Here is a 57,671-nt window from a genome sequence, read left to right on the forward strand (position 1 = left end):
GGATTGTCGCAGTGTTTTGAATGTTGATACAGATAATTTATTAAATAATATCAAATTAAAACAAGGCGAATTGGATGTCATGTTTGGTGGCATTGTTTGTAAAGGGTTTAGTTTGGCAGGAGAGCGGTCTCCTAATGATGAGAGAAATTACTTTTATCATCAACAATTGAAATTGGTAGAAATTACCAAACCAAAAATCAGTGTGATTGAAAATGTTAAGGCATTTTCTAACGGTCAAGTGCTGTCTGAAAACACACCGAAAAAAATTCGTGATGAAGTGGATAGAATTTGGCAAGCATTGGAAAATTATAAGGGTCAAAAAGCGGAATTACGTAAAAAAAATAAAATAACCCCTGAATTTGAACAAAAAGGGATAGAATTACGCAAACAAAAAGAAAAATTATTGACAGTTTTAAAAGAAAATAATTATCTCATTTCTGTATTAGATGATTTGTATCAAATTTATGATAGAATTGGTTACCATGTTTCGCACAAAATTTTAAATACGGCTTGGTATGGTGCATCAACCAAACGAGAACGAATTATTATTGTGGCGGTACGTAAAGATTTGCCTAATAATTTTAAATTTCCATTTCCAATTTACCATTCTGATGAAATTTTAACAAAACTGGATTTTGAAAATATTGAAAACGCTCAGTTTTTAAAGCCAATTTCTATTGGTGAAGCATTGTCAAAAATTGATTATACCAATAAAGACGATGTTGATAATCACCCAATGAAGCATTCACCAAAAACAGTAGAGCGATTTAAATATATTAAAGCAGGGTCTAATATTCAAGAGACAATGCACGAAATTCCAGATGATTTAAAAATCAGTAGTTTTTATTCTCGTGGCAATACAATGCGATTGTCCATGCAATTGCTTGCCCCAACACTTGTTCCCGGACACAGTAATTTTCCTGTTCACCCCATTGAACATAGAAGTATTACGGTGCGTGAAGCGGCGGTTATTACAGGATTTCCAATGGATTATAAATTTGTTGGTAACCATTCAAAGCGTTGTGAGCATGTTGGTAATGCTGTGCCACCACCTTTGGCAAGTGCGATTGCAAAAGAATGTGTTAAATTTTTAGATAATATTAAAAAATAAATGTTATTTTTTTTAAACACTCATAAGTCATTTGATATATTAAAAACCCATTTGGGAAGTTTAAAAGTGAACCACACTCGTTTATCCAAATGCCTAATGGAAATCCCAGAGATACAATGTTTCAATATAAAATCAATGACACATTAAGCCTAACCTTAGTACATTCATCATTTGCCAGTCAAATGAATGATATTGTTAATGCCCAAAAAGATGATTTGGGTAAATGGCTACCGTGGGCGAATGATTTTAGTGAAAATAGCTATCGTGAATTTGTCAAATTTGCCTTACACCAATATGCCGATGACAAAGCCATTCATACCCATATTATTTATGATGATAAAATTATTGGGGCGGTGAGTTTAAATAACATTTATCATCATCTTAAAAAGGCAGAAATTGGCTACTGGTTACACCAAGACCATCGGGGGCGTGGTGTCATGACCTGTGCGGTGCGTGCAATTATGGACATTGCCAAAAACATCTATGGCATGAATGTGGTGGAGATTAAGGCGGGTGAGCATAATATTCCAAGCCAACAAGTTGCTAAGCGATTGGGTTTTGAATTTTGTGGGATTATCGCCAATAATGAAAACATTAATGGTGAAATTATTAATCATGCGGTTTATATGTATCGGTTTTAATTTAAACAATTGATGATTTAAACAATTGATGGGGTAAATTCTTTGCCTTGATTTGTCAAATTAAAATTGATTGATGTGATTGTCATTGTTTAAAAAATATCATGGCATATTTATCCACAAAACCAGTTTAATATCTAACATTTAATATTCAATACCCAACATTCAACATTTAATATTTAAAATATAAAATATAACACCCAAACAGAGAAACAGTCATGCCAAATTCAACCAAAGTCAAAACGCTCCCCAAACGCCTAATAGAAATTCCAGAGATGCGACGCATTCAAAACATTCATTTTGTTGGTATTGGTGGGGCTGGCATGTGTGGCATTGCCGAAGTGCTTGCCAATCAAGGCTATGTGGTTACTGGCTCAGACATTAAGGCAAATGCGATGACCGAGCGTTTAGAAAACTTAGATGTAACGGTATATGTCGGTCATGATGCCAGCAACATCAAAATGGCCGATGTGGTGGTGGTGTCATCTGCCATTGACCGACAAAACCCTGAGATTCAGGCTGCCTTAAAAGCCCACATTCCTGTGGTACGCCGTGCTGACATGTTGGGCGAGCTTATGCGATACCGTCATGGCATTGCGGTGGCAGGGGCTCATGGCAAGACCACAACCACAAGCTTATTAACCATGATGCTCACCGAAGCGGGGCTTGACCCAACTTATGTGATTGGCGGTAAATTAAACGCCTCGGGCAAAAATGCCGCTTTGGGTGCTAGCCGTTATTTGGTGGCAGAAGCCGACGAGTCTGATGCGTCTTTTTTATCTTTGCGACCCATGGCGTGTGTTGTTACCAACATTGATGAAGACCACATGGAGACCTATGAAGGCAGCTTTGATAAACTAAAACAAGCCTATGTGCAGTTTTTGCACAACATGCCTTTTTATGGGCTGGCTGTGTTGTGTGGCGATGACAAAGAGCTGTATGCCATGATTGATGACATTGCAAGACCTGTCATCACATACGGCCTTGAAAAACACAACGATGTGCAGGCGGTAGATGTGATTGCAGACGGCACAAAAACCCATTTCACCGTACTAAGAAAAGACAAAAAACCCTTACCCATTACCTTAAATATCCCCGGCATTCACAATGTTTATAATGCCCTTGGGGCAATTACCATGGCAACCGATGAAGGCGTGAGTGATAAAGCCATTTGCCAAGCGGTAGAAAAATTTGCAGGCGTGGGCAGACGCTTTGAAAATAATGGCAGCTACCCCCTAACAGATGGCAGCGGTGATGTGGTATTGATTGATGATTATGGGCATCACCCCACCGAAATCGCCATGACCATCAAAGCTGCCCGCCAAAGCTATCCTGACCGCCGTTTGGTGATGATGTTTCAGCCACACCGTTACAGTCGCACAAGGGATTGTTTTAGTGAGTTTGTCAATGTGTTGTCGCAGGTGGATAAGCTGATTTTGCTTGATGTGTACAGTGCTGGCGAGGAGCTGATTAAGGGGGCAACAAGCAATGATTTGGCGCGTTCATTGCGTGAGCGTGGGCAGGTTGAACCGATTGTGCTAAATATCAATGACAAAGAACAAATCACCCAAGTGCTTAAAATCACCCTAAACGCCAATGATTTGCTGATGACCCAAGGGGCGGGCAATGTGGGACAACTGTGTCAAGAATTGGTCAAAAATGGGTTGTTTTTGGGGTGATTTTAAAAGGGCTTAAAAATTAAAAAGGCAAAAACATGAGCAAACTTAATACAAAAGATGACCAAAACTTTGGCAAAGTGGCGGTTGTTTGTGGCGGAACAAGCACAGAGCGTGAAGTGTCGCTAAATAGTGGCATGGCAGTGCTAAATGCCTTATTATCAAAAGGGGTGGACGCCCATCATTTTGACCCTGCCGATACTGACATATCTCATTTGCGTGCCTATGACCGTGTGTTTAATGTGTTGCATGGCACTTTTGGCGAAGATGGCAGTTTACAAGGGGTGCTTGATAGCTTTAATCTGCCTTATACAGGCTGTGGTGTCTTGGCATCTGCCATCGCCATGGATAAATTTCGCTGTCGTTTGCTGTGGCAGTCGCTCGGGCTACCAAATGTGCCTTATGTGGTTTTGCATGATGACAGCGATTTTGCTGCCGTAGAGCGTGAATTTGGTTTACCGCTATTTGTCAAACCTGCTGCCGAAGGGTCTAGCGTGGGTGTGTTTATGGTTGAGCAAGCAGGTGATTTGGCAAAAATTTATCCCAAATTAAAGCAATATCATGGCGAGATTTTGGCAGAAAAAGCGATGATGGGCGGAGAATATGCCATATCACTGCTTGGTGAACATGTTCTGCCCAGTATCCGTATCATCCCTAAGGGCAAATTTTATGATTATGAAGCCAAATATTTGCGTGATGACACCATTTATCAATGCCCATCTGATTTGACGCCAGAGCAAGAGAGGCAAATGGGTGAATTGGCATTAAAAGCGTTTCGTGCGATTGGGGGGCGTGGTTGGTCTCGTGTGGATTTTTTAAAGGGGCATGATGGCAAGCTGTGTGTGTTAGAGATTAATACCGTCCCTGGCATGACTGACCACAGTCTTGTGCCGATGGCTGCCAAAGAAGCAGGGATTGGGTTTGATGAGTTGTGTGTGAAAATTTTGGCACAGACTTTGAACATATGATTGAAGACATGATTGAAAATATGGGTAGAGACATAGATAGAACCATCATTAGAAACATAAACAACAACTTAGACTGTCATATAGACAACGACTAAGACAGCAATCACTTATTTTGTTCCCAGTTAAAATCTATGATGTTTAATTGGAAGAACATTGGTAAATTGACAAAAATGTCAATACCATAGCCTATTGTTTTGACAAAAAATGCGGTATCATAAACATAAATAAGTATGTGCAAATTTTGTCTATTTTTGACTAAATTTGTGATTCATCAAAGTGGTTGATGGGTTGTTTAATGATTGGCAAATCTTTCGTTAAGTTATTTTTATTGGGTAGTTTTAGTAAGGGCGTGCCATGACTCAACAACACATGACTGATTTGCATGGTCGTTCATTGATGGACTGGCTTGGTTATGTGTTTGCTTTTTTAATGCTGGCATTGGTCATGATGATTGGGTATCGTTTGTATCAGCAAGCACCCGTTGCCAAAATTGTCGTTTACCCAACAGGATTAACCCAACAAGAACATCAACGTCTGTCTGAGTTATTAGCACAACAGACGGATACCTTTTTTGCCACCGATTTATCTGCCATCATTAAAGTGAGCCAACAGCTTTCTTGGCTTGATGAAGTGCGAGTCACTAGGGATTGGCAACAGGGCATTGTGGTGCAGGCATTGCCCAAGCAACCTGTGGCACGGTTTGGTAGTGAACGATTTATTGATGCTAAAGGTGAGGTATTCACGCCACTTGAGAAGCGTCGATTGACAGATGAGCATTGGCCGACTTTGCAAGGTGATCCAAGTCAAGCCAAGTCAATCATGCAACAAATGCAACAGGTCAACAGTTGGTTTGCCCCCTTAGACCTGATGGTTGAGGACATGATTTTGACCCCACGCATGACGTGGCTTATCCGTTTTAATACAGGGCTTAGAGTGGTGGTTGATGGTGAAAATACCACTCAAAAGCTGATGACCTTAAGTCATTTATTACAAACTGAGTTGTATCCACGATTAGATGAGATGCAAGCATTAGATTTGCGTTATAAAAATGGCATGGCAATTTCATGGAAAGTGCCTGAATCGTTTTAACGAATAACAGATTTTTAGAATAACAGATTGTTTAAAGTAACACACATCAGCCAAGACGGTTTATGATTATTTACCATTATTTACCATGAAACAACATGAAAATCTTGTCGTCATTCATTTAAGTGCCACTGCTGTGTATGCAGTGGTTGCTTGCGTCATATCAAAAGATGACATTCAAGTCAGAGGAATGGTCAAGGTAAATACCAACGAGTTTTATCAAGGCCGAGCGGTTCATTCAGAGCGACTTAAGCAGATTATTAACCAAGCCATTTATGCGGTTGAGACCATGGCTCATTGCCGTGTCCACAGTATTTGGTTAAGCTTTGCCACGCCTGAGATGAAAAGCAGTAACAGTCATGGCAAAGTGGTGATTGATGAAGAGACTGTATCCGTCAAACATATTGTGGAAGCGTTAGGAAAAGCCAAGGAGCAAGATATTGCCAATGACCATTATGTCATGCAATACGCCCAGCAAGGCATCTTGATTGATGATGATGATATGATGGTCAATGATGCCATTGGTACGTACGCCGATGGTATTAATGTGATGTACCATTTATTGTCTTTGCCTGTGGTAACACGACAAAACATGGAGTCGTTGTTTCGCTCCACCAACGTACGGGTTGACCATATGGTGTTTGATATGGTCTCGATGTCAGCGTATGCGTTGATGCCAGAAGAAATGAAGTTGGGGGTATGTCTGCTGGACATTGGCTACAGCACCACCAATTTATGTGTTTATAAAGAAGAAAAGCTGCTGTTCGCTAAGTGCTTGCCTTATGGGGCGGTTGAGGTCACCATGGACATCTCAGCAGAGCTGAATCTAAACATGTATGAGGCAGAAAGGCTCAAAAAGCGTCATGGTACTGTCGATACCACACAAGTCGACCCTGCCCAGTTTATTGAAATTAAGTCCAACGAAGACGAAGATATCAAGACCATAAGCCTGCATGAATTGGCTTTAATCATTGAAGCAAGATATCAAAGTATATTAGATCAGGTGCTGATGGCGCTTGAACAGGTGGGATTGATTGAGCATCTGACCCGTGGCTTTGTGTTGGCAGGTGGTGGCAGTCAGATGAATGGCATGGTGTCTTTTGCCAAGCGTTATTTACAAACCCCTGTGGTACATACAACGCTTAACAAAAGCATCACACCCCAAAAGCGGTTTGATAATGAAGATAACTATGCCCAACTTAAATCCTTGATTAAGGAGCGTGGCTTTCAAGTGGCATTAGGCACGCTGATATACAGTCAAAGCGAGCAGTTTGCTCACAGTCAACGTAGCTCACTTGAAGCGTTGAAACAAGAACAAAAAGAGCATGGTCTGATGTCCAGACTTGGGCGGTTTTTGCATGACTTTTTATGATGCTGATTGATTTTGATGTTAACGAATATGAATATCAAGTTGCCATCAGTTGATTGTTCACTGGCATATTTTTAAGGCTGTTTAAGTACAGTCAGGCAATGATACGAAAATGATACGGAGTAATGATAACATGACAAAGTTTTCTATGGCAGATAATACAGAAGAGATAAAGCACACAGGGGCTCGTTTTACTGTGTTTGGCTTGGGTGGTGGTGGCGGTAATGCCGTGGAGCATATGGTGCGTCAAGGCATCAAAAACGTTACCTTTGTGGTGGCGAATACTGACCGCCAAGCTTTAGATGGTCTTAGTGTTCCCAATAAACTACAGCTAGGAGCACAGACCAACCGTGGTCTAGGAGCAGGCGCTGACCCTAAAGTTGGACGTGAGGCAGCAGAAAGCGATGAAGATGCCATTCGTAAGTTGTTAGAAAACTCAGACATGGTGTTTGTTACCGCTGGTATGGGCGGTGGCACTGGCACAGGAGCTGCTCCTGTGGTGGCTCGTATTGCCAAAGAACTGGGTATTTTAACAGTGGCAGTGGTAACCACGCCCTTTAGGTTTGAAGGTGGTCGTCGCATCAAAGCTGCTCAAGATGGCATCGAACAGTTAACCAATTTTGTCGACTCCATCATCACCATTCCTAATGATAAGTTAATGAAAGTCTATGGCAATATTTCAATGGAAGAAGCCTTTAAAAAAGCTGATGATGTGCTGATGCACGCTGTGCAGGGCTTAGCAGAGACCATTGAACGCAACGGTAAAATCAACATTGACTTTAACGATATTCGTACCGCATTGACTGCTAAAGGTCATGCCATGATGGGCATCGGACGTGGTAGCGGTGATGACCGAGCTCGTCAAGCCACCGAAAAAGCCATTCGCTCTCCGTTATTAGATGACTTGCTGTTAGAAAATGCCAAGGGTTTATTGGTCAATGTCATGTCATCATCTTCGTTGACGTTAGATGAATTTAGCACCATTAACGAAATCTTAGAAAGCATTACCGACACAGATGATGCCCATATCTTCTATGGCTCAGTCATTGATGAAGATTTGGGTGATGACCTACATGTTACTGTCATCGCCACAGGCTTGACCTTAGATAACCGTCCTAAGCCCGTACAGCAACCCAATGCCATACCCAACGCCAACAGCAGACAAACCATTGACCCAAATAGCCATGCCAGTGCGTTGAGTAACCAAAGACGACCTGCCAGCTCATCACAAAGCCATTCATCACAAAGCCACTCACCACTAGGCAATGGCAACACTCAGATTGTCTCAGGTCAGCCCCAATCACAAACCCGCCCTCGCACCAACAGCATCACCGACTATCTTCGTAGTCAACAAAATAAATAACCTGTTGGTCAAATTCACTCATTAGAAATGTGTCCTAATGAGCTAAAAACGGCAATTCATTGCCGTTTTTATTTATGACAGACTTGATGTAAGACTTGATTGTCATGATAAATGTGTCAAAATATGACAAAAGGACATGAATAATGGCATAATGATGAATTGTTTGTAATTGAGAATGTTTATTATTGAAATATTGCCATGACTCATCAAAGAAAAAACCACCCATTATCCAAACTGCCATCTGCTTATCCCACTCATCAACATACCATTGCCAAAACTGTCAGCGTGACCAATATCGGATTACACAGTGGACAACCTGTTACTTTAACCTTGCAACCTGCCAAGCCAAATCATGGCATTGTCTTTGTGCGTACTGATTTGTCCGACAGACCTCATTTGCCTGCCCATGCTTCACTCATTACCAGTACTCATCTGTCTTCTAATTTACAAAAAGATGGTGTGCAGATTGCCACAGTGGAGCATCTGCTGAGTGCGTTGGCTGGCATGTGTGTGGATAATGTATTGATAGAGGTGAGTTCAGCGGAAGTTCCCATTATGGACGGCAGTGCAGCAGATTATGTACGGTTGATTGAGCAGGCAGGAAAAATGAAACAAAATACGCCCCGTCGATACTTGCGTTTGACAAACACCATTGAAGTGCATGATGATGACAAATGGGCATCATTGTCTCCGTATGACGGTTACCGCTTGGATTTTGAGATTGATTTTGCCCATCCTGTGGTTAATCAAAGTATCCAAACTGCCAGTATCGAAATAACCCAAGGTAATTATCGTTCACAAATCAGTCTTGCCCGCACATTTGGCTTCGCCAAAGACATTGCTTATTTGCAACAAAATAATCTGGCACTGGGTGGCAACTTAGACAATGCCATTGTGGTTGATGATGATAAAATACTCAATCCCACAGGATTGAGATTGGCAGATGAATTTGTCAAACATAAGATATTAGATGCCATTGGCGACTTGTCATTGATGGGTTATCCGTTGTTGGCACATTATCAGGCATATAAATCTGGTCATGGATTGAACAATCGGCTGGCAAAAGCAGTTTTAAATGAGCCAAATTGCTTTGAAATTGTAACAATATATGACATACATAAAAATTAAGAACATTATATTTTAAATAATCTAATTAATTAGATTGAGCGTAATTGATGATGGCAACATTCACGTAAGATTTATGTAGGTTGCCCTTTTTATTGACAAAATACAGTGGTGGCATCATTCAGCTTGCTTTTGATTTTATTGAACCTGTTGATATGGTCAGTAAAATCATGGCATTTCAACCTTTTATTGAAAATTGTCACGGTCTTAAGGCAAACACTCACCACAAATCACACATAAAAAAACAGCAGAACTTGACAAAATCAACAATGTTTTTTACATAACTTTACAATGTAAATTTTGTTGGGTTTGTGTGCGTGAGTAAAAATTCCCAAAAAAAGCCATCAGATGACAACTTAAAATGGCTATGTTATAGTTGCCCCATCTTTTGATGATGCCTTGATACATAAGGCTTTTACAGAAAGATAAGCGAAATATTAGTCAGTTACCAGATAGAATTGAGCAATACTTTCATCATGGACGACTTAAGTCCACGACCACAAACCTTAATGAATTGAGTTGTTTAAATGTAAGGGTTTGTGAATTTCCATGATGACGAACATGGTCATTTAATATGTCAATGAGTTGATGTTGTTGGTAGCGTAAATGATTGGCAGCGGTGTGCGACTTGACAGATAAGGTTAACGCATCATCTTTGATGTTCACCACATACAACTGTTCTAAGATACTGTTAGGTTGCCATTGGGCCAATATCTGTCTGATTTCTAAAGTCGCTTTTTGTAACTTTCTGTAGGTGTCTCCGAGATGACCAGAAACGGCAGATGAACCAATACGGGTTTTATCGGAGTAGTCTCCAAGGTGATTGGGGGTTTTTTTCATAAAGTTCATCAGGTTGTTCTCAAAAGACATTAAAGTGGGACATTTATTTTAATACATTCAAACAGTTCAGGGCATTGGTATTTGTTTTATGACAGATGACCAATGAGGTAAAACTTATGAAGCAAGCGTTATTGATGATTTCTGTATTTGGGTTTGGCATGGTGCAAGCTCATGCTAACATCACTGGCCATCAGGCAGACACGTTGAGCAGTTTTCACGCTTTAAGTGACATGGAATATGGTAGCGATGATGACGCCACAACTGATTTTGCCACCATCACCAGCTTTGCCACCAGCAATAATCAAGCCACCATGCGTGTGTATCATCAAAATCAGCTGGACAAACAAATTGATAAGCTAGATTTGTTGCGTCGTGACTTAGATGTCAATCAAGACGGCATAGAAGAGATGATTAACCAGTTGTCAAAACACAGAAACAATCAAATTGATGCTCAACGTGCTAAAAAAACTCGTGATGCTTTTTTAGCCGCTCAGACCCAACAACAGGGCAATATTTTATCGGCATTAAACATTGACAGTACGACTGCCCCATCGATTGCTGCTGCTCATGCGTCTCGTGCAGCAGGCTCTCGTTCTCGTAGCAGTGGCTATTGTGCCAGATATGTACGTCAAGCATTACAGGCAGCAGGATATCAGTTCACTCCCAACGCTTCTGCTTACCAATATGCCAGTCGTGGGACTTTGGCACAAGCAGGTTTTAGTAAAATCAGTAATAATAGCCGTCCACAAGTGGGTGATGTGGTGGTGTTTGACCGCACATCACGCTACCCACATGGTCATATCCAAATTTGGGACGGCAAAAACTGGGTATCTGATTTTCGTCAAAACGACATTAACCCCTATAGTGGGGCGGTCACTTATACCACATGGCGTGATAACCGTTACTTGAACAATGCGTCTGAATCTGGCACTTATCTGGCAATGGCAGAATAACTGACTGTCAAACCAGCCATGTCATCAATAATTCATCACAAAACTCATCACCAACCCCATAAGAAACTGGCATTATCGCCAGTTTTTTGTGTTTATTAATAAGTTATCAGTCATGCCATGTCTTGTTTGAATTTTCTCAATCTTGCTGATTGTGGTAATTATGCCAATCTTGCCAATATTGTCTGTCATGAAAATCAGGTGGACTGGCATGATGTGGGGCATAATAAATGGGTTGGTCATCTCGATATAAAATCACACAAGGGTGGATTTGGTGGAATTTGGCGATTTTATTTTGACGGGCATAAAGCTGGCGGTAATCGCCCAACTTGATGGCAACATGACGTGAATGCCAATTTGTTTGTTGTGATGCTTGTTGTGATGCTTGTTGTGAATGGTCATTTGGCATGGGTGTCATCGGTGTTGGTGTTGTTATTTGTGTTGGCAGTGCCATTGGTATCCATAAAGACGCTAATGTGTCTTGTGTGGGAGGCATGTTTTTGGGTGAGCGATAGTCATCAAAACGATAAATGTTATACGCTCCGTTTGGGCTGACATTCACTTCCAAATACTCGCTGTCTTCTGATAATGCCACAAAGCACTCTAGACAGTTTTTCTCCCATAGGTTATCTTGTCTCTTTATCTGAGTGGTTGATGGGTCATCTAGTGTCAGCCAAGGTTTTTTTTCAATAAAATAGCTTAAACACAGACAGTCCACCCTTTGGCTGATGGCAACATGGATATGTGGGTTTGTGGGTAGATGGTTATGGGGGTGTGGCTGCCGTAAGGTTATCAATGCCACTGAAGGGCAAAGTAAGGGATAAGACTCTTGGTAAAAGACAGACACATGAACTTGCTTGAACACAGCTGAACCAAATCTGACCGATGACGCTGTCATTATCCGCCAAAACGCACTAAGTTAGACAGTTTTGGGTTGGCTTGTGGGTTGTGGCGTAGCAACAGGGCCATGCGTCCCACATGGTGTATCAATAGGGCTTGGCTGTCTTTTGCCAGTTGGGCAGATAGGGCATCTCGTTCTTCTTTACTACCTGCTGGCAGACGGACTTTGACCAATTCATGATCGGTTAACGCACGTTCCAGCTCACCCAATACGCTTGGGCTTAGTCCTTGTCCGCCAATGCTGACAATGGGCTTTAGTTTATGACCGATGCCTCTTAGGCGTTTTAGGGTGTCGTTATCAAGTTTTTGGGTGTTGATGTTTGACATGATGTTTGACTGGTATCCTATGAGTATTTATCAGCTTGATGTTTATCAGGTTGGTGTCTATCAATGACTGTGTGCCATTATAAAGCACTGATGGTAAAAATCTAGCGGTAAAACCAGTTTTCCATCAATCATCAACCAAATCCATGTCATGCTAACATGTTAAAATGGTATTTTGGATTGGTATGTTTTAGTTGGTATGTTTTAAAGGAAGCGCCCATGGCAACCAAAATTAAAAATAAAAAATTGTCCAAAAGCAGTCGAGCGTGGATACAAGAGCATTTGGACGATTACTATGTCAAAAAAGCCCACAAAGACGGCTATCGTGCCCGTGCAGCTTACAAACTTATCGAAATTAACGACAAAATGAAACTGATAAAATCAGGCATGACGGTGGTGGACTTAGGCGCTGCTCCCGGTAGCTGGTCGCAGGTGGCAGGGCGTATCGTTGGTGATGCGGGGGTGATGATGGCATCAGATATTTTGCCAATGGATAAACTTGAAAACGTGACCTTTATCCAAGGGGATTTTCGTGAGCAGGCAGTGTTTGATGCGATTATGGCAGAAGTGGGAGGGCGGCAGGTAGATGTGGTGCTGTCGGACATGGCACCCAACACGTCAGGTAACTCAGCAGTTGACCAGCCACGCATGATGTATCTGTGTGAGTTGGCAGTGGATTTTGCGTTGTCGGTGTTGCCTGATGGCGGTGCGCTGATTATGAAAGTATTTCAAGGGGAGGGGGCACAAGAACTTAGACAACAAATGCAAAAAAAATTCAGTAAGGTTCGTAGCATTAAGCCTGATGCTTCAAGACCTCGCAGTCGAGAGATGTTTTGGGTTGCGATAAAGTAGATTGACATGCCCAGGTTAAGTTTAATCAGAAAAACTGATAAGAAAGATTGATAAGAAAAAATTGCCACATTGTCGTATGACTAATAAGGTAATCATATGACAAAAAGGTGGTCATATGACAAATAAGATGGTATTTAGTGAATTGTGAGTTAAGACTTGAATTGTGGCGATTTTGCTCGCATATCATGCTATATTAGTAAGATTGTCTATTTTGCTCTCCACTGGTTGCGATTGAGAGCTGGCATGATGCTGATGCAACATAAACCGCAACACAAACATATGTGGCATTCATACATGCCATCTAACACATGTAATACTAACACACATGTAATACTAACAAGAGTAACACCGTAAAGGACACACACTGTGAATGATATGGTAAAAAACACCCTACTATGGCTGGTGGTCATTGGCGTGCTGGTGCTGATATTTAGTGGTTTTGACCAAAGGTCAGAACCTGACACGATGAACTATTCTGAATTTGTAACAGCGGTATCAAATGACCAAGTCGTCAAGGTTAAGATTGATGGTGAGCAAATAAAGGGTGAAAAAAAGAATGGCTCAGAGTTTGAGACCATTCGCCCTGCCATTAGTGATAATAGTTTAATGCCCATGCTGATTGAGCATGATGTTGAAGTACAAGGAGCAGCCCCTGAACGTCAAAGTGTGATGATGCAGTTGTTGATTGCCAGTTTCCCAGTGTTATTGATTATTGGCTTATTTTTGTTCTTTATGCGTAACATGCAAGGTGGCGGCGGTGGGCGAGTCGGTGGCCCGATGAGCTTTGGCAAATCTAAAGCCAAAATGCTGACTGAAGACCAAATCAAAGTAACCTTCGACGATGTGGCAGGGGCAGAAGAAGCCAAGCAAGAGGTGGTGGAAGTGGTGGATTTCTTGCGTGATCCAGACAAATTTACCAAGCTTGGGGCGACCATCCCTCGGGGTATTTTGATGGTAGGACCACCAGGCACAGGTAAAACATTGCTTGCTAAAGCAATTGCTGGTGAAGCCAAAGTGCCATTTTTCTCCATTTCTGGCTCTGACTTTGTGGAGATGTTTGTTGGTGTGGGGGCATCACGGGTGCGTGACATGTTTGAAAAAGCCAAAAAAAATGCCCCTTGCATCATCTTTATTGATGAGATTGATGCCGTTGGTCGTCATCGTGGTGCGGGTATGGGCGGTGGCAATGATGAACGTGAGCAGACCTTAAACCAATTATTGGTTGAGATGGATGGTTTTGAAGGTAATGATGGCGTTATCGTGATTGCTGCCACCAACCGTGTGGACGTGTTGGATAAAGCCTTATTGCGTCCAGGTCGTTTTGACCGTCAAGTACAAGTAGGATTACCAGACATCAAAGGACGTGAGCAAATCTTAAACGTACATCTTAAAAAACTGCCACAAACGGTGGGCGTTGATGTTAATTCGTTGGCTCGTGGCACGCCGGGATTTAGTGGTGCTCAACTGGCCAATCTTGTCAATGAAGCGGCATTGTTTGCTGCTCGTCGGGATAAAACCCATGTGGACATGAATGACTTTGAAGAAGCCAAAGACAAGCTGTATATGGGCCCTGAACGTAAGTCAATGGTGCTAAGAGAAGAAGAACGCCGTGCCACCGCTTATCATGAAGCAGGTCATGCCTTGGTGGCTGAGTTACTTCCAGGAACTGACCCTGTTCATAAGGTAACAATCATGCCTCGTGGCTTTGCGTTGGGTGTCACATGGCAATTACCTGAGCATGACCAAACCAGTCATAATAAGTCAAAAATGCTCAATGACATTGCCATCTTATTTGGTGGACGTATTGCTGAAGAAGTTTTTATCAATCAAAAATCCACTGGCGCATCGAATGACTTTGAGCGTGCCACCAAAATGGCACGAGCCATGGTTACCAAATATGGCATGTCTGATGCGATGGGCATCATGGTGTATGAAGATGATGAACAATCAGGCTACTTTGGTGGCAGCTCACGCACCATCTCAGAAGCCACTCAGCAAAAAGTCGATGATGAAGTGAGACGCATGCTAGAAGAACAATACGACATTGCCCGTGAGTTGATTGAGGGTAATAAAGAAAAAATGCACATGATGGTTGATGCCTTGATGAAGTGGGAGACGATTGACCGTGACCAATTGCAAGACATCATGGCAGGTAATGAGCCTCGTGAGCCTAAGACTTATCAGCCCATCAATGTGCCTGCTGTTCAAGAAAATACCAGCGATTCAGGGTCATCAGGCAGTATGCCACCGCCTTTACCAGCGATGTGAATAAAAGCGATGTGAATGAATCTGTCAATACAGATTTTGCATCACTCATCATTGACATTGGTCATCAATGGCCCTTTATCGTGTTGGTATCTTGGCATAAAGGGCTTTTTTTGCATTGATTGACCAGCATCAGTCATCTTCATCGTTAATCATTGAATGGCTGACCATTAGCCAAAGTTAAAAGTTAAGTGTTATCCAGAGTTTTACCATGCCAGTTTCTATGCCATTTTTTATGTACCCATTGCCTAACCACACCCTCTGTTATCGTAATAAATGTCTGTCGCTGGCCAAACCGCAAATCATGGGCATACTGAATGTAACCCCAGACTCGTTTTCTGATGGTGGTGAGCATGACAGTGTTGCGTTGGCTGTCAAGCATGCCAAGCAAATGATGGCACAAGGGGCCAGCATCATTGATATTGGTGGGGAATCCACTCGTCCTAATGCTGATGTGGTGAGTACCGACCAAGAGCTTGAACGTGTTGTGCCTGTGGTACAAGCCATTCGTAACCAGCTTGGCGATGACGTGTGGCTATCGATTGACACCAGTAATCCCAAAGTGATGATGGCATCAATTGAGGCAGGGGCAGACATCATCAATGATGTGAGAGCGTTAAAGCGAGAAGGTGCGGTGCAAGTGGTGGCAGATTTGGCTGTGCCTGTGGTGCTGATGCACATGCGTGGTGAGCCTACCACCATGAATCAGTTAGCAAATTATGATGATGTGTTAACTGATGTGCTGACAGAGCTGAGCCAACGTGTCGATGCCGTGACCGCACAAGGGGTAAACCGCCATAACATCATCATTGACCCTGGTTTTGGTTTTGCCAAACATTATCAACACCATTGTCAACTGTTAAGGCAATTACAGGCATTTGGCTGTTTTGACTTACCGATACTGTTTGGGGTCTCTCGCAAACGCTTTTTGGGAGAAGTGTTAGACAACAGTGGCACACCTGCTTTTATTGGGCATACAGTGAAAGACCGTGACCCTGTGGGTGTGGCAGCAGCGTTATTGGCGGTGCAACAAGGAGCGAGCATCATTCGTACCCATAATGTTGCCATGACCTGCCAAGCATTGGCAATTTATGAACAGGTTTTTTTACAACAGACCCTTTAATGACGGACAGCAACATGACCACACAGCTTGAACCCACGATAGAGCAACGAAAAATCATCTACCAGGCCAGACGGGGCTTAAAAGAGCTGGATATTTTTATCGATCCGTATGTGAAACAGCATTACTTACACGCATCTGATGCTGAGCAACACGCCTTTGCAAAACTGTTAAGCCATGAAGATCCAGATTTACTTAATTTTTTTATGGACTTGGATAAGCCAGCTGAGACAGACGTTGCCAATCTGATTGCCAAGCTAAAACAGCTGGTGCAATCTTGATGTCTGATGATGGTTTGGACGGGTACTCGGACGCACACTGGCGGATTGACTGTGTCATCAGACCCAGTTGGTTAAAATATGGCATTGTGCTGATGGTCATGCTGTCGGTTGTGATGGTTTGTGTGACACAAAATTTGACTTTAATGGGTTGGCTGATACTCGGTGTGATGGTGGTTTTATTGAGTGTGTGGCAAATACGACAAGGCAGAATTAGCCACTTGACCGAACCGCCCAAGTCAGTGATGACTGTCAATATTTATGAACAAGCGACCCATCAGAATCAATCCATCGAAGCAACTTGGTTGATAAGACACCATCGCCAAAATACTGACCCTCAGCTATGGCAAGGTTATCTGTCAGAGTCTGCGGTTTATCCGATGGTGGTGCAGTTGCGGTTTAAGATTGTTGAACCATTTTCTAGGAATCTGACAGTCAATGTCTGGCAAGACCAAGTAGATGCAAGGCATTGGCAACTTATCAATGTGTTGGCTCGTTTGTGACGGTTGGTTTTTTAATAAATCTTGACACAAATTATGATAAACTTTGTACCAAATGGACAATGGACGCTGAGATTTTGCGGTAAACCAATCACAAGCAATCATAAGGAGAGACCACATGCCTGCCTTACGTACGGACATTGATGCCAATGGCTTACTTGAATATTCGGTGGTGTATACCGACCGAGCGTTAAATCACATGTCAACGTCCTTTCAACAGGTCATGCGTGACTTATCCACTGAGATGAAGCATGTCTATCATGCTGATGCGGTGGCGATTGTGCCGGGGTCTGGCACATTTGCCATGGAAGCGGTGGCTCGTCAACTGGCAAGCAATCAGCGGGTGCTGATTTTGCGTAACGGCTATTTTAGCTATCGCTGGACGCAAATCCTTGAAAAAGGGCACATCACCGATGACACAAACGTGTTGCCTGCTCAGCAAGTGGTTAATGAGAGTGAACCGACCACGGACAATCTGCCTTTTGCTCCTGTCAAAATTGAGCAAGCCATTGCCAAAATTGAACAATACCGTCCGTCGGTGGTGTTCGCTCCACATGTTGAGACTTCTTCTGGCATCATCTTAAGTGATGACTACATCAAACAGCTTGCCGATGCTGTGCATGCTGTGGGTGGGTTATTGGTGATTGATTGCATCGCCAGCGGTTGTGTTTGGCTAAACATGACAGCGTTAGGCATTGATGTCATCATCTCTGCCCCACAAAAGGGCTGGAGCAGTACCCCTTGTGCAGGCATTGTGATGATGAATACGCAAGCGGTGCAAGCGGTACATGCCAGTGAGTCGACCAGCTTTAGCTGTGATTTAAAGCAGTGGCTTGCCATCATGCAAGCTTATGAAAATGGCGGACACGCCTATCACACCACCATGCCCACTGATGGCTTACGTCAGTTCCGTGATGTGGTGATGGAAGCCAAAGCCATTGGCTATGATGAGCTAAAATCTCGCCAATGGGAGCTTGGTAACCGTATCCGTGATTTGTTAGAAGATAATGACATCGACAGCGTGGCAGCAGATGGCTGGCAAGCCCCTGCGGTGGTGGTATGCTATACCGATGATGATGCCATGCACAAGGGTCAGGCCTTTGCCCAAGAGGGGGTGCAGATAGCCGCTGGCGTGCCGTTGCAAGTGGGTGAACCAGATGGCTTTAAGACCTTTCGCTTGGGGTTGTTTGGCTTGGACAAACTTAAAGACATTGATGGCACGGTACAGCGGTTTGCTGATGTGTTGGATAAAGTATTGGCAAAAGGCATTGGCAAAAAGCAAAAATAGGTTGGCGATTATCTTTTACAAGAGTTTATTCCCAATAATCTGTATAGGGGGCAAAAACGGATAGAACCTGTTACCAAAGGTATCAACCCAACCAGCCCCCACCAGTTTTGAAAATATAGTCCTAATCCCAATATCACCACCCCAATGATGATGCGTAACGCACGTTCGGTTTGTCCGACATTGATTTTCATGATTATCTCCTTTGCTCTGATAAAAAACGTGTTGTGGTAAAAAACGCTTATGTGATTTGTTGATGTTATTTGCCCAACACATTTAACGGAATTTTAAGGTAGCGTGTGCCATTGTCTTCAGGTTCGGGCATCTTGCCTGCTTGGATATTGACTTGTATCGATGGCAATATCAAATGGGGCATCGCAAGGGTGGCATCACGCCGTTCACGCATGACCACAAATTCTTCTTTATTTATCCCATCTTTAACATGAATGTTGCTCTGTTTTTGAGCGCTCACCGTGGTGGAAGGGGTATAGGTGCGACCGCCACTGGGATAGTCATGGCACAAATACATTAAGGTGTCATCAGGCAAAGTCAGCAAACGCTGGATAGAGTCGTATAGCGTGCCTGCGTCTCCCCCCGGAAAATCACAACGAGCTGTTCCCACGTCAGGGGCAAATAACGTATCCCCCACAAACACCACTGTTTTTTCTTCATCAGTTGCCACATACGCCATGTCAGCAGGGGTATGCCCTGGTACGTGCATGGCGGTGATGGTGATTTTGCCTAGCTTAAGTTGACTGTCTTCGTCTGTCAAGACATCAAACTGACTGGCATCGGTCTTAAAGTGGGCATCTAGGTTAAACACTTCTTTAAAGATGGTTTGCACCCCAGTAATGTGCCTACCAATCACCAATTTACCGCCAAGTTCGGCTTTTATGTGTGGTGCGGCGGATAAATGGTCAGCATGAGCGTGGGTTTCAATGATGTAATTAACCTGCCAGTGGTGCTGTTTGATAAAATCAATCACGTCATTGGCACTGGTGGTTGACGTGTGCCCTGATTTGGCATCAAAGTCCAACACAGGGTCGATGATGGCACACACGCCAGCATCAGCATCTGCCAAAATGTGCGTATAAGTTTCGGTATCTTGATGTAAAAAAGAATGCACCTGCATAACTGTTCCTGCGATTAATTTCTGTCTTAAATATCTTAAGAAAATTAGCTTAGCATGGACATATCAATATGTAAATATATATAATGTAAAAAACGCAATAATATTGACACGCATCATGCGATTACTGATAATAAGATAAACCATCATGTAATTAAGATGATAAAACCGTCATGAATCAGTCAGAGACCCCCATGAATGATACCCCAAAGACATCTGCCATTGATGGTATTAATGGCATTCACTCATGCCAAGATGATGATTTGATGCGTCAGATGCAAGCCGTCATATTTGATGCCAGCCAACTGCTGAAGTCTTTATCCCACCCTGATCGCTTGCTGTTGATGTGTCAGCTGACCCAAGGGGAGTATTGTGTCAGTGAACTTGAGCAGAAAATTGGTTTGGGGCAACCCAACCTATCGCAACAATTGGGCATATTGCGTAAACAGAACATGGTGGCGACTCGTCGTGATGGTAAGCAAATCTATTACCACATTACCAATGATGATGCGATGGCGTTATTGCAGTTATTGTATCAGCGGTTTTGTCTGGAGCGTTGATGGTTTTTATTTATTGTCTATTTTTCTTCTATTGTCTATTTATGCCATCTGACGGTTGTCCATCATGTCTCGTTGTCCATTGACCAAATTGCCGTTAGTATCTTCGCTATTGTCCTTATTTTCTGTGTTAGCCGTACCTGTTTGGTTGCGTGAGTATCGACTTGCCAATCTGCCCAGTGATGTGATTGCAGGCTTGGTGGTGGGGATACTGGTCATTCCGCAAAGTTTGGGCTATGCAACATTGGCAGGGTTGCCTCCTGAATATGGGTTGTATGCTGCCATCGTGCCTGTGCTGGTATATGCGTGGGCAGGTGCCAGTATGGTACAGGCGGTCGGCCCTGTTGCCATTGCTGCCATCATGACTGCCAGTAGTCTTGCCCCTTATGCTGATAGGGGGGTGGCGGTTTATGTCAGTATGGCAAGCCTACAAGCGGTGCTGGTGGGGGTGATGTTATGTTTAGCAGGGTGGTTAAAGTTGGGTTGGGTTACCCAGTTTATCAGCCGTGGGGTGGCATCAGGTTTTATCAGTGGGGCGGCGGTGCTGATATTCATCAGTCAGCTAAAATACGTAACTGGCGTGCCTTTTAGTGGTAACACACTGTTGAGTTATTTACATGGGTTTATTGGTCATATTCACCAGCTTCATGGGCTAACCACGCTCTTAGGGGCAGTGGGTTTTGTGCTGTTATTGCTCAATCGCCATGCCAAAGGTTGGCTATGGGGCTTTTGGCTTAATCAAGCTGATACCAAATGGGCAGAGCGACTGTTTCCGTTGGGTTTGGTGGTTGTTTTTATCGGATTGAGTCATCTTTTTGGTTGGGGCAATCAAGGTGTTAAGGTCATTGGCATCATTCCTAGCGGTTTGCCCCACTGGTCTTTGCCTGCCATGCCTAAAGTTGATGAGCTGATGACGCTATTGCCCAATGTGGGGCTGATGGCATTGATTATTTTTGTGTCCAGTCATTCGGTGGCAAGCCATTATGCCCGTTTGCGTCGTGAGCGGTTTGATGCCAGTTTGGAGCTAAAGGGGTTAGGGCTTGCCAATTTGGTGGGAGGCTTTTTTCAGAGTTTTGCCATTGCTGGGGGGGTCTCTCGCACCGCCATCAATGTCGATTCTGGGGCAAAGTCCCCCATCGCCAGCGTGGTAACTGTGGGTGTGATGGTATCGGCGTTGTTGGTCTTAGGACCATTGATGTCGCCCTTGCCATATGCGTTATTGGGGGCAACCATCATGTCATCTGTCATTGGCCTGATTGACTGGCGAACCTTTATTCACGCATGGCGAGTGGATAGGCTAGATGCCATCAGCTTTTCGGTAACCTTTGTGGCGGTGCTGGTGTTTGGGCTAAACATGGGTTTGGTACTGGGGCTGTTGGCATCATTTGCCAGTTTGATTTGGCAGTCCAGCCAACCACACATTGCCATTGTTGGTGTGCTTGAGGGAACAGAGCATTTTCGCAACATCAACCGTCATGATGTGCAAACTTTTGACAACCTGCTGATTATGCGGATAGATGAAAGTTTATTTTTTGGTAACAGTGAATCGGTACAGATGCAATTATTTAGTGCCATTAAAACCAAGCCCCAGGCCAGCGAGATAATCATCATCATGTCAGCGGTCAATCACATTGATTTGACCGCTCAAGAGATGTTAATTGAGTTAAATCACGCTTTGGTCAGCCAAAACAAGCGTTTGCACTATGCGGTTATCAAAGGTCCTGTGATGGACGTTATCGAGCATACCGATGTCATCAAGCAGTTATCTGGTAAGGTGTATTTAAGCACGATAAAAGCGGTGCAAGAACTTAAAAAATAGCTTAATTAAAAACAGCTTAAAAACTCAGGCAGATAAACTCAATCATGTGCCATAATACAAACCATTGCCACACACCCAAAAAGGATACCCCCATACCCAAAATGCACACCCCAAACCTGGTGGATAACAACATTGACCGCATCTGTCAGCTGTTCCCCCACTGCATCAGCGAAAAAGCAAAAACCGACGCGAGCGGCAACATTATCAAAGACAAAAAAGGACACCCCATCATCGAGTAATGACGTGGTGGTGTATGCCAAATTGCCCAAAAACTTCACCATACCACCCCCATTTGGGAGCTATAATCCTGACTGGGCAATCGCTTTTAACCAAGACAGCGTTCATCATGTGTATTTTGTCGCTGAAACCAAAGGCTCAACCCATGCCATTGACTTACGAGAGCGTGAAAAACAAAAGATTGCCAGTGCTGGGGTGTTTTTTGATAAACTAAGGCAAAGTCAAACAGATGAGACAGCGGATAAACAGCCCATGCCCATCACTTATGCCGTGGTCAGTAACTTTGAGCAGTTGATGCAAATGGTAGGCAAGCCAAGTGCTAAGTTACCCACTTAGGGTTGTTTGGGTTTAAATGGCATCAATCCATGACAAAAAAGCGTCATCATGCTGATATGATAAGCTTTGCCAAACTTTGATTGAACTTTAATCAAACTTTAATCAATGAAATGCTTTAATCAATGAAATAAGGACATCAAATGACCACCACCATACAATTCTCCGCCCAAATCCAGCCACAACAAGTCAAAGACATTGCCAAGCAAGGGTTTAAAACGTTAATCAACAACCGTCCTGATGGTGAAGAAGCCAATCAACCCCACAATGCTGATATCGAACAAGCTGCCAAAGAAGCTGGGTTGGCGTATAAAGCCATTTTATTTGCAGGTGGGCAGTTGACTCAAACTCAAGTAGAAGAGTTTGCCAAATTTTATAACCAGTCTGATAAACCTGTGTTGATGTTTTGTCGTACTGGCAACCGCAGTAACATGTTGTATCAAACAGCTGAGCAGATGGATTTGTTGGACGATTAGCTGAATGTTGGTTAAACAGGTTGCTCAGAGATGAGCTGACCACAACAAAAAAATTTAAAAAAAATTTATTCATGGTTAAGCTATGAAAACTGGGTTTTTTTGGTAAAATGTAATAATATAACGTTTTAGTTTAATCATTTCATATTAACCAACCCATGTTATCCATCATAGACCTATCATCATGAAAAATTTTACCCATTTCACCCAGTCTTCTTTATCTCAAGCATTGTCGCAAGCATTGCCAAAAGCATTGTTTGCCATCAATGTCAGCATCATTCATTTGAGCATGGGCGTATCGTCAGCCCATGCAGCCACAGACCCAACCGCAACCACAGACTCAAACCATCACCCTTCTAATGCCAAACTGCCCTTGGTTCAACTAAATGCCTTAACATTTACTTCAGATAATAATGACACTGCCACCAGTCACTTATTGGGTGAAAGCCCTAATGTGTCAGGTGTTTTGATTCATAAAAGTGAGTTGCAACAACGAGCAACCACCCTAGGTGATGCTTTGGCAGGTGAGCTTGGTGTTCATTCTAACCATTTTGGTGGCGGTGCATCAGCCCCCATCATTCGTGGGCAGGAGGGTAAACGCCTTAAAATCCTACAAAACGGCTCAGAGGTTGTGGACATGTCTGGGTTATCGCCAGACCATGCCATAGCGGTGGATACCACACTGGCAAAACAGGTGGAGATTGTGCGAGGCTCTGGTGCCTTGTTGTACGCCTCTGGCAACTCAGCAGGCGTGGTCAATGTCGTTGATGACAAAATACCCAGCAAATTGCCCAGCAAATTACAAGGTGATGCGGCGGTGCGTCTTAGCAGTGCCAACCGTGAAAAATTAATCACCGCCAGTGCCGAAGCCCCACTGGGAGAACATGTGGCAGTGCGTGTTGCAGGGCTGTCCAAACAAGCAGCAGACTATAAAACGCCACGCTTTGACCGCCTTGTCTTTAACGAAGAATCTGAATACGATGACACTCAGCCAGAATTCATCTATAAAGACACCTTAAAACATCTGCCAGACAGCCATGCCAAATCAAACGCAGGAACGCTTGGCGTGTCATGGGTTGGCAATCAAGGCTTTTTGGGGGCGTCGGTGAACTTACGCCGAGACAAATATGGCCTGCCCAACCATTCACATGAATATGAAGAATGTAGCGTACATGGCATTTCTCAGTCCGCCTTACAATACAAGCCATATTTGCGTTTGTATCCTTTTTTGATGGAAAATGATGACTTAGAGTTTGACAATGCAGGGCTTGAATGCCATACACATGATGACCATGCTCATGACCACGACCACGAGCATGGCAAACCGTGGATTGATTTGAAAATGAAGCGTTATGATGTGCAAGGGCAAATCCATGCACCGTTTGCTGGCATTGATAAAATCCGAGCCAGCATGGGCAAAGCGGATTATCATCATGATGAGATAGATGGGGGTGAGAAGACCAGCTTTTTTGACAATCAAGCCAATGTGTGGCGTCTGGAAGCCTCACATACCCCCATTCATACGCCGATGGGCAAGTTTAGCGGGGTGTTTGGGATCGGTTATCTCACCTCAAAAAATAGCGGACTTGTGCCACCTCGTTATGAAGATGGCAATAAACAAGACACCCAAAACATCTTGCACAATAATAAAACCAAGACAAGCAGTGTGTTTTGGTTTGAAGAATACAAGCCCAATGACAAGCTGACAGTTGACGCCGCCGCTCGCATTGAGAAACAAACCATCACCATGGATTATGACAAAGACGCCATTTATCAGAGCTTGGACAAAGGTTTGGCAACCGCTCATGAACCAGACATACGCTTTAAACGATTGCTTGACAGTGGTACTTTAAACCCCCAAAAACAAACTGCACGCTCGTATGCTGTTGGGACGCATTTACAATTAACGCCCAAACATAAATTATCGCTGAATCTGTCGCATCAAGAACGCCTGCCCAATGCTCAGGAATTGTATGCTCACGGCATGCACCTTGCCACCAACTCTTTTGAAATTGGTAACCGCTTTTTAAACAAAGAAAAATCCAACAACATTGATTTGGGGCTGACATTTCAAGGTGATAAATGGGATTATCGCCTTGGGGGCTATCATTATGATTTTGATAACTATGTGTTTTTACAAACATTATCGCAGTATAAGCAAGGTTTGCGTGGCATGCGTCATGATAAAGACTTAAAAACCGCACGCTATGAACAAGCAGCGGCGAAATTTTATGGATTTGATGCCAACATCGGTTATCAGATTAATGATGTGTATCATGTGGCGTTATTTGGTGATTATATTCGTGGCAAACTCACCAATTTGCCTGACAAACAAGGCAGAACCGATGCGTATGGTAACCGTCCTCTCATCAAACAGCCAGACAGCCATACGCCAAGACTGCCACCAAAACGCCTTGGCATGAAATTAACCGCCAATGTTAATGCAAATTGGTCAGGGTCTTTGGAATATCGCCATACCTTTAAACAAGATAAATTGGCGAATTTTGAACGCCCAACCCCAGCTCATAACTTGGTGAATTTGGGGCTTAACTATCAGCACAAGCCAAGCCATCAAGCAGGCTCGGTTCAGGTATTTTTTAATGCCAACAATCTATTAAACGATAAAGTCTTTGCTCACGAAACATTTTTCCCAGACATGCCACAGATGGGGCGAAACTTTATGCTCGGGGCAAATGTCAGCTATTAAACGGTCAGCCATTAACAGTTAGTCATTAAGGGCAGTGGCTAATGGCTCATCTAAAAAAACCAAAAAAAACGCATCATGTTTTAATATGATGCGTTTTTTTACTCAGGTTACTGTTTGGTAGGTTGCTATTTAGGACATGTACTGCCCACCATTGACCGATATTGTCTCACCTGTTACAAAGATGGCTTCAGGGCTTATCAAATACATACAAGCAGCGGCAATCTCTTCAGCAGCTGCCAGACGCTCCATGGGAATGCTGGTGCGAATTTTATCAAGTATTTTTTCAGGAACTTTGGCAACCATGGGAGTCATGGTGTAACCGGGGGCAACCACGTTGCAAGTAACGTTGGATTTTGCACCTTCGTGTGCCAATGCTTTGCTAAAGCCAATGATGCCTGCCTTGGTGGCAGAATAGTTGGTCTGTCCGTATTGCCCACGTAAACCGTTCACTGAGCTTATGTTGACGATGCGACCGTGATTTTGTTCAAGCATGCGTAAAAAAACAGGGCGTACCACGGTATACAATGAAGTCAGGTTGGTATCAATGACTTCTTTCCACTGCTCAAAGGTCATTTTTTTAAAGGTACTGTCACGGGTGATGCCTGCTGAATTGATTAGAACATCGATGCTGTCATATTTGTTTAAGGTGGCTTCTAACAGTTGGGTGGCATCATCATGGTTACTGACATCTAAAGCGATGAATTCAAAATCATCAGGGTTAAAACCATAATCTTCACACCACTGTTGGATACGTTCTGGGTCGTGTTTGCTTAAAGTGGCAATGACTTGATAGCCGTTATCCACCAATTTGCGACAGATGGCAGTGCCGATACCACCCAATGCACCAGTGACTAAAGCGATGGGTTGTTTGTTTGTGTTTGGGGTGTCGTGATTCATGGTTATTTTCTCCATTGCATTGATTGCATGATGTGATTTAAAAACGATTACCACGCAACGCTTGTCCATGACCTTCCTGGCATCGGACAAACATTGCAAAATCAGGTGGTAATGTTCTCATATTAGCCTAAATTTTGCCAAATGCCTACTTTGTTATGTAAATTTGGGTAAATTTGGCATGTGAATTTAGCTTTTTAAAGTTTGACTAATCTTGTGAGCGTTTATTGCGTCTTTGTCGCATACGCATGTTTAAGATGTCCACCGCATCCATTTCACGCTCGCTTAATGGGCTGTTTATATGCTCATTGTCTTGAGATGGCTTTGCCTCGTCAATGGTTGGCTCGTCAATGGCTGCCTCGTCAATGGTTTGATGGGCATAATCGGTCAATGAGGGGTCATCTGTTAGCACCACAGTGGTGTTGCCAAGGTCATTATGGTTAATATGATGATTGTCATTGCCATCGTTATCATCATTGTTTGATATCAAAGAATGGTTTGATGTCAAAGAATGGTCAAAAGACGCTGATGTTGTTTGTTGTGAGTGTAACAATGCTTGTTGTGTTTGAATGGGTGGTTGGGCTTGTGGCGCTTGTGGCATTGGTTGACTTGGTGGTTGACTTGGTGGCTGATTTGATGCCATTGACGTGCCATCATGCACATCAAGGACTGGTGAGTTTGGGTCAGTGATTTGGGGTGATGTGGTTGTTTGCAGATTGCCCATGGTGCGTTTCATATATGCCGTCAGATTGTTGATGGCGTTTTCAGGGCTATGTGGGTTATGACGGTACTGTACTTGCGTGAGTGTCTCATCAAACACATCGGTTAACAAGCTGTCAAATCGCAAGCCGTTATAGTCAATTAAGGCTTCTGATTCTTCTTCGCTGATAAATCCTGTCTGCACCGCTGCTACCACATGGTCTTCAAAGCTGATGCCAGTAAATTGCCCTTTGCTTTCGGCTTTTTTAAAGCGTTTCCATAATGGTTCAATGGCAAGCAGTTTTTGGTAGGCGTTTTCTAAGCGTCCTGTTACGTCATCGGCGTCAGTTTGATAATAGACCATGGTTTTAAGTTGCTGACGAAAGGGATTATCATCAGCATCGGTCAGCCACAATGAGCCAAGTTGGCGACGCTGTTCATCGGTGGGTTTGGCAAACGAGCGACCAAGTGGGAAGGTCAACAACTTAACCAACGTGGCTGGTAGGCGGTTGGGAAAATTGGCAAACAAATCAAAACATGCTTCTTGAATGGCATATAATGCGTTATCCAATGCCAGCTTGGCATGTTGCTGTTCACTTTGGCTTTGTGAACCGTGGGCATAAAATTGTAGCACGGCTGTCATCATAAACAGTTGTGAGTGGATATCCGCCAATCGCCCTGATAGCATCTCTTTGCGTTTTAAATCTCCTGCTAAAATGCCCAACGCCATGTCAGCGGTGGTGGCAAAAACGGCACTTAGGCGGTTAATATGGCGATAATAAGGCTTGCTAAAATGGTCAGCAAATGGAGGACTGTCGTTTGCACCACCAAACAACCCTGCCACAAAAGCGGTGGCAGCACGGTTGGCACTGTAAGATAAATGTTGGGTTAACAGTTTATCAAAGTCAGCCAAGGTTTTGTCAGTTGGCTTGGTTTGTAGTAGTTGTAGTTCATCGTATAGGTATGGGTGGCATCGCATTGCCCCTTGACCAAATATCATTAATGAACGGGTCAAGATGTTTGCCCCTTCCACGGTGATGGCAACAGGAATGGATTGGTAGATATTTGCCAAAAAGTTGCGTGGCCCTTGTTGAATGCCACGACCACCCACGATGTCCATGGCGTGATTGGTTGAGACACGCATGGTCTCGGTGGCGTGGTATTTTGCCATGGCGGTCATCACCGATGGCGTACCGCCTTGGTCAAGACCGCAAGTAACCAAATGGCGAAAAGCTTCGAGTAGATACGCATTGGCAGCGATGTCACTGCTGACCTCTTGCACGCCTTCAAACTCACCAACACACACCTTAAATTGCTCTCGCACCTTGGCAAATGCCCCTGTGGTGAGATACACCATTTCTGCATTAGCGGTTGATAGGGCAGGCAGTGAAATGCCCCGCCCAACACCCAAGCACTCCATCAGCATTCGCCAACCTTTGCCAGCATTTTTCACCCCACCAATGATAAAATCCAGTGGGATAAACACGTGTGAGCCTGTTACCGTGCCATTCATAAACGGTGAGCCACTTGGCGAATGACGGCCCCCTATCACCACACCCTCATGATCAGCGGGGATTAACGCACAGGTGATGCCATAATCAACTTTATGCGCCTTGTCTGTGTCAATGCCATCTGTGTCAATGCCAAGCTCTTTGGCACAATATTTGGGCAACAACCCATCAGGGTCATATAACTTAAACGCCAAGCCCACCACCGTGGCAATGGGTGCTAAGGTAATCCAACGTTTGGAGAAGTTCATCATCAGCCCCAACACTTGCTTGCCTTGATATTCACCAAAACCAACAATGCCTGTGTCAGGGATTGCCCCAGCATCTGAGCCTGCTTCAGGGCCTGTCAGCCCAAAGCAAGGAATTTCCTTGCCTTTGGCAAGCCCTGGTAGCCATCGATTTTTTTGTTCCTCTGTGCCATATTTCATCAACAGCTCACCAGGCCCTAATGAATTAGGCACCATACAAGTAACGGCGGTGGTAACCGAACGAGAAGCGATTTTGCTCATCACTCGACTTTGGGCATAAGCAGAAAACGCCAAGCCGCCATATTCTTTAGGAATGATAAGCCCCAAAAACCCCTGAGATTTGATATATTGCCAAGCATCATCGCTTAAGCCTTTGTTTTGGTTAATCTGCCATTCATCGACCATGGCACATAGGGTGTTGACTTCATTATCTAAAAAAGCTTGCTCTTGTGCTGTCAATGTGGGGTAGGGATAATTAGCAAATGTCTGCCAATCTGGTTTGCCCATAAACAGCTCTTTTTCCCACCAACTGCTGCCAGCATCTAAAGCTTCTTTCTCGGTATCGCTCATTGGAGGCATGGCAGTACTTAAATGGTGATAGGCAGGCTTGATAATCCAGTTTTGACGAAGCGTATCAATGGTAATCACCAAGGCAGCCAGTAATAACGGTATGCCCAAAAGTAACGACCAAGGGGTCAAAAACCCCGTTACCAAAACCACCACGGCTAAGATGACCGTTGCCATCATACGGGGCGGTTGCCATAAAAATATCAATACCAATGCAACTAACTGTAGTGCAATTACCAACAGCAACCATATCCAAGCAAACATAGACACATTTTCCCAAAAAGCAATCAAATACAAATACTAAAATACCAAGCATTCAACCTTAAATGCTAGCTTAAAGGCTAGTCAGATGGGATTCAATACATACTGGGTAACAAAATGGCCAAATGACCACCAAATAACCAAATGACTACATAAACAGCCAAACAACTCGCCAAACCGCCAAATATTTCAAATAAAACTCAAAAGGGAGAATGACCGCTTTCGGCATAGCTGAAAGTGGCATTTTTGCCAACAATGATATGGTCAATCAAATCAATGTCAATTAACCGACAAGCCTGATACAAATCTTTGGTTAAGCTGTCGTCAGCAACAGAAGGTGTGGCATCTGCTTGGGGGTGGTTGTGAGCGATGATAAGTGATGTGGCAATGTGGCTTAAGGCGTGTTTTAACACTTGGCGAATGCACACCGAACAATGGGTAATCCCACCGACAAACAACACTTGATAATCAATCAGCCTTAACTCACTGTCCAAACAGAGCACCGCAAAAACTTCATTGGGTTGGGTTCTTAACTGTGTTGTTACATAATCTTTGACCAGTTGTGATTGGTTAAGTGGTTGCCCTGTTTTTAGCTGACTGTCCAGATAGCGTTTGCCCATCTCCAAACTTGCCATCATTTGGGCGTATTTGGCAGTGCCAATGCCATGACACCCCAGCACCGCATGACTGGGGGCGGATAACAGCTCTGCCAAACTGCCAAACTGTTCAATCAACCAACGAGCCAGCTCAATGGCGGATTGTTGTTTTGTCCCTGTCCGCAAAAATATCGCCAAAATTTCTGCATCACTTAAAGCAGACGCGCCCAATTTTAATAACTTTTCTCTGGGGCGGTCATCTTCGTGCCAGTCTTTGATTGCCATGAGTTTGTTTACCGTCAGTTTTATGTATGTCAGTTTTGTGTGTTTAGATGAACATGGCGAACACCATATAAAAATGGTACATTTCACCCATCTGAAATCATTATAGTCAATTTTCATGACCTATGGGAAAAATCCACTTTGGCACGGTTGTGCTGTTTCTGTTAGCGGTTGTGTTGTTGTGGCTGGGCATTTATTGGCAACGCCTAGCGGTGTATCGGCGATTAAACCGATGGGCAAATCGCTTATGGTGGCTGGCATGGATAGGATTTGTGGCTTGGGTGGTAAGTTTGGGGTTGTTTTTTGTTGCATTACAACAGCGAATGACAAGTGATGTGGTGCAGTCGCACACACCTTTGTCTGCCATCATTATTTTAGGCTCAGGCACGACAGAAGGTAAGCCCACACCCACGCTGGCAAACCGCTTAGACACCGCCGTTCATGTGTATCACACTCACCCTAAGGCGGTGTTGGTGGTCAGTGGGGGGGTTGCGCGGGGTAAAAACCAAAGTGAAGCAGAAATCATGGCAACCTATCTGACACGCATACATGGTGTGCCAGTGGCTGCCATTCATCAAGAAAGACGCAGTACCAGCACCGAAGAAAATCTAAAATTTAGCCAAGCGATTTTGCACCAGCAGGGCATTGGCTTGCATGACCACATTGCCATTGTTACCAGTGATTTTCATACCATTCGTGCATCTGCCATTGCTCATCATCAAGGCTATGAGCAGGTGAGCATGGTGGCAAGTGCAACACCGTCATCAATCCGTTATAATGCGTGGTTTCGTGAGTATTTTGCCTGTATTAGTGGCTGGCTTTTAGGAGAATATTGACATGGCATTGAAGATAACAACAGACTGCATTAACTGTGACATCTGTGAGCCAGAATGCCCCAATGATGCCATCAGCTATGACCAAAAAGGACAAAAAACTTACGTCATCAACCCTGATTTATGCACCGAATGCGTGGGCTTTTATGATGAGCCCACTTGTGATAAAGTCTGCCCCATTGATTGCATCATCAAAGACCCCGAACGTGTCGAAAGCCCAGAAGCGTTAGAAGCAAAATACCGTAAGATTTGGAATAAGTAACAAATCCCAAATGCCCTAAATAATTGAAATGCCCCAAATAATTGGGGCGTTTATCATGTGCTTGTGATGTGTGAATGCTTGTAATGTGCTGGTTATGTGGCTGTCATATGGAAGCAATGGGAAGCCAAGTTGATTTATTTGTTTTGCAGCCAGCTGGTTGCTTGATTGCGAGCGTTGGTGATGTCTTTTGAGCTTAGGTTGAGTGCCAGCTGACCAATTTTACCACGAGCCTTATTGCGTACTCGCTCATCGAGCATGCCATCACGAGCTGACAAATCATACCATTTATAGGCATCAACCAGTTTTTGTTGCTTTTCTTCAATCATGGCGAGCAGATAGCTGGCACGGTTGTCGCCGTGCATGGTGGCTTTTTCTAGCCAATAGCGAGCTTGTTGTTCATTAACAGGCACGCCTTGCCCCATGGCATACATTTTGCCTAAGTTTAGCTGAGCTGGGATAACGCCCTGGTTAGCAGCACGAGTATACCAATGCACTGCTTTGGCAGGGTCGGGGGTGAAACCTTGTCCTTTTTGTAGGCGTTTTGCCAAATAAAACTGAGCATGTTGGTTATTTTGGTTGGCAAGTTGTACCAACTGTTCAGCACCCATTAAGTCAAAACGAGAGTAATCCAGTGGCACATTTGAGATAAGTTCAGCTTGTGATACACTTGCCAAGCTCAGAACAGCGGTCATCAATACTGCCTTTACTGTCGTCTTAACGGTCATCTTAAAAAACGCCATAAAAATTCCCTATTATCTGTGATAAGCATGAAACGATAAATAAGAAGCTTAATAAACAAAAACTAACATTTGCTGAGCCAACATTAACTTGGCAAATCGATGACTTGGTACATCTAAACACACAATTGAGTGTACAAATGTTAGCCAAAACATACCCCTAGCTTAACATTCCCATTTGCTCAACTCAAACATTTTTTAACCTAAGCCATGCACAATGTTACAATCCATAAAACACCATGATGGCGTAAAATCATAGTGAAATCAACGACTTAGCATTTATTTTTCTCGTATTTTTATATTGTAACGACACAGTAAGATTGTAACCAATTACTACAGCAATACTTAAGTAAGAATGCCTTGACACTTAAGCAAGATTGGCTTTTAGTGTGATAAGCCAGCTGCGCATGTTATCCATTGTTATCCATGACCCAAACGCCCATTTTTATGATTTTAGGTTTTTAATGTGATGACATGTTGTTTAATGTGATGACATGCGATGGCACTTGTGTTTTAATGCTGCTTCAGCGACAATAATTTATCATCATAAACGACTGTCAATTATCGTATCATTGACAGCATAAAATATGGACATTCACCCGCCAACCATTCACCCGCTAACGACGTAAAAATCAATGACGACTGCCATGACTAACTTAATTACCCCAAGCACCATTGCCCCAAACACAAGCGCCCCAAGTACAAGTACCCCAAACACAAGCCCACACTCGCACCCCACTCACTCACGCCCCATTGCGTTACAGTTAGATGATATCCATAAAAGTTATGGCTCACTTGAAGTATTAAAAGGCGTGTCGCTGACCGCTTATGACGGTGATGTGATTTCGATTTTAGGTTCGTCGGGTTCAGGCAAATCTACCTTATTACGGTGTATCAATCTGCTTGAAAACCCATCGCAAGGCAAAATTCACCTAGGCAATGAAGAGTTGATACTAAAGCCAAGCAAATCAGGTGATTTACAAGCCGCCAACAGCAAACAGTTAGATGCTTTTCGTGCCAAAGTGGGCTTTGTGTTCCAAAACTTTAACCTTTGGCCGCACAAAACCATCTTGCAAAACATCATCGAAGGGCCAACTCAAGTCCTTAAAGTCCCCAAAGAGCAAGCCATTAACCAAGCCAAAACCCTGCTGGATAAAGTTGGGCTATTAGACAAACAAGATGCTTACCCTGGTAATTTATCAGGTGGTCAACGTCAACGGGTGGCAATTGCCCGTGCGTTGGCGATGCAACCTCAAGTGTTGTTGTTCGATGAACCGACTTCAGCACTTGACCCTGAGCTGGTTAATGAAGTGCTGGCGGTGATGCGTGAGCTGGCAGAAGAAGGGCGTACCATGTTGATTGTGACTCATGAGATGCGTTTTGCCCGTGAAGTGTCTAGCCAAGTGGTGTTTTTACACAAAGGGCGCATCGAGGAGATGGGGACACCACAAGAAGTTTTTGACAACCCAAAATCAGTGAGAGTACAAGAGTTTATGGCTTCGCATAGCTAACATTCGGCTATGCTAACCATAACGATTTATCATATAAAAGCGTTTGTTTTTAAGCCCTTGCTCAGTTATCATTCGCCTATTTTTTATGGATAATGACATCATATTGACATATGAATTAAGTCAGGGCAAAAAATGATGAATGTAGAAACTGTATCAACAAAAATCGCCAACGGTCTCAAACTTACTAACAGGCTTAAACTTGCCACATTGGCACTGATGAGCGTCATCGCACTCAGTGCTTGTGATGATGCAAGTCATGCCAACCCCACCAAACATACCGATAACAACAGCACAGATGTCAATACCAACCCCCCCACAGGCGTAACCATTCGCATCGCCACTGAAGGGGCATACCCTCCGTTTAACCATACCAATGCAGATGGCAGTTTGGGCGGTTTTGATGTTGATGTTGCCAACGCCATGTGCCAACAAATGCAGGCAAATTGCGACATTGTCGCTCAAGATTGGGACGGTCTTATCCCAGGACTATTGGCAAAAAAATACGATGCCATCATCGCAGGCATGTCTGTTACCCCTGAACGCCAACAACGACTAGACTTTACACAGCCTTATTTTGCCAATACCATGGTATGGATGGCTGCCAAAGATAAGGGGTTTGATGTCAATAACATCAATGGCTTTAATTTAGGTGGTCAACGCTCCACAACGCCGGGGGCATATTTGCTTGAGCATTATGATGGCAAAAATGGCAACCAAGTCAATCTTTATGATTCGTATGAAAATGCTTATCTGGACTTGGCATCAGGCCGCAGTGATGCCGTGCTTGCTGAAAAAGTCTCAGCACAAACATGGCTTAAAGACAATGCTCACTTCACAATCGTGGGTGATGAAATTGATAACAATGACAACATCGCTGTTGCTGTGCGTCAAGCAGATGCTTTAAAAGAAAAATTTAATAAAGCATTGACGGAACTTAAAAACAATGGCAAATTAGCACAACTTGAGCAGCAACATTTTGCTCAATGATTTGCTTACTTGCAGTCTGGCGTATGTTGCTATACGATAACAGCATCACATAAATGGTTTAACAATGAATAGGGAAATTTTATGACAAATTTATCTGGCGTATTGTCTCACAAAGCCTTCACACTGACAGCTTGCTTGGCAGGCTTGGTATTGGTTGGTTGTAACAACAGTCAAAACACCGCCACAGACACCACCAGCACGGACACCCCTGCTGGTGGTGATACCCAAGGTGAGGTTATCGGCGATGTTATCAAAGTGGCAACCGAGTCTAGCTATCCTCCCTTTAGCTATATAGATGCCAGTGGTAAAGAAGTGGGATTTGAGATTGACTTAATAAATGCACTATGTACCGAGATGAAGGCCACTTGTGAGATTCGCTCACAAGATTGGGACGCTTTAATCCCTGGGTTAAAATCTAAAAAGTTCGATGTTGCCATTGCTGGCATGTCCATTACCCCAGAGCGTTTGGAAGTGGTTGATTTTACCAATCCATACTTTGAAGCTGGCATTATTCTTATCAGCAAAGTGGGCAGTGGGATTACGTTAGATAATTTAGATGGTAAGGCAGTTGGGGCTCAGCGTTCTACCGTGTCATCTCAATATTTGGCGGATAAATATCCCAAGGCAGACATTCAATTATACGATACCCAAGAAAATGGCTTTATTGACATGACCAATGGTCGTTTGCATGCCATGCTTGTTGATCAAATCATTGGAATAAACTGGTTAGGCACAGAAGCAGCATCGGACTATGAGCAGGTTGGTGAAATTATCTCCACAGGTAATGACTCCATGGGCATTGCCGTGCGTAAGGGTGATCCGCTTAAAGGCAAGTTTGACATGGCATTAGATGCCATTCGTGCCAATGGAACGTATGACCGCATTAATAACGAATATTTTGGTGAGGCAGGTGCTGTGCCTACTCAATAATTTATAAATTTACATCAGATGCCGTTTGACTTTAGTGCAAATTGCAAATGGTGTGAATCCTTTTTTTGTTAGATATGTTAGATATAAGGAAATGTCTATGTCAAAATCCATACTAAAGCCAATATCCAGTGCCTTTTTATTGAACTGGTCAATGAAAGGTAAATCCGTGGCGTTGTTGACAACTGTTTTATTTGGCTTAGGCTTAACTGCTTGTTCGCCTAAAGACAATGCAAGCACAGGCGACGTTGCTGGCTCAACAAATGATGCTGCTGTGTTACGCATCGCCACCGAAGGGTCATATGCCCCCTTTAACTTTACCAATGCTGACGGCAGTTTGGGCGGATTTGACATCGACATTGCCAATGCCCTGTGTGATGAAATGCAGGTTAAATGTGACATCTCTGCCCAAGATTGGGAAGGTATCATTCCAAGTTTAAAAACAAAAAAATATGATGCCATTGTTGCTGCCATGTCGGTAACTCCAGACAGACAACAACAGGTGGATTTTACCCAGCCGTATTACACCAATAGCTTGGTGTTTTTGGCAAAAAAAGACAGTCATTTTAACCCTAATGATGCCAATGACATTGCCAATACCGAAATTGCTGCTCAGCGTTCAACCATTTCATCGCAGTGGTTAGAGCAGACACACCCCAATGCCAAAAGTCGCTTATATGATACCTTAAACAACGCCTTTATGGACTTAGGTAATGAGCGGGTTGGGGCGATGGTGTCAGATAAATTGCCTGCTTTGGATTGGTTGGCATCACCAAGTGCTGATGACTTTGAGCTTAAAGGTGGGGATATTGACATCAACGATAAAATGGCAATCGCTGTCCGCCAAGGGGATAATGAATTAAAGGATAAATTCAATGCTGCCCTTGCTGCCATTAAAGCCAATGGTAAATACGATGACATCGTTGCCAAAAACTTCCCGAAACTGGCAGAACATAACACGCACAGTGCCAATACACATGATGCCAATACACACAGTATTGAAGTTGAAGCAAACCCATCGGATTAAATGGCTGCCAAACCAACAGAGCCAGTAAGCAACTAAATTAAGCAATGAAAACAAGCAGCGAAAGTCAATACTGAGCTTGAATGACTGAGCCTGAATGTTTTTTTGGTCAGATTGTTCATTGCACAAAAAATCCCTACTTACATTAAGTGGGGATTTTTTGTGATAATAAGCAGATGGTTAATCGTCCCAAGCATCACGATTGGCTTCATGACGCAATTTTTTAAAGTCATTTGGGTCAAAGGTAGGGTGCTTACCCAATTTTAACTGTCGTTCATAATCTTTTAACACCCTAAAGGCAACAGGTGATAGCCAAACGATGGCAACCAAGTTGATTAATGCCATTAACCCCATGGATAAATCCGCAAAGTTCCATACGGCTTGTAGGTTGGCGATTGAGCCGATGAATATCATCGCCAATACTGCCACTCGCAATATCATCACTGCCACTTTAGCAACCTTAGGTCCTGCAATAAACTCAATGTTGGACTCACCATAGCTGTAGTTGGCAATGATGGTCGTGAATGAAAAGAAGAAAATGGCAACCGCAATAAAGTATACTCCCAAATTACCCACATACTGAGATAATGCCAATTGAGTGAGTTGAATGCCTTCTTGCTCGACATTGGGGTCAACCACGCCAGACAAAATGATGATGGAAGCGGTGGCGGTACAGATGACAAGCGTGTCTATAAACACACCAAGCATCTGCATAAAGCCTTGTGTGGCAGGGTGATTGGGATAAGTCTGAGCGGTGGCGGCAGCATTGGGGGCAGAGCCCATACCTGCTTCGTTAGAGAACAGTCCACGCTTGATGCCATTCATCATCGCTTGGGCGATGGTATAGCCCAATGCCCCACCTGCTGCCTGTTCAAGACCAAAAGCAGATTTAAAAATCAAAGTAATGGCTGATGGCAGTTGGGGTAGGTTGGTGATGATTACAAATACGGCTAATAGTAAGTATAAAATTGCCATCACAGGCACAATCTTACCAGCCACCCTTGCCACTGACCTCATGCCACCAAACACCACAGGGGCAGTTAACAGCACCAGCCCAATGCCAGTTACCCAAGTGGGGATATGAAAGGCTTCGTTGACTGCTTGGGCGATGGTATTGGCTTGTACACCATTAAAAGCCAGACCAAAAGCAGCCAACAAACTCAACGCAAACAAAATTGCCAACCAACGCTGACCAAGTCCTTTTTCGATATAATAAGCAGGGCCACCTCGATAGATGTTATCGGTGTGTGGTACTTTATAGGCCTGAGCCAATGCCGATTCCACAAAGCTTGTGGACATGCCAACCAAAGCGGTAATCCACATCCAAAAAATCGCTCCAGGTCCACCCAAATAAATGGCGATGGCAACACCCGCTAAGTTACCTGTGCCGACCCGTGAGGCCAGTGAAGTCATCAAGGCTTCAAATGAGCTGATGCCACCTGCACGCGCACCGTGGTTGGAGATTTTGAGCAGTTGCCACATATGCCCAAAGTGGCGAATTTGCATAAAACGGGTGGCGACGGTGAAATACAGTCCCACCCCAATCAATAAATAAATGAGTAAGTAGCCCCAAATAATGCCATTACCCCAATCGACAAAAGCATGAAACCAGTCAAACATGGTCATTCCCTAATATTTTAAGACAGATGATGTTTTAAGATGGCTGAATCAATCAAAGGTCTTTATGCACATGCCTTAAAATGCACAATGACACATTAGGGTGCCTAATAGAGAATGGCTAAAGACGCATGGTTGCAAATATTAACATAAAATGTGAGTGTCAGGCGTTATTTGTGTATTTATTTACTTATGTTGCGATATATTAACTTTATTGCGACATATTAAAGTTATTTTGCTGGTTGTTGGTAAATACACACATGGGTGATAAAAAATGGGTGATAAAAAATATTTTGCCAGTGCATATGTTTCCACTGGCTTTTTTGTGCATAATGGGCTAAAAGCAAGACATCAGAGACAAGACATCAAAGACATGGTAATAGAGTAACAGACAAGTCAATGCCCATGATTCGGTATGGACTTATCAGGAAACTTGGCTGAATTTTGTTATTTTTATTTTTACAAAATTTCACAGTGTGCTAAACTCATGTCTTATTTTACAAATTTGTATGGGCAAATTGTCATCTGTGACTTGACCAGTCTTAGGGAGGTTAATGATACAGGTAAGCAAAAATAAGCCTTATGCACTTTCCATGACTGCCACAGAAGAGAACGATTGTGTTTGATTTACAAGGATTTGGGCATTTATTATTTAACGGAGCATGGGTCACCATCAAGTTGGCATTGACCAGCCTCGCCATTGGTATGGTGCTGGGTTTACTCGGAGCGGCAGGTAAACGTTCAAATATTTGGCTGTTTCGCCAGTTTGCTAATTTGTACACCACGGTGATGCGTGGCATTCCTGAACTGCTGTTGGTGTTGTTTTTATATTTTGGCGGTCAGATGATTTTGACGGCTATCCTAGAGTCATTGGGTCATCATGACTATGTTGAGCTCAGTGCGTTTTGGGCTGGGGTGTTGGCGTTGTCGGTGGCATTTGGAGCGTATGCCACCGAAGTGTTGCGTATGGCAATCCAAGAGTTGGATAAAGGACAATGGGAAGCTGCCAAAGCAGTGGGCATGCGTCCTTCGCAAACGTTTTGGCGGATTATTTTGCCACAGGTATGGAAGTTGGCTTTACCTGGTTTGGGTAATTTGTTTTTGGTACTGATAAAAGACACAGCACTGGTATCAGTGGTTGGGCTAAAGGACATCATGTATCAAGCTTCTCGGGCGGCTCAATCCACTCAGCAGGCGTTTACTTTTTATATGGCAGCGGCATTGATTTATTTGGTCTTAACGGTGATTGTTACGGCGGTGATGATGTGGCTTGAATGGCGAGCCAATCCTGCCAAACGTTATCGTTATAGACAAAAACGGCTACAACGTCACTTAAAAAACAAAAATAACCAGCAAGCACAGGCATAGGAGACAGCGATGCAGTGGGATTGGAACGTCATCATCAATTCGATGCCAAAGCTACTAGAAGGTCTGATTATCACAGTTGAGCTGATGACCATTTCTGTGTTGTTGGGGCTTTTTTTTGGTTTGATATTGGCATTGCTTAGGGTGCATCATAGCCTTTGGGTAAAAACTTTACCATTTTTGTATATCTTCTTTTTTCGTGGCACACCACTGTTGGTACAGCTGTTTTTGATTTATTATGGCTTATCACAGTTTGAGTTTGTTACCAATTCGGTTTTGTGGGATTCGGTGTTGAAACAACCCTACTGGTGTGCCATTATTGCGTTTACCTTAAACACCAGTGCCTATGTGGCAGAGATTATCCGTGGGGCGATAGAGTCCATTCCTGACGGGGAATTAGAAGCGGCAGATGCCATTGGCATGTCACCCATGCAAAAGTTGACTCGAATCACCATTCCACGAGCGTTTGGCATCATGTTGCCAGCTTATAGCAATGAAGTGATTTTTATGCTAAAAGGCAGTTCGCTTGCCATGACCATTGCTTTGATGGACATCACAGGTGTGGCTAAGACCATTTCTGCTCGTACTTATACGGTGTTTGAGATGTATTTTGCTGCTGGGATATTGTATTTGATATTGTCATGGATAATTTTGTTTGGCTTTCGCTTGCTTGAGAAGCGTTTTAATAGGCATCATCATTATGTGCCTCCTGATGTGGCAACCAATACCATACCAAAAATTTGAACCAATTTTCTATCAGTTTTCTTCCGTCAACCCCATGTTGGCGGTTTTTTTGTCAAGGCACTTATCATCATTAAGACATTCATCATCAACCATCATAAAAGGACCATGCCATGAATGACATTCCAGACAGCAATCAACCTGCCAATATTGGCAAAGTGGTGTGTGTGGGGCGTAACTATGTCGCCCATGCCCAAGAGTTGGGTAATGATGTGCCTGACACGCCGATGTTATTTATCAAACCTGCATCTACCGTGCAATATTTGTCAGATGATGGGCGGATTAATGCTGTGTTTGATGATGTGCCGAGGCAACGCTCATATGCTGTGCATTATGAAACTGAATTGTGTGTACAGATGGCTCAAGATGTGTACCATGCTGATGTGAAGCAGGTGTGTGATGGCTTACAAAATGGTTTGCTTGCTGGCGTGACGGTGGGTTTGGATTTGACCTTACGTGAGTTGCAAACTGAGTTAAAGGCAATAGGATATCCGTGGGAGCGTGCTAAATGCTTTATGGGCTCGTGCGTGTTGGGTGATTGGTTGCCTATGGGTTTGGGTGAATGCACAGATGACTTTAGTCAACTGACATATCAGCTTTGGATTGATGATGTGCTGACACAGCAAGGTAATCCATCATTGATGATATTTGACTTGCCTAGACTTATCAGTGATGCCAGTCATGCGTTTGGTCTGCAATCAGGTGATGTGCTGATGACAGGCACACCGAGTGGGGTGGGGGTGTTGAAAAAAGGACAACGGTTAAAAATGGTGTTGCAAGATGAATCATATTTTGCTGATGTGGTTTAGTGTCATGTTTAAGTTTGATTGATTTAAATTTGATTGATTTAAGCTTTAATAACCAAGGTTGTTTATGTCGCTAATATCCATTGCTCATATCACTGCCATTGAGTGTGTTGCTCAGTATATTTTGTCAGAGTGTCATGAACATGTCACAAATTCGCTCTCTACCAACAGCGAACTGATTGAAAAACTGCTCAATGCAGGCCTGCCTGCCACACAACCAGCCATATTAACGGCAGACAGCCAGAGTGCTGGTCGGGGTCAGCATGGCAGAAGTTGGCAATCACCCAAAGGCAATCTGTATTTTTCTTTTTACCACCCATTAACCACCACAAAAACAACCTTTAGTGCCAACATTTTACCGCTCACTGCTCCCATCACAGGTCTGTTATCACTGTGTGTCGGACAGCAGTTGGCAAACATGTCCATCATTCGCCAACTCAATAGACACCGCCTATCACAAAGCTTACCTAACATTGGGGTAAAATGGGTGAATGACGTGGGATTTTATCATGTTGTCAAAAGCCATCAACCCAACAATATGCATACGTCATCACACTTTGATAAGGTGTTGCCATGTCATCAATCACCATGTCATCAATTACAGTTTTACAAATTAGCAGGCATTTTGATTGAGCCAGTACAGCGGGCAGGAAAACGCTTAGGTGTGGTCATCGGAATTGGCATCAATGTGCAAAACCCTCCAATGCTGACTTCAGCTCAGCAAGAAAACATGGGGCATCAAGCAGTAGGGTTAAATTCGTTGATTGACATGTGCAACCTGCCTAACTGTTTACCAGTCAGTTTTTTACCAGTCAGTCCGCAAGATTTGTACCGTCCTGTATTAATGGCGTGTCTCAATGCCTTACTCATTCATGACCAATTAATATGTGAATCTAAAGTAGGTGAACCTCAAGATGGGGGGGGATATTCTGATGAATTTTTGCGTGAATTTGCCAAGGTTGATGTGCTGGCAGGCAAGCGGATAAAGGTACGTTCAGACCGCTTAAGCCACTTTAATGGTGATAACGCCAATGATGATAACACCATGCTGACAGGTCGGGCAATTGGCATTGACCGTCATGGGCGTTTGCAGGTGATAGATGGTGGCGGTAAGATACACGCCTTATTGACAGGCAATATTCCAAACGCATTTGCTTGTGATGACAGCAGATAAGGAAAAAACACATGGCAAAACTTTGGCTGGATTTGGGCAACACCCGTTTAAAATATTGGTTGGTAGATGATGTTGGGCAAATCATTGAAGCCGATGCCAAGGAGCATCTGCTTGCCCCTGCTGAGTTGCTTATGGGTTTGACTGACCGTATCGAGCGGTATGCCCCTGAGTTCATTGGTGTGTCTTCGGTGCTTGGTGATGCCATCAATGCCAATGTGGCTGATACGTTAACTGGGCTTAGCATGCCTTTTGAATTTGTGCAGGTGCAGTCCAATCATCGGTTATTGGTCAGTCGTTATGACGCTAACCAATTGGGTGTTGACCGTTGGCTACAGATGTTGGGGGCGGTGGATTGCCGTCGTCGACAGTGCATTGTGGGTTGTGGTACGGCATTGACCATTGATTTGATTGATCATGCTGAGCATTTGGGTGGTTATATTTTTCCCAATTTATATCTACAGCGTGATGCTCTGTTTTCAGGCACAAGACAAATCAGCTCTTTGCTTGGGCAGTTTGACAGCATTCACGTTGGAGTTACCACATCTGAGGCGGTGCATCGTGGTGTCTTGCTATCAGTGGTGGGTGCGGTCAATGAGATACATCGCCGTCATACCAACTATGAACTGATCATCACAGGGGGTGATGCGTCATTGATTAGCCCATATCTGAACCAAACGGCACACGTCCGTCATGATTTGTTGTTAAATGGGTTAATGCGGTTTTTTGGCTGAATTATTTGATGGTTGCGGTTGCCACCACGTTTTGCTGATTGTCGATTTGTTCAAGTTTTAGACCGTCCATGTCATCGCTGACACTTTGCCAATGACCCCTACCATTGGGTGTGCCTGTGGCGATGATAGAAATGCTTTTGTTTTTTAGGCGTATCATCGGTGATTTGTGTTGATAGCCTGCGTGTTCATTGCCCAAGATGTCATCAGCGATGGTGGTCGCTTGCATTCTTAAAGGGGCAACATACCGACAAGCCACCCCACCGATGGACATACAATCACCAATGGCATAAATATCCGCCATGCTGGTTTGTAGGGTGGTTTCATCAACCACAATGCCTGTGCGTGGGTGATACTCAAGCCCTGAGCTGGCGATAAACTGGGAATCTACTTTTAGACCTGTGCTGACAATGACATGGTCAACTTGTAAGCTGACCATTTTTGTTGTATCACTTGTATGGCTGTCAAAGGGAATGAGCGTCAGCTGATAGGCTAAGTTGTTGTCATTGGCTTGGGTGATGTTACTGACCTGTTGCCCTAGCCATAGCGTAATACCACTTTTGCGTAACGCATCAGCAAGGCGAGTGGTGGCCATGGGTGGCAACAAACTGGCAAGTGGGGCTGGGTGTGTGTCAATCAAATTGACATGATGACCTGCGTTGTTTAGGTCTTCTGCCATTTCACAACCAACCATGCCCGCACCGATGATGGCAATGTGACTGGTGCCTTGACTTAAAGCGGTTTGCAACGCATCGAAGCAATCAAGGTGATTGACATGCCATAGATTCTGTTGAATGTCTTTATCAAATTTTGCAAAGTTAGGCGGTAAGGCAACCGAAGCGCCTGTGGCAATCACCAATTTATCATAGGCCAACGTGGTGTGGTGTTTTTCATCATGTTTTTGTGAACGTTTGGATAAGTTTGATTGTGAAGATGCTTGATTCAGCAAGCTTAACCGATGTTCTTTGGCATCAATGGCGGTAACCCATGTGTGCGTCATTAAGGTAATGCCTAAAGTTGCCGCCGCCTCTGTGCCTGTGTTACGTATCAGCTGTTTACGAGTTTTATTTTGGCTAATGGCAGTAGACAGCATGGGCTTATGGTAACGGTCTGCCGTATCTGCGGTGATGAGCGTAATGCCAATCTCTTTATCTTTGGCTCGAATGGCATCAACCACGCTCCAACCTGCCAACCCTGCACCAATGATGACGATGTGGTTTTGATGATTATTGGGTTTGCCGTCATATTGGTTGTTAGGTTGATGGTTTGCTGATGGTGTGTTGGCAGGTTTTGTGGTGTTCAAATCATTGGCTTGCATAAAGTGTCCCATTTTTTGTCTGCTGTCATTATGTGCTGATGGTGGTGTTGATTGTAGCAAAATTGTCAGAAAAAAAGTGGCTTTATCCGATGGGTTGGTGATAAAAACCACATTGCAATTTGTGTCAATGCCCCATATTAAAATGAAATGAAATAAAGTAAAATGAATACTCAGATGACTGCCAAACCCACAATACCCACAATATGAACAATCCGCAATGCCAGCAATACCAACAATGCCAATAGAGACAATTCATGCCCAATAAAAACCATCACCAAACCCCCATTCAACGCCCCATTTATGACATGACTGATTTGCGTCAACGTTTTTTTATTCAAAACTCGCCCGTGCGTGGTGATGTGGTGCGGTTAAAGTCCAGTTTTGCCAGCATCATTGCCCAAAAAGATTATCCAGAAGCCATAAAAAGGTTGCTTGGTGAGATGCTTTGTGCCACAAGCCTATTGATTGGCACATTAAAGATAAACGGTCGCTTGTCCATTCAACTGCAATCATCTGATGATAACAGCTTACTTAACTGGGCAATGGCAGAATGTGACCATCAAGGGCATGTACGTGGATTGGCAAGCTGGCAATCGCACACCACCGAACAACAACAAGCATGGAAAAATAAAATCAGTGCCAACGATGCGTTTGCCGAGTTAGGAGAGCAGGGCAAAGGGGTACTGTTTATTAACATTCATTCCGAAAAAGGTGATGTTTATCAAGGCATTGTTGAACGTAACCATGACAATCTGGCAGATTGTTTGGCACATTACCAACATCAATCTGCCCAAATTCCAACACTCATCTGCCTAAGCTGTGATGGCTTGCAGGCAGGGGGTATTTTGGTGCAGATGTTGCCATTAAATGAACAAGAACGACTGACAGCAGAGCTTGGCAATGATGATGACCTATGGTCAAGACTGTCTATTTTAACTGGCACAATTAAAGATGATGAATTGACCAAATTAGCTGCCAATGAAATTTTGTATCGCTTGTACAATGAAGAAGATTTGGTCATGCCAAATCCTGTGCCATTGAGTTTTGCATGTACTTGCTCTTATGACAAATGTGAAGCGGGTATTTTGCAAATTGGTGAACAAGAGGCACAAGCCATCTGCCAACAACAAGGTGTGATTACCATGGATTGTGGCTTTTGTGGGGCAGTGTATCAGTTTGACAAAGACGATGTGTCAGCACTGTTTGCTTAAAATGTATTTGCTTAATTAAAATGTGCTGACATGATTGACCGATTCATTTAAACAAACCAAACAAACCAAAAGGTAACATGATGAACACAACAATGACAAAAAAGACAACCAACGCATTGGGATTATCAATGGGCATGTTGTTGACAATCGGTTTAACCGCTTGTGGCGTGTTGCAACAAACAAGCCAAGCACATACAACAGATGTGCAAATCAGTAAAGACCCTGCTCAAGCGGTGGTATTGCCACTCAATGATGCCAAACTGCAACACCATGTGTGGCAACTGAATTCTGTTACCGACAGCAAAGGCAGTCCCATCTTGCCAGAGCTAAGCAATCACCCACAAGGGGCATTACAACTTAAATTTACCACAGATAAACAACTACAATTTTTAAATACTTGTAATCAAATGTCTGCTGCTTATATACTGACCAATCATGACATTGAGCTAAGCCCCATCATATCTACTCGCATGGCGTGCGATGAACAAGGGTCAGCGTTTGATGTTGCTGCCACCAAAGTGGTACAAGGACAGTTTAAGCTGACACTCAATCAGCTTAAACAACCCATCTTAACCGTATATGGTGATGGACTGACAGCCATTTTTTATCCTGTGAGTCACTAACGGCAAACCCTTATCAAACAACAGTTTACCCTTACCAAAAAATAAAGAATAAAAAACATCATATTTTGATTAGATAACTTATCATGACATAACCTATAATGGGTGTTGTTTTAGCAATATAGAATGGTCATTTTCACATCAAAGTACATTCAAGTGCATCAAGGAATCGAGTTATGAACAGCCAACAAATTTTAACACGTCTAAAACAGCGTTATCCCCATCAGCCTGAATTTCTTCAAGCAGTGGTTGAATTTTTAGAAGACATTGAAACAATTTATGACAATAATCAAACGTATCAAGCAGTGTCTTTGTTAGAGCGATTGACTGAGCCTGATCGCATCATTGAGTTTCGAGTAAACTGGGAAGATGATAACGGCAATCTACAAGTGAACCGTGGCTGGCGTGTGCAGTTTAACAATGCTTTAGGTCCTTATAAGGGGGGATTACGGTTTCACCCAAGTGTCAATGTGTCAGTGTTGAAATTTTTGGGTTTTGAGCAGATTTTTAAAAATGCTTTGACAAACTTGCCCATGGGTGGGGCAAAAGGTGGCTCAGACTTTGACCCAAAAGGCAAATCTAACAGTGAAATCCGCCGTTTTTGTTATGCGTTTATGCGTGAGCTTATGCCATATATCGGAGCAGATATTGACGTACCAGCAGGCGATATTGGTGTTGGTGGGCGTGAAGTTAATTATATGTTTGCCATGTACAAAAACATCACCCGTCAGTTCACAGGGGTGTTAACAGGCAAAGGTGTGGGACATGGAGGCAGTCTGATTCGTACCGAAGCGACTGGCTATGGGTTGGTGTATTTTTTACAAAATATGTTAAAAGCCAACAACGACAGCATGAATGGTAAAATGGTGTTGGTGTCAGGGGCTGGCAATGTGGCAACTTATGCTGCCAAAAAAGTGCTTGAGCTGGGGGGCAAAGTCATTACATTATCTGATTCTGTTGGCACATTGTACGACCCAAATGGGTTAACTCAAGAAAAAATTGATTGGGTGATTGAGTGCAAAGCTCAACGCAAACCTCTAAAAGACTATGTGGCAAAATTTGGTGGTGAGTGGCTAGAAGGGCAACGCCCTTGGCACATTAAAGCGGACATCGCTTTACCTTGTGCCACCCAAAACGAAATTAATGGTGATGATGCCAATAATATGGTGGTCAATGGTGTGCAATATGTGGCAGAAGGGGCAAATATGCCAAGCAACATGAATGCCATTGCCATCTTCCAGCAAAATAATGTCTACTATGCCCCTGGTAAAGCATCTAATGCTGGTGGTGTTGCGGTGTCTGGTCTTGAGATGTCTCAAAACTCAGCTCGCCAATACGCCAGCTTTGATGAGCTGGATACTCAGTTGCAACGCATCATGAAAAATATTCATGATGCTTGTGTGGCGTATGGTAAGACTGATACAGGTGGCATTGACTATAAAAAAGGGGCAAATATTGCAGGATTTACCAAAGTAGCAACCGCCATGGTCAATTATGGCGTGTTGTGATTTAGGTCTGTAATTTATGTTGTCATCTGATGTTGTTGTTTGGTTTATCGCTGGTTAATCACGCATATCAATAGCAATATTTTTTGGCTTAATTGTTTGTAAAGCACCTCCCTTTCTTATCAGAAAAGGGAGATAAGGCATAGACAACAATTAATAAAAGTCAATGTTTGGCAACTCGATACACCGCCACGTCTGCCAACAGATTTGGGGACTTTTTGATGAATTTATCAATGAGTTGCCACTGCCCAAAAGCAGAATCAGTGACTGCCACATGGTCTAAAATAATCAGATCATTATCATGGCATAGGTTTTCAAAGTCTTTAAAAGTGCAAAGATGGATATTTGGTGTATCATACCACGCATGGGGCAGGGCTTCTGACATGGGCATCATGCCTTTGATGCCTAAAAAAAAGCGGTTTTGCCAATAGGCAAAGTTCGGAAAGGTAACGATGACTTGTTTACCAACCCTGACCATATCAAGGAGTAGCTGGTCAGGCTTTTTTACCGCTTGTAATGCCCTTGCCATCACCACTGTATCAAAACTGGCATCACTAAAGTTTGCCAGCCCATCATTTAAGTCTTGCTCAATGATGTTCAGTCCCTTAGCAATGCCGGCGGTCATCGATGTTTGGTCAAGCTCAATGCCCAAACCAATGATACGGCGAGTTGTTTTAAGATGGTGTAATAACGCACCATCACCACAGCCCAAATCCAGCACACGGCTGTTAGGTTCTATCCATTGCTCAACAAGTTGGTGGTCAATACGCATAAAATACCCATATCGATTTGATGGAAATTTTTTCTAATATTTCTTTCTAAGGTTTCTTTCTAAGGTTTCTTTCTAATGTTCTATGGTTAACTCTTTACAAGGATAAATCTTATCCATGTGGGCTTGTGTCGCTAGATTTTTTATAAAAATATCAGTAAGATGATGAATTTGGTATTAATACCCATTTTATCTTTTGCCATATTGATTTTGGGTAACTGCATGGGCATATGCTTTTTATATGTCAGTAAATAGCTGTTCTTTAATTTCATTAGCCAACGCACGAATAACTGGTACAGCCACACTATTGCCAAATTGTTTATAGGCTTGCACATCACTGACTGGAATAACAAAACTGTCAGGAAAACCTTGTAGTCTGCCAGCTTCTCTTGGAGTGAGTTTGCGTGGATTTTTATCTGTTTGTTCAATCAGAATTTCTGAGCCATCTTTATGGTATCTTCAAAGCCTTTACGCAATCCTGCAACGCTAAATGCTTGACAAGGAAATCCTGCTAAAATGATGTCGTGTGTGGGAATGTCTTTGGCATCAATCTGGGTAATGTCGCCATGTGGCTGTTCGCCATGGTTGGCGTGATAAGTTTGCCCAGCAAATTTATCAAGCTCCGATGCAAAAACAAATTCAATTTTATCCTTAAACACTTGCTCAAAGCCCAAACGAATACCACCCACACCTGCAAATAAATCAATCGCTTTAAGCTTATGATAAGATGAGTGGTTTATTGTGGAGGGATTAATGTCTGTTTGATTAAAAAAATTTAATTGAATTTGGTTCAACCCATGACTCCCTTGTGATGACAATATTAAAATTAAAATTAATATGATTAAACTTGATGTGGTGATGCGATTGTCAATATGTCAGATTTGCCTCTAAAAAACCTTTAACAGCTTGGTGATAAGTGGGGATATCAAATAAAAATGAGTCGTGTCCATATGGCGCATCAATATTAATATAGCTGACAGGTTTTTGGGCTTTGATTAACGCATTGACAATTTCACGGCTACACTCTGGGGTAAATCGCCAATCGGTTGTGAATGAGACCAATAAAAATTGACATTGGGTATTTGCTAAAAGATGACTTAATTTTTCAAGGTCATTTTTTTGTGTGTCAGCATCATGATGACCATCATCATGAAGGTTGTTGGCATCATCAAAATTGAGTGTCTGATTGGTTGGGTCAAAATAATCCAATGCTTTGGTCATGAGTAAATAAGTATTGGCATCGAAGTTTTCACTAAAGCGTTCGCCTTGATGGCGTAAGTAGCTCTCGACTTGAAACTCCACGTCAAAACCGTATAAAAACTTGCCTGATTTTAATTCTCGACCAAATTTATGTCGCATGGCTTCATCGGTTAAATAGGTGATGTGCCCAACCATGCGTGCCAATATCAAGCCACGTTTGGGATAAGTGCCTGCTTCAAGATAACGACCTTGATGAAAGTCTGGGTCAGATAAAATAGACTGACGAGCCACTTCGTTAAAGGCGATATTTTGTGCTGATAATTTGGGTGTGCTGGCGATGATGACACAGCGACGCAATCTATCAGGATAATCAATCGACCATTGTAGTGCTTGCATGCCACCCATTGAGCCACCCACCACCGCATGCCATACTTCAATGCCCAAGCGGTCAGCAAGTAGGGCTTGAGTTGCCACCCAATCTTTAATGGTGATGAGTGGAAAATCTGGACCATAGGGTTTAGGGTTGCCTTGGTCATCGAGATTATCAGGGTTTGGACTGGTAGGTCCTGTTGAACCATAGCAACTGCCAATGTTGTTTAAACACACCACAAAATATCGTTGGGTATCTACCGCTTTATTAGGGCCTATGAAATTATCCCACCAACCTGCTTTTTTATCATCAGTGCTGTGAAATCCTGCAGCATGATGACTGCCTGACAGAGCATGGCAAATCAAAATGGCATTGGATTTATCCGCATTGAGTGTGCCATAGGTCTCAACCACCAAGTCATAAGCGGGTAACACCCGGCCACATACTAAGGTCAATGGCATGTCAAAATGATAAGTAATGGGCTTAACAAGCCCTACCGAGTTTTTGGGAAAAAATGGCGGTTTGGTCTTAGTGTTGGTGGCATTGAGCGTATCAGTGGCATTGGCAGTGTTGGACATAGGACTGGATAATCAGACAAATGGCGGAAAAAATGCGTAAAACACAATGGGTCATGATACCATAACCCGCTTCAAATCCCTATTGAAAGCGTTTGTTTTAGCCGTAAAAATTTGTTTTAGACTGTCAAAGTTTTAATAAAATGTTAGGGCGTGCCCCTAATTTAAAACACCAAGTTTTTATGGGCTAAAAATGCCAAAATCTGGCAAAACTGCGTTAAATTGTTTGACAATATTCCAATATTATCTGCACAATTTGCCTTGTTGGCTTACGATTTTATCTATTTTTAGCCACATTATCCAAATAGGGACACGCCCTAATCAAGAACAAAAAAATTTTTGGCAAAGGCACAAGCAACAAATCACATAAAAGCATGATTAAGAGAGAATTATGAAACCACACCACCGCCCTACGATTGCCGTGATATTGGTCAATCTAGGCACACCAGATGCGCCCACTGTTCCTGCTGTGCGTCGCTATTTGCGTCAGTTTTTATCGGATACTAGGGTGGTTGAGATACCGCCTTTGTTGTGGGCAATCATATTAAATTTATTTGTTTTACCGATACGCTCTAAGCGAGTGGCACAGGCTTATGCCAGTATTTGGGACGGTGATTCACCCATTCGTCGAATTTTGTTTCAGCAGGCATCTGCCTTACAACAGCGGTTTGATGAACAAGCAGAGCGGTTACCGTTTAAGGTACAAGTGTGTGCTGCCATGACCTATGGTAATCCTGCTTTGTCTCAGGTATTGGACGAATTGAGTGAGCAAGGGGTTGAACAAATGGTGATATTGCCATTATATCCACAATATTCGGCATCAACCACAGGGGCGGTGTTTGATGGTGTTGCTCGTTGGGGCATGGGTAAGCGTCATCTGCCAGCCATCAGTTTTGTGAAAGACTATTTTGCCCACCCAAACTATATCCAAGCGTTAGCAGACAGCGTGCGTCGCTATCAAGCTGAGCATGGCAAAGCAGATAAATTGCTCATGAGTTTTCATGGTATCCCTAAAGTTAACGAAGACAAAGGCGACCCTTATGCAAAACAATGTCGCTATGTGGCGCACAAATTGGCCCAGGCGTTACAGTTATCAGAAGAAGAATGGTTATGTGCCTTTCAATCACGTTTTGGTAAGCAGGAATGGGTCAAGCCTTATACCGATGTGGTGTTGACTGAATGGGGACAGCATGGCGTGGCATCGGTGCAAATCATCAGTCCTGCATTTTCATCAGATTGCTTAGAGACATTAGAAGAGCTGGTGGTCGAAAATCGCCATACTTTTTTGCATGCTGGCGGTCAAAGCTATGGTTATATCCCTGCACTGAATGCTGACCAAGCTCACATTGATTTATTGGTAGAGCTGACCATGCCTCATGTGTCTGCTTGGCAACAGACACTAACAGGGTGGGATGGTTGCCTTAATTCTTAATCAATATTATTTAAATAATAACTTAAATAATACTTAACTTTACGATGGTGTTTTATGGCTGTGCTTGATTGCATCATCATCAGCGATATCATGAATGGTGGGATAATCTTTATCGTCTAAGCTGTTTTCTACCAGCACTTCTTCGGCTCGTTGTTCGTCCATGTTCTGGCGGTGTATGGGGGTTAGACCTTGTTCATCTTGTTCGGTACTGAAATGTTGGGTCATAAAAATGTCCTTTATTTGTGGTAAATACGGTTTGTGGTAAATGTCAATTAAATACAGTGGTGAAATGTTTGTAGCAAAATACAATCATACAATGCCATAAATCATACAATACCATAAACAAATCATACAATGCCATAAACCCCCCATCAATACCAGCCATTGAGCGTGTCATTCTTGTGTGGCAAATGTTAATTAATAAATAAGCTTTCTTGCTATCGGCTGGCAAACCTGCCATTGATGACACGCACCATCGGCGACGGTATGATGTCCGCCAGCTGATACAACAGATGGCTGGTCAAACCAATGGGATAATGCACTTTGTTGATGTCTTGATTGGGAATGGTGGACAGTTGTGCCAGCTTTTTTGCCACGTCATCTGCCGTTAGCTGTAAGCCCAGACGGTCGATGCTGGTAACGGTGATGCCATCGGTTAAGTCAGTCTTGACCCATAAAGGCATGACGTCAATCACCTTAATGCCTTTAGGTTCGTATTCCAGATTGAGAGCTTCTGTCAAACCACGCACAAAAAACTTACTGGCAGAGTAAGGGGCAATCTCAGGTTGACCATAGATTGCAGATGCCGATGATAAATTGATGATTTTGGAATAAGGGCTTGGTGATGTTTGTAGCAGTTTGCCGACTTTGTGACAGCCAATCATCACGCCTTTGCAGTTGATGTCGATTAAGCTGAGCTGTTGCGTCAGTTTGGTGTCAGGTAAGTCGCCTGAAACGATGACTCCTGCGTTATTTATCAAAACGTGTATGTTACCAAAGGATTGTAAGGTTGTGGCAAGGGCATTATCCCAGTCATTTGGGTTGGTTACGTCCATTGTGCCTGTGATAAGGGCGTGTTTTTTGTTGAGTTTGGCAAAGGTTTTGTCTTTTGATATGGTGGTGAGGCTGTCTGTGTCTATGTCAAACAAGGCAAGGCGGTGTCCTTTTTTTGCTAAGCGTTTGGCGGTTGCCAAGCCGATACCTTTAGATGCCCCTGTGATGAGTATGGTGAGTGTGGTCATGGAGGTGTCCTTAATTGATTTTGATGGATTGATTTTAATCAAAAGTATCAAAATTGTGGGTGGCATTTTAACAGCCGTTTATTTTGATTGTTTGATTTAGCAGTAATCTTTGAATGTCTAAGATGCCAAATGGATGGCATAACATGCCTGATTCACTGACCAAAATAGGAATGGATTGAGCCAGTTGTTCTGGTTGAACATGTTGGTTATGCTTGTGCTTGTTATTTAAACCGTTATCTAAACTGTCATCTGGGTCGTTATTTAAGTGGTTGCTTGATACGTTGTTTGGATTGGCAAGTTGGCTGGGTAAATCAACACTCAATAAATCAACAATGTCTATTTGTTGATAGGTAAACACAATGACTTTTTGACACAGCTGAAGTTGTGCTTGGGCAAGCTCACAAAGATGACAATGGGACGTGCCAATGAGCCAAATGTTTGGCGGTATGACTGATAAATTGGCTGTGTTTTTTAGATGTTGATTTAATAATTGAATTAACAGACGGTGATTCATGATGATAAATGATGGTAATGATGACAATAGAAAAATAAAAAACCCAAACATAAAAAACCCATTAAGAAAATACTTAATGGGCAGAATGTTGTCAATAAAAACCTAACTGTGTAATCCTTTATCCTGTGTGGCATCTATCGTTACTTGGGCAGGTTTTATGGGCTTGGGGGAACTGACTAAAGCCACTTTTAGTACTTCGTCAATGCTGGAAACAGGCTGAATGGTCAGACCGTCTTTGACATTATCAGGGATATCTGCCAAATCTCGTTCATTGGATTCAGGTATCAGCACATGCTTGATGCCACCACGGTGTGCTGCCAATAATTTTTCTTTTAGACCACCGATACGCAGTACCTTTCCACGCAAAGTAACTTCACCTGTCATGGCGATGTCAGGGCGAATGGCGATGCCTGTCATTGCTGATACTAAGGCGGTGGTCAAAGCAATGCCTGCTGATGGTCCGTCTTTGGGAATTGCCCCTTCTGGCATATGCACATGAATGTCAGTGTTTTTAAAGGTGTCATAACTTACCCCCAGCAGTTCGCCACGAGACCGCACCACGCTCATGGCAGCACGTATGGACTCTTTCATCACATCGCCTAAGGAGCCAGTAAAGGTAAGCTCACCTTTGCCTGACATGGTGATGGCTTCGATGGTCAACAGCTCACCACCTACTTGCGTCCATGCAAGCCCTGTAACTCGTCCGATTTCAGCGTCTTGTTCTGCCAGACCATAATCAAATTTATGCACGCCCAAATACTCATCGATGTTGTCGTCAGTAACACGCACCAGTTTAGATGCTTGCTCTTCGTTCGGCGTTTTGGTTGGCTTTTTGCTGGGTTTTTTACCAGCTTTGCCGTATTTTTCCACCATTTCACGCACCACCTTACGGCTGATTTTATTAATCTCACGTTCTAGGTTACGCACGCCTGCTTCTCTGGTATAACGTCGTACGATGCTGTGTAAGGCTTCACCAGTGATGTCCAATTCATCGTCTTTTAGTCCATTGTCTTTGATGGCTTTGGGAAGTAAATATTTTTCAGCAATGTTGACTTTTTCTTCTTCGGTGTAGCCAGGTAAACGAATGACTTCCATGCGGTCAAGCAGAGCAGGCGGAATATCCATGCTGTTGGCGGTACAGATGAACATGACTTGTGATAAGTCCAAATCCAAATCCAAATAATGGTCGTTAAAATTGTGATTTTGTGATGGATCTAGCACTTCTAGCAGGGCAGACGCTGGGTCTCCACGGAAGTCTTGAGCCATTTTGTCGATTTCATCAAGCAAAAACAGTGGATTTTTAACGGCCACTTTTGCTAAAGACTGGACGATTTTACCGGGCATTGCACCGATATAGGTACGGCGATGCCCACGGATTTCAGCTTCATCTCGCACACCGCCCAACGCCATACGCACAAACTTCCGCCCTGTGGCTCGAGCGATGGATTCACCCAGTGATGTTTTACCCACCCCAGGAGGGCCCACCAAGCAAAGAATAGGTCCTTTGAGTTTTTTTACTCGTGATTGTACTGCCAGATATTCTAAGATACGGTCTTTGACATCATCTAGCCCATAGTGGTCAGTGTCCAGCACGTCTTGGGCTTTGTCCAAATTGATGCTGACCTTACTGGCGGTATTCCAAGGGGTGTCTAATATCCATTCAAGATAGTTACGCACCACTGAAGACTCACTGGACGCTGGTGGCATCATTTTGAGCTTTTTAAATTCTTGTTCGGCTTTTTTACGCACGTCGTCAGGTAAGTCGGCTTCTTTTAAGCGAGTTTCTAATTCTTCTAAGTCATCTTCTGCGTCAAATGTTCCATCATTATTTAAGTCAGACAATTCACTTTTAATGGCTTTTATTTTCTCGTTTAGATAGTATTCACGTTGGTTGTTTTCCATTTGCCGACGCACGGCTTCTTGAATGTCTTGTTCGATGTTTTGTTCGGCGCTTTGTTTGATTAAATATTCGGTTAAGGTGTTGATGTGGTCGGTTAAGTCATCATGCTCTAAGAACATTTGTTTATCACTGAGGTCCATTGCCACCCGAGTGGAGATGAAATACATCAGCTCAAGCAAATTATTGATGCGTTCGGCAACTCGAATAAGCTCTCGAGAGTTTCTAAGCCTTGCTTCAGCATAGCTGGCAAATAAGCCCACCAAAGCTTGTTTGGTGTTGCTACTTTGATTGCTGTTCATGGTCATGCTGATGTCTTGGCGTTCAAAGTCCGCCATCAACACATGACCATGGTCATACATGGCATCGATACGAGCCCTAAATTGTCCTTCTATCAACACTTTGATGCAGTTATCATCGCTGTCATGAGGCATGGTATTGACGATGCGACACACAGTACCATATTGATATAAGTTATCTTGGTCAATCTCTTCAGACAAAGAGTCTTTTTGTGCCACCACCAATATTTGTCCGTCATACTCGGCTTGAGCCAGCTCAATCGCCTTGACTGATGGGGCTCGCCCAACAAATAAAGCAATCTGCATGTGTGGATACACCACCACATCACGCAGTGCCAATAACGGAAGATGGGTGGGGGGATTTTTTTGTTGGCCATCGTCATAGTCATCAGCCAACTTTTGGTCATGGTCAAATGGAATGTCAGTCATAAAGGTGTTCTCTTGTTTGTGAGTCATGACCAAGTTAATGGTGGCAGGGTGGGTAAATTGCAAGGATTTTATGAACCCCCAATTCAAAGCCCCCAATATCAGAATGAGCACCTAAAAAGCCCAATTCTAAATAGTGAGTGCAGGACGATGATGTTATGACATCTACTAAGCATAAGGATTGCCTACTTTAACAGGTTCGTGCTCAATTTCTTGACTGATATTGCCATTACCGTCAATATACAAAGAAATCGTTACCCTTGTCTTATGCCAATGACTGGCAGGCATTCCCTTGGCAGGCATTGCTCTGCCTTGCTCCAACAACTGCTTAGGGTAAATGGTATAAGTACGCCAAGCAGATAGGGGTAGGGATTGGGCGTAGTTGTTTCTTAGTCTATCTTGTTCTGCTTCTGTAATTAAACTGTTATAATAAATATCGGGATTGATATTTATTGTGGCATATTTAAGGTTTAACTCTTTTGGTAATGAGTTGGCATTTATACTATCACTACGAATACCCCAAGTAATATATTTGGTGTTTTGTTTAAAAATTCTTTTAAGTTCAGGCGTGTTTTCAAAAATCACAACTCCTTGATAATTTTCTGGCAAGTTGCTACCAAGT

56 protein-coding genes (2 of these 56 cut by a window edge) are annotated in these 57,671 nt (G+C 43.3%); 36 read left to right on the forward strand and 20 right to left on the reverse strand.

Going from position 1 to position 57,671, the window contains the following annotated elements:
* The 8 genes from B0682_RS05870 to lpxC all read left to right on the forward strand — a co-directional run.
* Window positions 1-1,111, forward strand: partial view of a DNA cytosine methyltransferase gene (locus B0682_RS05870; RefSeq protein ID WP_078307360.1) — the 3' portion only. Its footprint begins 164 nt before the window's first position; only the last 1,111 of its 1,275 coding nucleotides appear in the window; the start codon falls outside the window, past its left edge; it ends in the stop codon at window positions 1,109-1,111.
* Between the two features lie 116 nt (window positions 1,112-1,227).
* Window positions 1,228-1,752 (forward strand): GNAT family N-acetyltransferase, encoded by a 525-nt coding sequence (locus B0682_RS05875; RefSeq protein WP_078307362.1) that lies wholly within the window; start codon window positions 1,228-1,230, stop codon window positions 1,750-1,752.
* A gap of 215 nt (window positions 1,753-1,967) precedes the next feature.
* A complete protein-coding gene (gene murC, locus B0682_RS05880) occupies window positions 1,968-3,428 on the forward strand; it encodes a UDP-N-acetylmuramate--L-alanine ligase (protein ID WP_064625373.1) in 1,461 nt (486 codons plus the stop codon).
* Between the two features lie 35 nt (window positions 3,429-3,463).
* Entirely contained in the window at window positions 3,464-4,393 is a 930-nt protein-coding gene (locus B0682_RS05885; protein WP_078307364.1) for a D-alanine--D-alanine ligase, read from the forward strand.
* A gap of 354 nt (window positions 4,394-4,747) precedes the next feature.
* Window positions 4,748-5,482 carry a cell division protein FtsQ/DivIB gene (locus tag B0682_RS05890; RefSeq protein ID WP_078307366.1) on the forward strand — a complete coding sequence of 245 codons (735 nt, stop codon included), beginning with the start codon at window positions 4,748-4,750 and terminating at the stop codon, window positions 5,480-5,482.
* A gap of 85 nt (window positions 5,483-5,567) precedes the next feature.
* Window positions 5,568-6,851, forward strand: a complete 1,284-nt coding sequence (gene ftsA / locus B0682_RS05895) for a cell division protein FtsA (protein WP_078307368.1) — start codon at window positions 5,568-5,570, stop codon at window positions 6,849-6,851.
* A 130-nt stretch (window positions 6,852-6,981) separates the two neighbouring features.
* Window positions 6,982-8,211 carry a cell division protein FtsZ gene (gene ftsZ / locus B0682_RS05900; protein WP_078307566.1) on the forward strand — a complete coding sequence of 410 codons (1,230 nt, stop codon included), beginning with the start codon at window positions 6,982-6,984 and terminating at the stop codon, window positions 8,209-8,211.
* A 198-nt stretch (window positions 8,212-8,409) separates the two neighbouring features.
* Complete coding sequence (gene lpxC, locus B0682_RS05905) at window positions 8,410-9,339, forward strand: UDP-3-O-acyl-N-acetylglucosamine deacetylase (RefSeq protein ID WP_078307370.1); 930 nt, start codon at window positions 8,410-8,412, stop codon at window positions 9,337-9,339.
* A 471-nt stretch (window positions 9,340-9,810) separates the two neighbouring features.
* Here lpxC and B0682_RS05915 read toward each other — a convergent pair whose 3' ends face one another.
* Window positions 9,811-10,185, reverse strand: coding sequence for a DciA family protein (locus B0682_RS05915; RefSeq protein ID WP_158077876.1), 375 nt, complete (start codon window positions 10,183-10,185; stop codon window positions 9,811-9,813).
* Window positions 10,186-10,292: 107 nt separating this feature from the next.
* Here B0682_RS05915 and B0682_RS05920 point away from each other — a divergent pair, with 107 nt between their 5' ends.
* Window positions 10,293-11,129, forward strand: a complete 837-nt coding sequence (locus B0682_RS05920; protein ID WP_078307376.1) for a CHAP domain-containing protein — start codon at window positions 10,293-10,295, stop codon at window positions 11,127-11,129.
* A gap of 136 nt (window positions 11,130-11,265) precedes the next feature.
* Here B0682_RS05920 and B0682_RS05925 read toward each other — a convergent pair whose 3' ends face one another.
* Both B0682_RS05925 and B0682_RS05930 read right to left on the reverse strand, forming a co-directional pair.
* Window positions 11,266-11,973: a DOMON domain-containing protein gene (locus B0682_RS05925; protein WP_143823299.1), complete on the reverse strand. Its 708-nt coding sequence runs from the start codon at window positions 11,971-11,973 to the stop codon at window positions 11,266-11,268.
* Between the two features lie 50 nt (window positions 11,974-12,023).
* Window positions 12,024-12,353 (reverse strand): YhbY family RNA-binding protein, encoded by a 330-nt coding sequence (locus tag B0682_RS05930; RefSeq protein ID WP_078307380.1) that lies wholly within the window; start codon window positions 12,351-12,353, stop codon window positions 12,024-12,026.
* Window positions 12,354-12,569: 216 nt separating this feature from the next.
* Here B0682_RS05930 and B0682_RS05935 point away from each other — a divergent pair, with 216 nt between their 5' ends.
* From B0682_RS05935 to B0682_RS05960, 6 genes are all read left to right on the forward strand, one after another.
* The gene (locus B0682_RS05935; RefSeq protein ID WP_078307568.1) at window positions 12,570-13,202 is read left to right on the forward strand and encodes an RlmE family RNA methyltransferase; all 633 of its coding nucleotides are present in this window, start codon (window positions 12,570-12,572) and stop codon (window positions 13,200-13,202) included.
* Window positions 13,203-13,577: 375 nt separating this feature from the next.
* Window positions 13,578-15,470 (forward strand): ATP-dependent zinc metalloprotease FtsH, encoded by a 1,893-nt coding sequence (ftsH, locus tag B0682_RS05940; protein ID WP_078307570.1) that lies wholly within the window; start codon window positions 13,578-13,580, stop codon window positions 15,468-15,470.
* A 208-nt stretch (window positions 15,471-15,678) separates the two neighbouring features.
* Window positions 15,679-16,590, forward strand: coding sequence for a dihydropteroate synthase (gene folP / locus B0682_RS05945; RefSeq protein ID WP_240494891.1), 912 nt, complete (start codon window positions 15,679-15,681; stop codon window positions 16,588-16,590).
* A 14-nt stretch (window positions 16,591-16,604) separates the two neighbouring features.
* Entirely contained in the window at window positions 16,605-16,868 is a 264-nt protein-coding gene (locus B0682_RS05950; protein ID WP_078307572.1) for an FAD assembly factor SdhE, read from the forward strand.
* The gene (locus B0682_RS05955; protein WP_078307384.1) at window positions 16,868-17,368 is read left to right on the forward strand and encodes a hypothetical protein; all 501 of its coding nucleotides are present in this window, start codon (window positions 16,868-16,870) and stop codon (window positions 17,366-17,368) included. Before B0682_RS05950 ends, B0682_RS05955 begins: the two co-directional genes overlap by 1 nt.
* A gap of 115 nt (window positions 17,369-17,483) precedes the next feature.
* Window positions 17,484-18,653, forward strand: a complete 1,170-nt coding sequence (locus B0682_RS05960) for a pyridoxal-phosphate-dependent aminotransferase family protein (RefSeq protein ID WP_078307386.1) — start codon at window positions 17,484-17,486, stop codon at window positions 18,651-18,653.
* An 8-nt stretch (window positions 18,654-18,661) separates the two neighbouring features.
* On the opposite strand, the gene B0682_RS05965 is transcribed toward B0682_RS05960, so the two are convergent.
* Both B0682_RS05965 and B0682_RS05970 read right to left on the reverse strand, forming a co-directional pair.
* On the reverse strand, window positions 18,662-18,844 hold the full coding sequence (locus B0682_RS05965) for a YgaP family membrane protein (protein ID WP_078307388.1): 183 nt from the start codon (window positions 18,842-18,844) through the stop codon (window positions 18,662-18,664).
* 65 nt (window positions 18,845-18,909) lie between these two features.
* Entirely contained in the window at window positions 18,910-19,782 is an 873-nt protein-coding gene (locus B0682_RS05970) for an MBL fold metallo-hydrolase (protein ID WP_078307390.1), read from the reverse strand.
* 170 nt (window positions 19,783-19,952) lie between these two features.
* Between B0682_RS05970 and B0682_RS05975 the strand changes: the two genes are divergently transcribed.
* The 6 genes from B0682_RS05975 (at window position 19,953) to B0682_RS05995 (ending at window position 25,905) form a co-directional block, all read left to right on the forward strand.
* On the forward strand, window positions 19,953-20,339 hold the full coding sequence (locus B0682_RS05975) for an ArsR/SmtB family transcription factor (RefSeq protein ID WP_411350609.1): 387 nt from the start codon (window positions 19,953-19,955) through the stop codon (window positions 20,337-20,339).
* 64 nt (window positions 20,340-20,403) lie between these two features.
* Window positions 20,404-22,155: a SulP family inorganic anion transporter gene (locus B0682_RS05980; RefSeq protein ID WP_078307392.1), complete on the forward strand. Its 1,752-nt coding sequence runs from the start codon at window positions 20,404-20,406 to the stop codon at window positions 22,153-22,155.
* Between the two features lie 44 nt (window positions 22,156-22,199).
* Window positions 22,200-22,394, forward strand: coding sequence for a hypothetical protein (locus tag B0682_RS09380; RefSeq protein WP_143823300.1), 195 nt, complete (start codon window positions 22,200-22,202; stop codon window positions 22,392-22,394).
* Window positions 22,395-22,404: 10 nt separating this feature from the next.
* The gene (locus tag B0682_RS05985) at window positions 22,405-22,728 is read left to right on the forward strand and encodes a restriction endonuclease (RefSeq protein WP_143823301.1); all 324 of its coding nucleotides are present in this window, start codon (window positions 22,405-22,407) and stop codon (window positions 22,726-22,728) included.
* 140 nt (window positions 22,729-22,868) lie between these two features.
* A complete protein-coding gene (locus B0682_RS05990) occupies window positions 22,869-23,201 on the forward strand; it encodes a protein tyrosine phosphatase family protein (protein WP_078307396.1) in 333 nt (110 codons plus the stop codon).
* Between the two features lie 181 nt (window positions 23,202-23,382).
* Window positions 23,383-25,905 (forward strand): TonB-dependent receptor, encoded by a 2,523-nt coding sequence (locus B0682_RS05995; protein ID WP_240494892.1) that lies wholly within the window; start codon window positions 23,383-23,385, stop codon window positions 25,903-25,905.
* A gap of 129 nt (window positions 25,906-26,034) precedes the next feature.
* Here the strand turns inward: B0682_RS05995 and phbB are convergent, their stop codons facing one another.
* The 3 genes from phbB to radC all read right to left on the reverse strand — a co-directional run bounded on the left by phbB (window position 26,035) and on the right by radC (window position 30,963).
* A complete protein-coding gene (gene phbB / locus B0682_RS06000; protein WP_143823302.1) occupies window positions 26,035-26,802 on the reverse strand; it encodes an acetoacetyl-CoA reductase in 768 nt (255 codons plus the stop codon).
* 205 nt (window positions 26,803-27,007) lie between these two features.
* The gene (locus B0682_RS06005; RefSeq protein ID WP_078307398.1) at window positions 27,008-30,085 is read right to left on the reverse strand and encodes an acyl-CoA dehydrogenase; all 3,078 of its coding nucleotides are present in this window, start codon (window positions 30,083-30,085) and stop codon (window positions 27,008-27,010) included.
* A 197-nt stretch (window positions 30,086-30,282) separates the two neighbouring features.
* Entirely contained in the window at window positions 30,283-30,963 is a 681-nt protein-coding gene (radC, locus tag B0682_RS06010; protein WP_078307400.1) for a RadC family protein, read from the reverse strand.
* 122 nt (window positions 30,964-31,085) lie between these two features.
* Between radC and B0682_RS06015 the strand changes: the two genes are divergently transcribed.
* Together B0682_RS06015 and B0682_RS06020 are read left to right on the forward strand one after the other, a co-directional pair.
* The gene (locus tag B0682_RS06015) at window positions 31,086-31,796 is read left to right on the forward strand and encodes a YdcF family protein (protein WP_078307402.1); all 711 of its coding nucleotides are present in this window, start codon (window positions 31,086-31,088) and stop codon (window positions 31,794-31,796) included.
* A 1-nt stretch (window position 31,797) separates the two neighbouring features.
* Entirely contained in the window at window positions 31,798-32,055 is a 258-nt protein-coding gene (locus tag B0682_RS06020) for a YfhL family 4Fe-4S dicluster ferredoxin (RefSeq protein WP_078307404.1), read from the forward strand.
* A gap of 134 nt (window positions 32,056-32,189) precedes the next feature.
* Here the strand turns inward: B0682_RS06020 and B0682_RS06025 are convergent, their stop codons facing one another.
* On the reverse strand, window positions 32,190-32,795 hold the full coding sequence (locus B0682_RS06025; protein ID WP_240494893.1) for a tetratricopeptide repeat protein: 606 nt from the start codon (window positions 32,793-32,795) through the stop codon (window positions 32,190-32,192).
* A 644-nt stretch (window positions 32,796-33,439) separates the two neighbouring features.
* Between B0682_RS06025 and B0682_RS06030 the strand changes: the two genes are divergently transcribed.
* The 4 genes from B0682_RS06030 to B0682_RS06045 all read left to right on the forward strand — a co-directional run bounded on the left by B0682_RS06030 (window position 33,440) and on the right by B0682_RS06045 (window position 37,244).
* Window positions 33,440-34,303: an ABC transporter ATP-binding protein gene (locus B0682_RS06030; protein WP_078307406.1), complete on the forward strand. Its 864-nt coding sequence runs from the start codon at window positions 33,440-33,442 to the stop codon at window positions 34,301-34,303.
* Window positions 34,304-34,519: 216 nt separating this feature from the next.
* Entirely contained in the window at window positions 34,520-35,290 is a 771-nt protein-coding gene (locus tag B0682_RS06035) for a transporter substrate-binding domain-containing protein (protein WP_143823310.1), read from the forward strand.
* Window positions 35,291-35,371: 81 nt separating this feature from the next.
* On the forward strand, window positions 35,372-36,220 hold the full coding sequence (locus B0682_RS06040) for a transporter substrate-binding domain-containing protein (protein ID WP_078307410.1): 849 nt from the start codon (window positions 35,372-35,374) through the stop codon (window positions 36,218-36,220).
* Window positions 36,221-36,371: 151 nt separating this feature from the next.
* Window positions 36,372-37,244 (forward strand): ABC transporter substrate-binding protein, encoded by an 873-nt coding sequence (locus B0682_RS06045; protein ID WP_078307580.1) that lies wholly within the window; start codon window positions 36,372-36,374, stop codon window positions 37,242-37,244.
* A gap of 177 nt (window positions 37,245-37,421) precedes the next feature.
* Here B0682_RS06045 and B0682_RS06050 read toward each other — a convergent pair whose 3' ends face one another.
* Entirely contained in the window at window positions 37,422-38,861 is a 1,440-nt protein-coding gene (locus B0682_RS06050; RefSeq protein WP_143823303.1) for an alanine/glycine:cation symporter family protein, read from the reverse strand.
* A 615-nt stretch (window positions 38,862-39,476) separates the two neighbouring features.
* Here B0682_RS06050 and B0682_RS06055 point away from each other — a divergent pair.
* From B0682_RS06055 to B0682_RS06075, 5 genes are all read left to right on the forward strand, one after another.
* Window positions 39,477-40,226 carry an ABC transporter permease gene (locus B0682_RS06055; protein ID WP_078307414.1) on the forward strand — a complete coding sequence of 250 codons (750 nt, stop codon included), beginning with the start codon at window positions 39,477-39,479 and terminating at the stop codon, window positions 40,224-40,226.
* Between the two features lie 9 nt (window positions 40,227-40,235).
* Complete coding sequence (locus tag B0682_RS06060; protein ID WP_078307416.1) at window positions 40,236-40,967, forward strand: ABC transporter permease; 732 nt, start codon at window positions 40,236-40,238, stop codon at window positions 40,965-40,967.
* Between the two features lie 110 nt (window positions 40,968-41,077).
* Complete coding sequence (locus B0682_RS06065) at window positions 41,078-41,773, forward strand: fumarylacetoacetate hydrolase family protein (RefSeq protein ID WP_078307418.1); 696 nt, start codon at window positions 41,078-41,080, stop codon at window positions 41,771-41,773.
* Between the two features lie 64 nt (window positions 41,774-41,837).
* Complete coding sequence (locus B0682_RS06070) at window positions 41,838-42,944, forward strand: biotin--[acetyl-CoA-carboxylase] ligase (protein WP_078307420.1); 1,107 nt, start codon at window positions 41,838-41,840, stop codon at window positions 42,942-42,944.
* 11 nt (window positions 42,945-42,955) lie between these two features.
* On the forward strand, window positions 42,956-43,675 hold the full coding sequence (locus B0682_RS06075; RefSeq protein ID WP_078307422.1) for a pantothenate kinase: 720 nt from the start codon (window positions 42,956-42,958) through the stop codon (window positions 43,673-43,675).
* A 1-nt stretch (window position 43,676) separates the two neighbouring features.
* Here the strand turns inward: B0682_RS06075 and B0682_RS06080 are convergent, their stop codons facing one another.
* On the reverse strand, window positions 43,677-44,990 hold the full coding sequence (locus B0682_RS06080) for an NAD(P)/FAD-dependent oxidoreductase (RefSeq protein WP_078307581.1): 1,314 nt from the start codon (window positions 44,988-44,990) through the stop codon (window positions 43,677-43,679).
* A gap of 254 nt (window positions 44,991-45,244) precedes the next feature.
* On the opposite strand from B0682_RS06080, the gene hslO reads away from it, so the two are divergent.
* From hslO to gdhA, 3 genes are all read left to right on the forward strand, one after another.
* The gene (gene hslO / locus B0682_RS06085) at window positions 45,245-46,201 is read left to right on the forward strand and encodes an Hsp33 family molecular chaperone HslO (protein ID WP_078307423.1); all 957 of its coding nucleotides are present in this window, start codon (window positions 45,245-45,247) and stop codon (window positions 46,199-46,201) included.
* Window positions 46,202-46,278: 77 nt separating this feature from the next.
* Window positions 46,279-46,824 (forward strand): META domain-containing protein, encoded by a 546-nt coding sequence (locus B0682_RS06090; RefSeq protein WP_078307425.1) that lies wholly within the window; start codon window positions 46,279-46,281, stop codon window positions 46,822-46,824.
* A gap of 173 nt (window positions 46,825-46,997) precedes the next feature.
* Window positions 46,998-48,329, forward strand: coding sequence for an NADP-specific glutamate dehydrogenase (gene gdhA, locus B0682_RS06095; RefSeq protein ID WP_078307427.1), 1,332 nt, complete (start codon window positions 46,998-47,000; stop codon window positions 48,327-48,329).
* Window positions 48,330-48,489: 160 nt separating this feature from the next.
* On the opposite strand, the gene metW is transcribed toward gdhA, so the two are convergent.
* The 4 genes from metW to metX form a co-directional block, all read right to left on the reverse strand.
* Window positions 48,490-49,098, reverse strand: coding sequence for a methionine biosynthesis protein MetW (metW, locus tag B0682_RS06100; protein ID WP_078307429.1), 609 nt, complete (start codon window positions 49,096-49,098; stop codon window positions 48,490-48,492).
* A 234-nt stretch (window positions 49,099-49,332) separates the two neighbouring features.
* Entirely contained in the window at window positions 49,333-49,530 is a 198-nt protein-coding gene (locus B0682_RS09640; protein WP_338044655.1) for a DNA cytosine methyltransferase, read from the reverse strand.
* Window positions 49,524-49,889, reverse strand: a complete 366-nt coding sequence (dcm, locus tag B0682_RS09645) for a DNA (cytosine-5-)-methyltransferase (RefSeq protein WP_240494895.1) — start codon at window positions 49,887-49,889, stop codon at window positions 49,524-49,526. Before dcm ends, B0682_RS09640 begins: the two co-directional genes overlap by 7 nt.
* Window positions 49,890-49,962: 73 nt before the next feature.
* Entirely contained in the window at window positions 49,963-51,126 is a 1,164-nt protein-coding gene (metX, locus tag B0682_RS06110) for a homoserine O-acetyltransferase MetX (RefSeq protein ID WP_240494901.1), read from the reverse strand.
* Between the two features lie 505 nt (window positions 51,127-51,631).
* Here metX and hemH point away from each other — a divergent pair.
* Window positions 51,632-52,672: a ferrochelatase gene (gene hemH, locus B0682_RS06115; protein ID WP_078307434.1), complete on the forward strand. Its 1,041-nt coding sequence runs from the start codon at window positions 51,632-51,634 to the stop codon at window positions 52,670-52,672.
* Window positions 52,673-52,711: 39 nt separating this feature from the next.
* On the opposite strand, the gene B0682_RS06120 is transcribed toward hemH, so the two are convergent.
* The 5 genes from B0682_RS06120 to B0682_RS06140 all read right to left on the reverse strand — a co-directional run.
* Window positions 52,712-52,897, reverse strand: coding sequence for a hypothetical protein (locus B0682_RS06120; RefSeq protein ID WP_078307436.1), 186 nt, complete (start codon window positions 52,895-52,897; stop codon window positions 52,712-52,714).
* Between the two features lie 212 nt (window positions 52,898-53,109).
* Window positions 53,110-53,913 (reverse strand): SDR family NAD(P)-dependent oxidoreductase, encoded by an 804-nt coding sequence (locus B0682_RS06125; RefSeq protein ID WP_078307438.1) that lies wholly within the window; start codon window positions 53,911-53,913, stop codon window positions 53,110-53,112.
* Window positions 53,914-53,980: 67 nt separating this feature from the next.
* Window positions 53,981-54,427, reverse strand: a complete 447-nt coding sequence (locus tag B0682_RS06130) for a thioredoxin domain-containing protein (RefSeq protein WP_143823304.1) — start codon at window positions 54,425-54,427, stop codon at window positions 53,981-53,983.
* 102 nt (window positions 54,428-54,529) lie between these two features.
* On the reverse strand, window positions 54,530-57,052 hold the full coding sequence (lon, locus tag B0682_RS06135) for an endopeptidase La (protein ID WP_143823311.1): 2,523 nt from the start codon (window positions 57,050-57,052) through the stop codon (window positions 54,530-54,532).
* A gap of 165 nt (window positions 57,053-57,217) precedes the next feature.
* Window positions 57,218-57,671, reverse strand: the 3' portion of a protein-coding gene (locus tag B0682_RS06140; RefSeq protein ID WP_078307443.1) for a hypothetical protein. 110 nt of this gene lie beyond the right edge of the window; only the last 454 of its 564 coding nucleotides appear in the window; the start codon falls outside the window, past its right edge — the gene reads right to left on this strand; the stop codon is at window positions 57,218-57,220.

Origin of the sequence: Lwoffella lincolnii, from assembly GCF_002014765.1 — a bacterium.
Lineage (GTDB): Bacteria > Pseudomonadota > Gammaproteobacteria > Pseudomonadales > Moraxellaceae > Psychrobacter > Psychrobacter lincolnii.

Bases quoted from the DNA above. Each gene is read 5' to 3' on its own strand.
- B0682_RS05875 (WP_078307362.1), top strand. From the start codon at position 1,228: ATGTTTCAATATAAAATCAATGACACATTAAGCCTAACCTTAGTACAT.
- murC (WP_064625373.1), top strand. From the start codon at position 1,968: ATGCCAAATTCAACCAAAGTCAAAACGCTCCCCAAACGCCTAATAGAA.
- B0682_RS05885 (WP_078307364.1), top strand. From the start codon at position 3,464: ATGAGCAAACTTAATACAAAAGATGACCAAAACTTTGGCAAAGTGGCG.
- B0682_RS05890 (WP_078307366.1), top strand. From the start codon at position 4,748: ATGACTCAACAACACATGACTGATTTGCATGGTCGTTCATTGATGGAC.
- ftsA (WP_078307368.1), top strand. From the start codon at position 5,568: ATGAAACAACATGAAAATCTTGTCGTCATTCATTTAAGTGCCACTGCT.
- ftsZ (WP_078307566.1), top strand. From the start codon at position 6,982: ATGACAAAGTTTTCTATGGCAGATAATACAGAAGAGATAAAGCACACA.
- lpxC (WP_078307370.1), top strand. From the start codon at position 8,410: ATGACTCATCAAAGAAAAAACCACCCATTATCCAAACTGCCATCTGCT.
- B0682_RS05915 (WP_158077876.1), bottom strand. From the start codon at position 10,185: ATGAACTTTATGAAAAAAACCCCCAATCACCTTGGAGACTACTCCGAT.
- B0682_RS05920 (WP_078307376.1), top strand. From the start codon at position 10,293: ATGAAGCAAGCGTTATTGATGATTTCTGTATTTGGGTTTGGCATGGTG.
- B0682_RS05930 (WP_078307380.1), bottom strand. From the start codon at position 12,353: ATGTCAAACATCAACACCCAAAAACTTGATAACGACACCCTAAAACGC.
- B0682_RS05935 (WP_078307568.1), top strand. From the start codon at position 12,570: ATGGCAACCAAAATTAAAAATAAAAAATTGTCCAAAAGCAGTCGAGCG.
- ftsH (WP_078307570.1), top strand. From the start codon at position 13,578: ATGGTAAAAAACACCCTACTATGGCTGGTGGTCATTGGCGTGCTGGTG.
- folP (WP_240494891.1), top strand. From the start codon at position 15,679: ATGCCAGTTTCTATGCCATTTTTTATGTACCCATTGCCTAACCACACC.
- B0682_RS05950 (WP_078307572.1), top strand. From the start codon at position 16,605: ATGACCACACAGCTTGAACCCACGATAGAGCAACGAAAAATCATCTAC.
- B0682_RS05955 (WP_078307384.1), top strand. From the start codon at position 16,868: ATGTCTGATGATGGTTTGGACGGGTACTCGGACGCACACTGGCGGATT.
- B0682_RS05960 (WP_078307386.1), top strand. From the start codon at position 17,484: ATGCCTGCCTTACGTACGGACATTGATGCCAATGGCTTACTTGAATAT.
- B0682_RS05965 (WP_078307388.1), bottom strand. From the start codon at position 18,844: ATGAAAATCAATGTCGGACAAACCGAACGTGCGTTACGCATCATCATT.
- B0682_RS05970 (WP_078307390.1), bottom strand. From the start codon at position 19,782: ATGCAGGTGCATTCTTTTTTACATCAAGATACCGAAACTTATACGCAC.
- B0682_RS05975 (WP_411350609.1), top strand. From the start codon at position 19,953: ATGAATCAGTCAGAGACCCCCATGAATGATACCCCAAAGACATCTGCC.
- B0682_RS05980 (WP_078307392.1), top strand. From the start codon at position 20,404: ATGTCTCGTTGTCCATTGACCAAATTGCCGTTAGTATCTTCGCTATTG.
- B0682_RS09380 (WP_143823300.1), top strand. From the start codon at position 22,200: ATGTGCCATAATACAAACCATTGCCACACACCCAAAAAGGATACCCCC.
- B0682_RS05990 (WP_078307396.1), top strand. From the start codon at position 22,869: ATGACCACCACCATACAATTCTCCGCCCAAATCCAGCCACAACAAGTC.
- B0682_RS05995 (WP_240494892.1), top strand. From the start codon at position 23,383: ATGAAAAATTTTACCCATTTCACCCAGTCTTCTTTATCTCAAGCATTG.
- phbB (WP_143823302.1), bottom strand. From the start codon at position 26,802: ATGAATCACGACACCCCAAACACAAACAAACAACCCATCGCTTTAGTC.
- B0682_RS06005 (WP_078307398.1), bottom strand. From the start codon at position 30,085: ATGTTTGCTTGGATATGGTTGCTGTTGGTAATTGCACTACAGTTAGTT.
- radC (WP_078307400.1), bottom strand. From the start codon at position 30,963: ATGGCAATCAAAGACTGGCACGAAGATGACCGCCCCAGAGAAAAGTTA.
- B0682_RS06015 (WP_078307402.1), top strand. From the start codon at position 31,086: ATGGGAAAAATCCACTTTGGCACGGTTGTGCTGTTTCTGTTAGCGGTT.
- B0682_RS06020 (WP_078307404.1), top strand. From the start codon at position 31,798: ATGGCATTGAAGATAACAACAGACTGCATTAACTGTGACATCTGTGAG.
- B0682_RS06025 (WP_240494893.1), bottom strand. From the start codon at position 32,795: ATGGCGTTTTTTAAGATGACCGTTAAGACGACAGTAAAGGCAGTATTG.
- B0682_RS06030 (WP_078307406.1), top strand. From the start codon at position 33,440: ATGACTAACTTAATTACCCCAAGCACCATTGCCCCAAACACAAGCGCC.
- B0682_RS06035 (WP_143823310.1), top strand. From the start codon at position 34,520: ATGAGCGTCATCGCACTCAGTGCTTGTGATGATGCAAGTCATGCCAAC.
- B0682_RS06040 (WP_078307410.1), top strand. From the start codon at position 35,372: ATGACAAATTTATCTGGCGTATTGTCTCACAAAGCCTTCACACTGACA.
- B0682_RS06045 (WP_078307580.1), top strand. From the start codon at position 36,372: ATGAAAGGTAAATCCGTGGCGTTGTTGACAACTGTTTTATTTGGCTTA.
- B0682_RS06050 (WP_143823303.1), bottom strand. From the start codon at position 38,861: ATGTTTGACTGGTTTCATGCTTTTGTCGATTGGGGTAATGGCATTATT.
- B0682_RS06060 (WP_078307416.1), top strand. From the start codon at position 40,236: ATGCAGTGGGATTGGAACGTCATCATCAATTCGATGCCAAAGCTACTA.
- B0682_RS06065 (WP_078307418.1), top strand. From the start codon at position 41,078: ATGAATGACATTCCAGACAGCAATCAACCTGCCAATATTGGCAAAGTG.
- B0682_RS06070 (WP_078307420.1), top strand. From the start codon at position 41,838: ATGTCGCTAATATCCATTGCTCATATCACTGCCATTGAGTGTGTTGCT.
- B0682_RS06075 (WP_078307422.1), top strand. From the start codon at position 42,956: ATGGCAAAACTTTGGCTGGATTTGGGCAACACCCGTTTAAAATATTGG.
- B0682_RS06080 (WP_078307581.1), bottom strand. From the start codon at position 44,990: ATGCAAGCCAATGATTTGAACACCACAAAACCTGCCAACACACCATCA.
- hslO (WP_078307423.1), top strand. From the start codon at position 45,245: ATGCCCAATAAAAACCATCACCAAACCCCCATTCAACGCCCCATTTAT.
- B0682_RS06090 (WP_078307425.1), top strand. From the start codon at position 46,279: ATGATGAACACAACAATGACAAAAAAGACAACCAACGCATTGGGATTA.
- gdhA (WP_078307427.1), top strand. From the start codon at position 46,998: ATGAACAGCCAACAAATTTTAACACGTCTAAAACAGCGTTATCCCCAT.
- metW (WP_078307429.1), bottom strand. From the start codon at position 49,098: ATGCGTATTGACCACCAACTTGTTGAGCAATGGATAGAACCTAACAGC.
- metX (WP_240494901.1), bottom strand. From the start codon at position 51,126: ATGCCATTGACCTTAGTATGTGGCCGGGTGTTACCCGCTTATGACTTG.
- hemH (WP_078307434.1), top strand. From the start codon at position 51,632: ATGAAACCACACCACCGCCCTACGATTGCCGTGATATTGGTCAATCTA.
- B0682_RS06120 (WP_078307436.1), bottom strand. From the start codon at position 52,897: ATGACCCAACATTTCAGTACCGAACAAGATGAACAAGGTCTAACCCCC.
- B0682_RS06125 (WP_078307438.1), bottom strand. From the start codon at position 53,913: ATGACCACACTCACCATACTCATCACAGGGGCATCTAAAGGTATCGGC.
- B0682_RS06130 (WP_143823304.1), bottom strand. From the start codon at position 54,427: ATGAATCACCGTCTGTTAATTCAATTATTAAATCAACATCTAAAAAAC.
- lon (WP_143823311.1), bottom strand. From the start codon at position 57,052: ATGACTGACATTCCATTTGACCATGACCAAAAGTTGGCTGATGACTAT.